Origin of the sequence: Spirillospora sp. NPDC047418 (assembly GCF_040643275.1) — a bacterium.
In the GTDB taxonomy this organism is placed as follows: Bacteria; Actinomycetota; Actinomycetes; order Streptosporangiales; family Streptosporangiaceae; genus Spirillospora.
The window spans coordinates 1-55,742 of the sequence record NZ_JBEYTW010000010.1; the positions used below are offsets into that span (position 1 = coordinate 1).

The following is a 55,742-nucleotide window of genomic DNA, read 5'->3' on the forward strand; positions in this document are numbered from 1 at the left end:
GAATCTAGTTTTTGATCTCTGGCTTGTTGTTGTCTTGGGCGTCCTCATAACAACAACACGCCGCAGGTCAACGAGAAATTTGGCGGGTTAGCGGGAGCCTACGCGGTGCCAGTCGGGGATCAGGTCCTCTACCAGCGCTTCCGTCTCGGGCTGTAGCTGGTCCTGGTACGGGTCTCTTGCCAGGCGGGAGCGCAGTTCGTCCACGACCACGCGGACCTGCTCGACGTCGCCGGTCGCGTGGGTCGCGCGGAGCAGGTCGCGCCACAGGCCCTCGTCCCCCGGCGCGAGCCGCAGCCCGGCGCGGGCCGCGCCGACCGCACCGCGCGGGTCGCCCTCCTCCAGCCGCAGCACGACGAGCCGGTGCGCGACGTCGATGACCCGCGCGGGCGTCTCGTACTCCAACTCGTGATCGGCGAGCCACGCGAACCGGCCGCGCGGCCGGTCGGCGAGCAGCGGCCCCCGGACGAGGTCCAGCGCGTACGCCATGTAGGCGGTCTCGGACGCGGGCTCGGCCGCCGACCGCCACACCAGCCAGCGGAACGTCGCGACGTCGACCCGCACCTCCGAGCCGAGCCTGATCCGGCCGCGCTCGTCGTGGTACAGGTTGGGGCGGCCGCGCGCGTCCCTGCCGAGCCAGTCCGACACGCGCGCCACGCACGCGTCGCGGACGCCCGCGCCGGCGCCGCGCGGCCAGATCGCGCCGGACAGCACCGTCGGGTGGACGCCCTCCGGGTGCGCGGCGAGGAACACCAGCAACTCGGTGCACAGTTCGCGGCGGCTCTCGTCCATCGGGCCCGGCGCGTCGACCTCGATCGGGCCGAGCAGCCGGATGTCGACCGACGTCTGCTGCGCCGCCGGCGGCTCCGCCCCGCCGGTGAGGCCGGGGAGCCGGACGGAGTCGAGCCGCCCGGCCGTGCGGAACAGCTCGAACACGGCCCGGTAGTCGTCGTCGCGGACGAGCTGCGCGTCGACGTCGAAGCCGAGGACGCCGGCCTGGAGGCGTCCGGTGGCGTCGGTGTCCCAGGTCCAGGTGGCGCCCTGCACGTCGCCGGGGACGATGTAGCCGGCGGCCATCCGGGTGCCGGTGCGGGCGAGCGCGACGAGCCGGTCGGCCTCCCGCTCGTCCGGGCGGTCCGCCATGATCAGGTAGTGCGGCATCCACGCCTCGCCGAACACGCCGCGGCAGCGTCCGGTGAGCACCGAGTCGACGCCGGACGCGGCGAGCGCCTGCCGCACCTCCTCGCTGCGCCCCTCGAGCTCCGGCAGCGCGTCCTGGAGCGTCGGGACGGACCGGACCCGGTCCGGGGCGATCTCGGCGAGGCCCTCGCCCAGTTCCGCGTCGAACCCGACGAGCGTGATCCGCATGTGGTCGGACCAGCGGTTCGTCGCCAGCTCCAGCGCGACCGCGGACAGCGCGGCCCGGCGCACGTCCTCGGGGCCGCGCAGCGCGATCAACCCGTGCGCGGCCTCCAGGTCGACGAGGATGCGGCCGTTGGCGTTCGTGCCGATCGACACGAGGCCCGGGTAGGGGGCGAGGACGTCGCCGAGGCCCGCCGCCTCCAGCATCGGCAGCGCGTCGCCGCGCAGCCGCCACACCTGGCCGTCGTCGAACGCCTGCCAGGGGGCGGGCGGGTTCCGGTCGGCGGGCGCGATCCACAGGTCGAGGCTGCCGCGCCCGAGATGCACCCCGTAGACGGTCGGGAGCGCCCGGCCGCCCGCCGCCATCGACTTCGACATGTGCCGCAGCCCGAGGTCGAGGAGCTTCGCCGCGTCGTCGTCGGCGCCGATCCGCAGCGCCCGCTCCGCCTCGGCCGCCGTCCCCTCCGGCCGGACGACCATGTGCCCGAACGCGCGGTTCCACAGCTGGGCGCGGCGGCGCCGGCCGAGCGCGACCAGCAGCCCGGTGGCGATCAGCGACGCCGCGGCGAGTCCCTGCGGCCAGCCGATGCCGAGCGACGCGCCGGTGTCGTCCTGCTGCGGGGAGCCCTTGCCCGGGACGTCCGCGCCGCCGGTTCCCGCGTGCCCGTCCATCTCGCCGGACGGGCCTTCGGCGTGCGCGGGCGGATGCGCCGGCTCGGACTGCTGCGGCGCGGGCTTCTGCGGAGCGGGCTTCTGCGGAGCGGCCTGCTCGGGCGCGTGGCTCTGCTCGGGCGCGGGGCTCGGTTCGGGGGCCTCGCTCTGTTGCGGCGGCTGGGTCTGTGCCGGTGCCCGGCTCTGTTCAGGGGCCGGGGTCTGCGGTGCCGGTGCGGCAGGCGGCGCCTCCGCGGCCGGGGGCTGCGCGGCCGGGGGCTGGGTCGCCGGGGGCTGGGCGGGCTCGGGTTCGGGTGCGGGCTTGTCAGGCTCGTCCGGGACGGCGTGCCCGTACCGGAAGTAGTCGTGCAGGTCCTTGACCGGGACGACCTTGGCGCCCTTGGCGTCCGAGGGCATCTCCAGGATCCAGCCCGGACGGATCAGGCTCGCGATCGTCAGGCGCGTCCCGTCCGGCTGGACGTGGTTCTTGTTGAGGGAGTAGATCTCCTTGTAGCGGCGGCCCTCGCCGAGGCACTTCTCGGCGATCTCCCACAGGCTCTCGTGGTGGCGCCCCTCCGGCGGCTGCACCCGGTAGATCTTCGTCGTGGCGGACTTCTCCACCGGGTTCGCGGTGAGGTCCTCGGCGATCCGGTCGGCGGCGGCCGCGTGCTCGGGGGCGTCCGGGGCCTGCTGGAACGTCGCCGCCTGCGGCTCCATCCGCAGCGGCGCCGACGCCGGCGGCCGCTGCGACAGCCCGCCGGCGGCGAACGCGGGCATGATCGTGGTGGTGGCGGTGAACAGCAGCAGCGCCGCCACGACGAGCCGGTGGACGAGCGACTGCGTCCCGCCCGCGAGCGGCACCCGCGCGGGCACGCCGACGCCGCGGATCCCGGCGTACACCTCGACGACCACGCACGCCGCGAGCTGCAGCCACGCCAGCCACACGAGCGCGACGAGGATCGCGAGCAGCGACCCCGGCCCGACCCGCTGGGTGAGGTCGGACGCGGCCGGCACGTGGTCCGGCAGCGGCGACCCGAACAGCGTCAGCAGCGCGAACGGGACGCCCGCCAGCAGCGCGGCCAGCGCGGCGACCGCGCCGATCCCGGCGAGCACGTCGCCCGCGCTGCGGCGGCCCTTCACGCGGACGGGCGTCCGCCGGCCCTGCCCCGTCACCATCGCGTCCCTGCCGTTTCCCCGGCCGTCGCGCCGGAGGTCGCACCGGAGGTCGCCCTCATCGTAGATCCGTTCTCCCGATCGATCACGGGCCTTCTCCCTCGGTGACCGGGCGGGCGGTCGCGCCGGCGGTCAGCCGGAACTCGCCGAAGCCGGGGATGATGCCGAGGAGCTGCGGTTTCACGCTGATCTGGACGGTGACCGCGACCTCCTGGCCGTTGGCGTCGCACTGGGAAGCGGTGACCTCGTCGGGGTAGGCGGCGAGCAGGTCGCACGCCGCCGCGCGGGCCCGGCCCGGGTCGAGGACGGGCTTGCCGGTCGCGCGGAGGGCATCGGTGTCGATCTGGTTCGCGCCGGCGCGCGCCGCCTGCTCGGCCATGTCGGCGGCGCGCTGCCGGGCGTGGATGGCGAGGCCGCCGTCCACCAGCAGCCCGGCCAGCAGCAGCACGACCGGCGTGAACAGCACCGTGTACATCGCGATCGTGCCCCGGTCCCCGCGCGGGATGGTCATGGTGCGGCTCCCGGGTCGTCGGCGCCGCCCGTGTCCGTGCCCCGGTTGGTGAAGGTGTCGATGGGCGCGATCGCGTGGCCCTGCAGGCGCTTGGTGCCGGGCAGTCCGATGAACGCGAGGTCGCCGAGGTCGACGTCGCAGGTGACGGTCACGCCGACCCGTCCGCCCGGCCCCCAGGCGGACACGTCGGTCTGGACGCTCGGGCCGCCCGAGCACCAGCCGGTGCCGCGCATCCCGGCGGCGGCGGTCTCGGCGGCGAGGCTCTGCGCGGATCCGGCGCTGCGCGCGATGGACGCGGCGCGGGCGGCGTCCCGCGCGGCGCCGTCCACCTGGCTCTTGGCGTCCACCATCCGGCCGGCGCCGGCGAGGAAGAGCAGGAACGCGATGAAGATGGGCGTGACGATGACCATCTCCAGCGACATGGATCCGCGGTCTCTCACGGGCCCGCCCCCCGCTGGCAGGCGGTGCCCGAGCCGACGTCGGGGCGGAAGCACTCGATCGGCCCCTGCGACCGCTGCGACACGTGGAACGTCATGAACGGGACGACCTGGACTGCCTCGCCGCTGACCTCCACCCACCGCTCGTCGTTCTCCTCCCCCGCCCGCACCTGGAGCCCGGACAGCAGGTCCGGGCCGATCTCGCGGACCGACCCGGTCGCCTTCGCGGTCGCCGCGCCCTCCCAGCCGCCGCCGACCGGCGACGTCCGCGCGACGCGCGCGCCCGCCTGCGCGGCGGCGAGCGCCACATGCCGGGCGTGGAACACCATGGCGAACTGCACCACGACCAGCATCACTAAGAGGAGGACCGGGGTGAGCAGCGCCCACTCCATCGACGACACGCCCGCGTCCGGCCGCAGCCGCGACGCGAGGCGTTGACGGGGCCGCATCGGGTCAGCCCGTGTTGATGCTGTTGGCCTTGTCCGAGATCTTCCTCTGGATCACCGCGCCGATGGTGATCGCGATCAGCGCGAGGATCGCGGTGATGATCGCCCATTCGATCGCGGACGCGCCGCGGCTGCGCTCCTCCTCCGACCGCAGCCGCGCCATCCGGACGCCGAGCACGGCGCGCCAGTACAGGACGGACGGATGGTCCAGCGGATTGAGTGGATTCATCGGAAACCTCCACGGGGTTCGGGGGCAGGCCCTGACGTCATGACGCGAGCACCCGCATCAGGGCCGGGTAGGCGAGGAAGATCAGGAATCCGGCGCACAGGAACAGCTGCGCGACGAGCATCGACTGGGAGCGCTCGCCGGCCTTGCCCTCCAGGTCCGACAGCTCGCGGCTGCGCATCGACGCGGCGCGGGCCGAGAGCGACTTGCGGATCTGCGCGCCGTCGTCGGAGACCAGCGCGAGCGCCCCGGCGAGGTCGCGCAGCTCGGCGATGTCGAGTTCCTCGCCGAGCCGGCCGAGCGACTGCCAGGGCGTCTGGCCGGTGATGCGGGCGTTGGCCAGCGCGTCCCGGATGCGGTGCATCGCCCAGCCCTCGCCGACGTTGGACGCGGTCATCAGCGCCTCGGGGACGCCGCGCCCGCCCGCCAGGTTCATCGAGACGAGGTCGAGGAACGCGCCGACGACGTGCCGGAAGTCCTGCCGGCGGGCCTGCGCCTCCTGCCGGAGCTGCATGTCGGGGAAGAAGAAGAACAGGACGGCGAACAGCACGCAGATCCACGCGGGGACGGCGACGGACGAGCCGAGCCCGAGCAGCGTGAAGTAGGCGATGATCAGCGGGATGACCAGCAGCGCGGCGGCGGGCAGCAGGAACTTGGTGGCGAGGAACGCCTCCAGCGACCGCTCGGTGATCGCGAGGTCGGCGCGGACCGAGCGGAGCCGCCAGCCGCGCGACTCGCAGAACCGGGCCAGCTCCCGGCCGATCCGGGCGCGCATCCCGCCGACCCGCTCCAGCGTCGGGGACATCCGGCCGAGCTGCTGCTCCTCCAGGTCGCGGCGGCGCGCGGCGTCGAGCGCGGCCATCCGCGCGGCGAGGCCGGGACGGGCCGGGAACAGCGCCCGGACGAGCACGTACACGCCGAGGCCGACGACGGCGCCCGCGATCATCGCGGCGTTCACGGCGCGCCACCCCCGCCCGCGTCCAGGGTGGGCCGGCCGCGCGGCGGTGGCTCCTCGGCGCCCCGGCTCAGCCCGGCGGAGTTCTGCCCGCCCCGGTTCTGCCAGCCCGCGACCGTGCTCGGCACCTCGCCGGGCACGCCCGGTTCGGCCGTCGCGCGCGGTTCGCTGAGGAACCGGCTCGGCAGCTCGTACCGGGACAGCCGCCGCAGCCACAGGAACGCCGCCCCGTACAGGGCGACGACGATGCACAGGACGAGCTGCCCGAGGAAGTCGTCGTACGGCTCGACGTAGGAGTGGTTGAACACGGCGAGGGCGAGGGCCGTCCCGACGGAGACGGCGACGACGATGCGGACGCTGCGCCGGGTCGCGCGCCGGTCGGCCTCGACGCGCCGCCGCATGTCCAGTTCGGCGCGGGCGGACGTGGCGAGCGCGCTCAGCATGTCGCGCAGGCCGGGGCCGCGCAGCTTGGCGTTCAGGATCAGCGCGGCGACCACCAGGTCGGCGGACGGGTCGTCGATGTCGTCGGCGAACCGGCGCAGCGCCTCCGGCATCGGGACGCGGGTGTGCAGCCGGTCGACGAGGTTGCGCAGCGGCTGCTGCAGGGCGGGCGCGGCGGCGCGCTGCGAGGCGGGGATGGCCTGCTCCAGGCCGACGGCGCCGGCGATCGTGTCGCGGAGCGACTCCGTCCAGCCGGCGAGGCCCTCCAGCCGCGCCATGCCGCGGCGCTCCTCGGCGGCGCCGCCCGCGAGCCCGTCCCAGGCGAGGACGAGCACGCCGGTGCCGACGGCCGCGATCGGCCAGCGCGTCAGGATCAGGACGAGGAAGCCGACGATGACGGCGAGCGCCGTGCGGGTGGTGAGGGTGCGGACCAGGTCCTCGCGGCTGCGTCCGCGGGCGGGCCTCGTGCGGGCGGGCAGCCCGCGCAGCGCGACGACCAGCAGCAGGAGACCGCCGCCGGCCAGGGCGCCCGCGACGACGGCGAGGAGCACGTCCGGCGCGTACATCACCCACCACCCCCGCTCATCGGGCACCCGCTCACCAGGCGCCCGTTCACCGTGCCCCCGCTCACCAGGTACCTCCGGCCGACGGGTCGTAGCCGTACTCGGCCAGCTCGGCGATGCACGAGATCGGCGCGGACGGGACGGCGGCCCCGCCTGCGCCGAGCGCGAACACCTCCGACGACAGGACCCGCCCGTCCACGCCGGTGACCTCCCGGACGCTGGACACGTACCGGCGCAGCCGCCCCCCGGACGCGTACTCGTTGTGCTTCTCGATGAACACGACGAAGTCGATCGCGCCCGCGATCAGCATGTGGGTCGCCTCGACCGGCAGCCGCTCCTCCGCCTGGATCGCGTACGTCGCGACGCGGTTGAACACCTCCACCGACGAGTTCGCGTGGATCGTCGACAGCGACCCGTCGTTGCCCTGCGTCATCGCGTTCAGCATCGTGACGATCTCGTCGCCGAGGACCTCGCCGACGATCACCCGGGACGGGTTCATCCGCAGCGACCGGCGGACCAGTTCCGCCATCGAGATCGCGCCCTGCCCCTCGGAGTTCGGCAGCCGCTGCTCGAACGCGACGCAGTTCGGATGCAGTTCGGGGAAGGCGTCCAGGCCGAGTTCCATGGCGCGCTCGACGGTGATGAGCCGCTCGCCCGGCGGGATCTCGTTGGCGACCGCGCGCAGCAGCGTCGTCTTCCCGGCGTTCGTCGCGCCCGCGATCATGATGTTCTTGCGGGCGAGGACGGCGGCGCGGAAGAACTGCCCGATCTCCTGGCTGAACGTCCCGTTGCCGACCAGGTCGGCGAGGAACACCTTGCCGAGCCGGGCGCGCCGGATCGACAGCGCCGGGCGGACGGTCACGTCCATCACGGCCGAGAGCCGCGAGCCGTCCGGGAGGCGCAGGTCGAGCTGCGGGTTCGCGGTGTCGAACGGCCGCGACGACAGCCCGCTGTAGGCGGCGAGTATCTGGATCAGCTCGACCAGTTCCTCGTCGCTCTCGGCGACCGGCTCGGCCATCACCTCGCGCCCGTCGGCGTAGCCGATGAACACCCGGTCGCAGCCGTTGATGTCGATGTTCTCGATCTCGGGGTCTTCGAGCAGCGGCTGGAGCCGGCCGACGCCGAACAGCGCGGCGTGCACCCCGGCGGCGAGCGCCTCCTCCTCCTCGGCGTTCGGCGGGCGGCGCCCGGAGGTGATCTCGCCGCGCGCGAACTCCTCCAGCACCTGGCCGATGAGCGCGCGGGCGAACTGCCGCTCGTCCTCCCCGGACATCGACGGCAGCCCGTTCGCGGCGTCCAGCCGGCGCTGCTGCGCCAGCCGGTCGCCGACCTCCTGGCGGAGGCGCTTGACGAGCCCGTGGTCCATCTAGCGCCTCCCCTCCTGCGGAACGCCGGCCGGCACCTGCGGCGGCGCCTCCCCGGCGGGCGCGGCGGCGGGCACGGCGGCGGCCGGCGGGGCGAGCCGGCCGACCAGGTCGGCGGCGACCTCGCGCGCCGAGCGGATGAGCAGCGACCGGTCCAGCCGGCCGCCCCACTGCCCGGACAGCAGGTCGGCGCCCTTCGGGTCGAGCGCCAGGCCGCCGAGGACGGTCACGCCGGGCGGCGGCGGGCCCTGCGCCGGACCGGGCGCCGGGTCGGGCGCCTGGCCGCGGCCGCGCGCTCCCGCGATGATCCGGTCGACCTCGGCGACCGAGCCGCGGAAGTCGCGCGGGTCGGCGAGCACCAGCACCCCGATCGGCGGGCCGCCGCGCAGCTCCTCGGTCAGCGCCCCGACGCGCTCGCGCAGGTGGGCGACCTGTTCGAGGGTCGCGCGGGTGAGCAGGACGACCATGTCGGCCTCCCGCAGCAGCTCGGTCAGCGGCATGCCGGCGCCGAGCCGCCCGCAGTCGGCGATCACGTCCACCGGGGCGAGGCCGGCGAACGCGCGGCCGAGCGGCCCCCACAGCCACGTCATCGCCTGCGCCTGCTCGGCGTTGGTGAGCCCGACGAGCACGTCCAGGCCGCCGACGAGCCGCTGGCAGTGCTCGGCGATCTGGTCGGGACGCAGGCCGCGGCGGGCCGTCGCGGCGAGGCTGAGCAGCCCGCGGGACGGGTTCAGCATGCCGCCGTCCCCGTCGCCGTCGCCGTTCTGCGGGGCGGAGGGCAGCCGGTAGACGAGGTCGCCGCCCGCCTGGTCGCACTCCGCGACCAGCACGGGACGCGGCCACACGGCGCCGAGCGCGACCGCCGCGGTCGTGACGCCCGGCGCCCCCTTGTCGGCCGCGAGCGCGATGAGGGCCACCGTCAGTTACCGCCCGTGCCTGGACTCTGCGGGCCGCCCTGGTTCGGGGTGCCGCCCTGGTTCTGCGTACCGCCGCTCTGGGTCGGCGCGCCGCCCTGGTTGGGGACGGGCTCGACGCCGCCGGGCTGCTGCTTGTTCTGCTTCTGCTGCCTGTCCTGCTTGGCGGGCGGCGCGGCGACCTTCGTCCCGTCCGGGATCAGCGCGAGCGCGACCGCCCCCGCGGACGCCGCCTGCGCCACCTGCGCCGCGTCCGCCGGCAGGACCGCGACGTCCACGCTGGTCTGGTCGGAGCGCAGCCGGGTCGGGCCGGTGTCGCCGCCGCCGCCGATCCCGACGACGACGGCGTCCTGGGAGAGGACGGTCCCGGCGCGCGGGCCGCCGTTCTGCCCGTTGCCGACGGCGTAGAGGATCACGTGCTTGCCCTGCACGAGGTCACCGGTCGGGGTCTGGCCGGGCTTGAGCGCGAGCCCGACGACGACGCGCCCGTTCTCGGGGGCGTCCGACCTGCTGATCATGCCGTTGGTCAGCAGCGCGCCCGGCACCAGCCGGACGGCCGCGACGCGCCCGGTCACCTTGGCCCGCTCCGACCAGGCGAGGAACTGGATGCCGGTGTCGCCGATCTGCACCTCCTGGAGGGCGCTCGCCGGGATCTGCTGCCCGGCCGCGACCGGCTGCGCGACGCGGATCGCCGACACCCGCTCGCCGCTCGCCATGACCAGGTAGGCGCTGGCGAGGGCGCCGCCGAGGATCAGCAGCACCGCGAGGGCCGCGAGCGCGGGCTTGCGCTCGCGCGGGGAACTCGGGAGCCGCTGCCCCCCGGAGGTGCCGAGCCCCGACCGGCCGAGCCCCGCCGTCCCACCGGACGAGCCCGCCGCGCCACCACCGGAGATGGTCGACTGGTTGGACTTCATCGCGCTGCCCACGCGCTCCTTCCCGCCCTCTCGCGGACCCCGTCCCGGGACGTCCGCGCACACCGAGCGATCCATGCTTGCGGGGGCGGCAAGGTCCCGTCAATGGATTCGGTGATGTGAAGCGGTTCCGTATCCGGGCGCACCGCGATGACCTGGGAAATCAGTGGCCACATGACTACTTACCACCAGTCACATGCGTCACTGACCACATGCTGGACACCCCGCGGCGGCCCGGCGAGACGCGCGCGGGAGCCGCGGGAGGCCCGGTGGCGTCAGGGTTCCAGGCCGACGAGGCGTCCGAGCAGGGTCATCGTGTGGTCGAAGTAGGCGGCCCGCTCCTCGATCACGTTGTTGAATTGCCCGAACAATTCGAAGCTGACGGTTCCGTACAAACCGGCCCATGCGGTGAACGCCCGGGTGATCACGTCGCCGGGCAGGTCCATGGACAGCGCGGTGCGCGCGCGTGCCATGTCCCCGGCGAGCGAGGGCGGCGCGGGCGGGCACGGTCCCGCGGGGTCGAGCGCGCCGGCAGCGTGGGCCTCGGTGATGATGCGGGTGAGGACGACCGTGTCGCGCACGGCGGCCGAGACAGTGTCCTCGGGCGCCTTGTAACCGGGGACGGGCGACCCGTACAGCAGGGCGTACTCGTGCGGATGCGTCAGCGCCCACTCCCGGACGGCCCTGCACACGGCGAGCCAGCGTCCGCCGAAGTCGCCGGCCGCGGCCTGCGCGTCGGCCCGCTCGACGGCCTCCCCGACGGCGTTGTACCCGTCGATGATCAGTGCGGTCAGCAGGTCGTCGCGGCTCGGGAAGTACCGGTAGATCGCCGACGAGACCATGCCCATCTCGCGGGCGACCGCGCGCAGCGACAGCCCCGTCGCGCCCGCGGTGGCCAGCTGCCGTCTCGCGATCTCGGTGATCTCCCGGATCAGCTCCGCCCGAACCCGTTCCCGTGCCGTTCCTCCTGCGCTCATGGCGCCAGGCTAGCAGAGCGTTGCACTGAATCGAGAGCACCGCTCTTGACATCACCGCTCTGGAGAGAGAGCATTGCTCTCAGAACGGAGCACTGAACCGAAGGAGACGGTCATGCCGAACCTGGCGACCCTGCACGACGAGTACGCGCTGCGCGGCCGGATCGACGCGGCCGCGCCCGTCACGAACTCGTCCAGCGTCCTGATCGACGCCGCACCCGGCCGGGTCTGGGAGGTCCTCGCCGACCTGCGCGGCTGGGAGGCGTGGGCGCCCGGCTTCAAGCTGCGGGCCCTGGACACCGTCGGAGTGGGCCGCACGTTCCGCTGGAGCCAGAACGGCACGCCGCTCCACTCCCGGTTCGCCGTGGTCGAACCCGGCCGCGAGCTGAGCTGGACGGGCAGCCTCCTGGGGCTCTACCGGGCCGTCGACCGCATGGTCCTGGCGCCGGAGAACGGCGGCACCCGGGTGACGCTCCAGGAGTCCCTGGACGGCCCGCTCGTCGGCCTCGTCTACCCGTCGCGCAAGCTGCGCGCCGGCCACGAGACCCGCCTGGCCGCCCTGAAGAGCCACATCGAAGCCCGCGCCTGACAGCCCGCAACCACCCCAGAGCAAGAAACACCGAGAAGGAGACAGGCCATGGGAAAGCACGTGATCGTCGGCGCCGGGCAGGTCGGGGCGCATCTGGCCGAGCGGCTCGTCCGGATGGGGCACGACGTCGTCGTCGTGACGCGGTCCGGGTCGGGACCCGAGGGGGTCGAGCGGATCGCCGCCGACGTCGCCGACCGGGCCCGGCTGTCCGAGATCGCCAAGGGCGCCGACACGCTCTACAACTGCGTGAACCCGCAGTACCACCGGTGGGTGCAGGACTGGCCGCCGATGGCGGCGTCCTTCCTCGCGACCGCCGAGGCCACCGGCGCGACGCTGGTGACGCTCAGCAGCCTGTACGGGTACGGGCCGGTCGACGGGCCGATGACCGAGGACCTGCCGCTCGCCGCCACCGGCACCAAGTCGCGGGTGCGGGCCGGGATGTGGCGGGACGCCATCGCCGCGCACGAGGCGGGACGCATCCGGACGACCGAACTGCGCGCGTCCGACTACTACGGGCCGGGCAGCACCGACCAGGCGTACATCGGCGAGGCGCGGTTCGTGAAGCCGCTGCTCGCGGGCAAGCGGGTGCTGTACTTCAGCGACCCGTCCATCCCGCACGCCTGGACGTACCTGCCGGACGTCGCCGAGGCCCTCGCGATCGCCGGGACGGACGAGCGGTCGCTCGGCCGGCCGTGGCACGTCCCGACGGGCCCGGCTGTGTCGACGCTGGACGTCGCCGAGCGGCTGTGCGCGATCGCCGGCGCGCCGAAGCCGCGGGTCACCGAGGCGCCGCGCGCCATGTTCAACGCGCTCGGGCTCTTCTCTCCGATGATGAAAGAACTGCGGGAGACCCGCTACCAGTTCGACCGGCCGTACATTCTGGACTCTTCCGCGTTCCAGTCGACGTTCGGGATGGCTCCGACGCCGCTGGACGACGCCCTCGAAACGATCGTCGCCGCCTACCGGAAAACCGAGGGGAGCGGTAATTAAGCTGAACGATATTTCCGGAGACGTCGGAGGCTCGGATGCGGATCTCGTTCACGGCGCTGACCGGCGGCGGACCTCGCGATGTCGTGATAAATGTCGATTCTGAGGTCACCGTTGCCGGGGTCGCCCAATCGCTCGCCGCCACGCTGGACGGATCCGCGCCGGCCCCGGCCCCGGCACCCCGGTTCTCCAAGGCCGCGCTCCTCGCCAAGGACGGGCGCGGCCCGGGCGGCCTCAGCGGGGACGGGCACGGCGGGGGCGGGCCCCGCAAGGCCCTCTGGATGGACGGCCGGATGCTCGACCCGCAGGCCCTCGCCGTCAAGGAGCTGCGGGACGGCGCCGTCGTCGCCGTCGAGCAGCGCACCGCCGCCGCGACCGTGCTCGCCGAGCCGACCGGCCTCGTCGAGGTGCGGGTCGTCGGCGGGCCGGCCGCCGGGTCCGTGCACCGGCTCGGGCTCGGCACCAGCACGATCGGGTCCGGCCTGGACGTGGACGTGGTGCTCGACGACCCGTCCGTCCCGGCCCGGTCGCTGCGGCTCACGGTCGGGCGCGAGACCGTCGAGGTCGAGGCGTCCGCGATGACGATGCAGGGCACCACCCGGCTCGACGGGACCCCGCTCGGCGCGAAGACGGTCTGGCCGGTGGGCGGCATGCTCTCGGTGGGCGGCAGCGTGCTGGCGCTCGCGCCGAGCGCCGCGCCCGACACCCATCTGGAGCCGCTGCCGGAGGGCGGCCTGGCGTTCAACCGGCCGCCCCGGCTGCGTCCGGCGCACCGGGCGCGGACGCTGGAGGTCCCGAAGCGCCCGGAGCGGAACCCGCGCGAGCGGCTCCGGCTCTTCGGCGCGCTGCTGTTCTCGGCGTTCGGGCTGGTCATGGCGTTCGCGCTCGGCCAGTGGTGGTGGGCGCTGTTCGCGCTGGCCTGGCCGGTGATGACGCTCGGCGAATGGGTCGGCGACCGGCTGCACGGCCGCAAGTCGTACAAGAAGGCGCTGAAGGAGTACCACCGCAAGTCGGGCGAGTTCGACGGCGAGATGGAGCGGCTGCGGCGGGCGGACGAGGCCGAGCGGCGCGCCCTGCACCCCGACCCCGCCGAGGTGCTGCTCACCGCGACCGGGCCCCGGCGGCGCCTGTGGGAGCGGCGCCGCGACGACGCCGACGTCCTGCACCTGCGGGTCGGCCTCGCCGACCTGCCGGCGCGCATCGAGCTGACCGGCGAGCCGGGCGAGGCGGGGGTGCCGGCCGCCCGGCAGGTCCCGGTGACGCTGCCCCTCGCCGAGCTGGGCGTCATCGGGCTGACCGGGCCGCGGCACGCGTCCCGCGGGCTGGCGCGGTGGCTGGTCGCGGAGGCCGCCGTCCTGCACAGCCCCCGGGACCTCGCGATCGTCGTCCTGTCCGCCGACCAGCGCGCCGGCGCCGAGTGGAACTGGGTGCGCTGGCTCCCGCACTGCGCGCCGCGCGACGGCGAGGACTGCGTCGCCCTCGTCGGGACCGACCCGGAGTCGGCCGCGCACCGCGTCACCGAACTCGCGATCCGGGTGACGGAGCGGCGGCGTGCCGCGCAGTCGGAATCGTCGCTGTTCGGGCAGGAAAAGGCGTCTTCCGTCCCGTACAACATCCTGATCGTGCTGGACGGCGCGCGCGCGTTGCGCCGCATACCCGGCATGCCGATGCTCCTGTCGCGAGGCGCCGAGTACGGCATCTACGCCATCTGCGTGGACGACGAAGAACGCCTTCTCCCGGAGGAATGCCAGGCCGTCGCCGCATGGGAGCCGCAGTGGCCTTCGCTGATCCAGCTCCAGGGGCAGGGCCTCGAAGTCGTCGGTCCCGTGGTCGCCGACCAGGTCGCACCGGTCTGGGCCGACCGGGTGGCGCGCGCGCTGGCCCCCGTCCGGGACGTGTCCCGTGAGGACGCCGAAGACTCGATTCCGTCCGATGTGCGGCTGCTGGACGTCCTCGACATGCCCGAGCCCACCGCCGACCACATCCTCCAGTCGTGGAACCGGACGGGCGGGCGCACCACCCGCGTCCCCATCGGGCTCGGGTCGGGGCAGCCCTACGAGATCGACCTCCGCGCCGACGGGCCGCACGGCCTCATCGCGGGGACCACCGGCGCCGGCAAGTCGGAGCTGCTGCAGACGCTCATCGCGTCCCTCGCCGTGGCCAACCGCCCGGACGAGATGACGTTCGTCCTCATCGACTACAAGGGCGGCGCCGCGTTCAAGGACTGCGGGCGCCTCCCGCACACCGTCGGCATGGTCACCGACCTGGACGGCCACGCCACCGAGCGCGCCCTCGAATCCCTCGCCGCCGAACTCCGCCGCCGCGAGGAGATCCTGCTCGGCGCGGGCGCCAAGGACATCGACGACTACAACGACCTGCGGCCCGCCGACCCGGGGCTGCCGACGATGCCGCGGCTCGTCCTCGTCATCGACGAGTTCGCCGCCATGGTCACCGAACTGCCCGACTTCGTCACCGGCCTCGTCGACATCGGGCGGCGCGGCCGGTCCCTCGGCGTGCACCTGATCCTCGCCACGCAGCGTCCCGCCGGGGTCGTCACCGCCGACATCCGCGCCAACACCAACCTGCGCATCGCGCTGCGCGTCACCGACCCGGACGAGTCCACCGACGTCCTCGACGCTCCGGACGCCGCGCAGATCTCCAAGTCCACCCCCGGCCGGTGCTACGTCCGCTCGGGCGTGTCGGCACCGCAGCCCGTGCAGTCCGCGCGGATCGGGGGCCGCCGCCCCGGCACCCGCGCGGCCGCCGCGGGACCGACCGTCCTGCCGCTCCCGTGGCAGGGCCTCGGCCACCCGCTGCCCTCCCCACGGGAGGCCGCCGAGGACACGACGCTCGCCACCGACCTGGGCGTCCTCGTCCAGGCGGTCGACGAGGCCGCCCGCCGCGCCGGCATCGCCCGCCAGCCGTCGCCCTGGCTGAACCCGCTGCCCGAGCAGATCAAACTGACGACCCGCACCGCCGCCGGCGGCTCCGTCGTGGACGTCCCGCCGATCCGGTTCGGGGTCACCGACCTGCCCGCCGTCCAGTCCCGCGAGGAGCTGGTCCTCGACCTGACCTCCGGCGGCCACCTCTACATCGCGGGCTCCGCCCAGTCGGGTCGCTCGACCGCGCTGCGCACCATCGCGGGCTCGCTGGCCTCCGCCTGCTCCCCCTACGACGCGCACCTGTACGCGATCGACTGCGGCGCCAACGCGCTGCTGCCGCTCATCTCGCTGCCGCACTGCGGCGCCGTCGTCACCCGCGACCAGCTCGACCGCTGCGAACGGCTGCTCACCGCGCTGACCGCCGAGGTCGCCCGCCGCCAGCAGCTCCTCGCCGAGGCCGGTTTCGCGTCCCTCGCCGAGCAGCGCGCCGCCGTCGCCGCCACCGACCGCCTCCCCTGGATGGTGCTCCTCCTCGACCGCTGGGAGGGCTTCCTCGGCGCGTTCGAGCACTACGACTACGGCCGCCTCGTCGACCAGGCCATCCGCCTCCTGCGGGAGGGCGCCGCCGTCGGCCTCCGCGCCGTCTTCACCGGCGACCGCTCCGGCCTCGGCGGCCAGATCTCCACCGTCTTCGACCGCCGCCTCCTGCTGCGCATGGCCGACCCGAACGACTACGGCTACGGCGGCCTCCAGGACAAGCAGGTCCCCGCCGCCATGCCGCCCGGCCGCGCCCTGGAGCCGGCGGCCCCCGGAGCGCCCCCGCGCGAATCCCAGATCGGCCTGCTGGGGGACGACCCCTCGGGCACGTCGCAGGTGGCCGTCCTCCAGGAGCTGGCCCGCACCTGCGTCTCCCGCTACGGCCGCCTGCCCCGCCGCCAGCGGCCACTCCACGTGGACGAACTCCCCGTCCGCGTCACCTACCGCGAGGCGATGTCCCTCGACCCCGAGTTCACGGCCCCCTCGCCCCTCTGGGCCCTGGTCGGCGTGGGCGGCGACACCCTCGCCCCCGTCGGCATCGACCTCCTCAACGAAGGCCCCGGCTTCGCCGTGGCCGGCCCGCCCCGCTCGGGACGCTCCACCACCCTGCGCACGATGGTCCACTCGCTCCTGGACCCGTCCGTGGGCGGCGGCCTCGTCCCGGTGGTCCTGGTCACGCCCCGCCGCTCGCCGCTGCGCCTCCTGGCCAGCCGCCCCGGCGTCCTGGGCCTCCTCACCTCCGACGCCGAGCCCGACGACCTGGAGAACGCGATCGGCGACGAGCACCGCTACGTCGTCGTCGTGGACGACGCCGAACTGCTCGACGAGACCGACCTGGACGACGCCCTCCGCGGCGTCCTGCGCACCGCCCGCGACGGCGAGCACGCCGTCGTCATCGGCGGCACCACCGCCGACCTGGGCCGCGGCTACCGCGGCTTCCTGTCCGACACCCGCCGCTCCCGCTCCGGCGTCCTGCTGTCCATCGAATCCCCCGACGACGGCGACATGTTCGGCCTGCGCCTCCCCCGCAACGCCCCCCTGGGCGGCCCCACCGGCCGCGGCCTCTTCACCGCCACCGGCGCCACGACCCAAATCCAGGTAGCCCTACCCCCACCCACCACCACCGACTGACCACCCACCGCACCCATCAGGGCCGGTCGAGCGCACCCGCCTTGATACGACGAAGCAGACGCCCGAACTGGTCACCGGTAACACTCAGCCGCCCACCCTCAGGATCCCTGGAATCCCGAACGGCAACACCCCCGCCCACCCCGACCACCTCAACGCAAGCCTCATCGTTGATCGCCCCGCTGTACGAGCTCTTACGCCAACCTGCCATCACAAGCCCTCCGAACTCACCGACACAGACCCAAGACGCGTCCTCCGCCAGGGTTCACCGGCTACGTTGACCTGCGGCGTGTTGTTGTTATGAGCGCGCCGGAAGCAACAACACGCCGCAGATCAACAACGTGGCGACCCGGCCGACGTCCGCGGAGGCCGCACTAGGGACGGTCAAGGGCGCCCCGTTTGATCCGTCCCATCAACGCCGTGAACTCCACGCCGCTCAGTTCGAGCCGCACGCCGTCCGGGTCCTTGGAGTCCCTGATCCCGATGCCGCTGGCAAGCTCACCGACCTCGACGCACATCTCGTCGTTCGAGCTGCCGCTGTACGAACTCTTGCGCCAGTTGACCACCATCAGAAACCCTCCATGAGCTGCTTGATCAGGGCACGGGATTCGCCTTCGGATGAGGCTTTCGCCCCGATCAACTCGAAATCTACGGCCATCTCCCGCACCTCGGAAGCATCCTGGGCCAACCTGCCTCCACGGAACGCACCGATGTACGCAACGTCCTTGCGTTCCAGGCTCATGATCTGGAACGGGCCGTTCAATCCGAAGTGCCATCCTGCCGAGCGGGCGATGACTCGGATACTCACGCTCGGACGCTCCCCCAACTCCAGCAACCGCTGAAGTTGGGCCTTCATCACCTGAGCGCCTCCAGTCGGGCGGTCCAGGGCGTCCTGATCGAGGAGGACCATCACCAGTGGATGGTCTTCCCTGCCAATGATCAACTCCTGCCGCGCCATGCGCTCCATCAGCGCCTTATCAAGGTCCGCAACACGAGCCATCGACAAGACCGCGCGAGGTAGTCCTCGCTTTGCAGGGGGACGGGAATCGCCTGCCCCTGGTAAATCCGCAGAATCCTGGCCTTCACCTCGTACCCGACACTCTGACGGAACCAGTCCGGGTTGTGGAGCGCCCGCGCGAAGAACAGGAGTCGCTCGAAGTGGCCGCCCGTGTCCCACGCCGCGTCGAGAGCCTTCGCCTGCTTCATGTCGATGCAGGCACGCCCCGCCTCCAGGTTCGCAACATGCGAGCGGACGGTGAGGACGGCGTCGGGTGCTCGAACGGTGCGGATCGTGCACAGTGATCGTCGATGAACCTTGTGGTGACTTGCTCCGTCGTATACCCAAACGGCGACAAGGGACGGTGATGGACCGTGACACGCGGGCAGCGGCTGTCGGTAGGGGCAACGTCGAAGAGCTGGACCATCCTCTTGGTTCTGCTGACACTCTTCGTTCTTGCGCCGCTGATCATCTTCGTCGTCCTGGTGCTGCTCGTTCCGGCCGGCTCCGTATTCCTAGTGCTGATACTCCCCGTCACCATGGGTCCGGTCGTGCTGTATCGGGGCCTACAGGATTACCGAAAGGCGTTCTGGCTGGACGGGCCCAAGCTCATCCAGCGACGAGTACGCGGATACACGGAGCACGATCTGCGCACCGCCCGATTCGGGTTGTACAGGTCGGCACTGACCAAGGGTCACGGTCGGCCGGAGCCCCGCTTGCTGGTCGTCCACCCTCCCGGCCGGGCTGCGATCCGCGTGCCGCTCGGAACCGTGGACGATCCCCTTCGTCCTCCTCCCACGCACGAGCTCGAAGCGCTGATCCGCGCCATCGCCGCAAATCACACCGACCCCAACGCCCCGGGAATCGCCCACCAGCTGGGCCAGTTGTCCGGATCCTGGTAACACCACCGCCGCCTGGTCACCTGCGATGCCGCCGCCGCTCGTCCACGGTCCCGAACGACGGGTCCGTCCACTCCGCGACCTTCTCCGGCGCCGGACGCCCCTTCGCCGACCGCCACATGCAGAAGAACACCACCACGAACGCCAGGGAGAGGTAGAACGCATAGGCGGTGCCGTACGTGACTTCGTACTTCCTTTCACCCGGCTCGAAAGAGAAGGCGAACGTCGAGACAACGCTGATACAGCCGACCAACCATGCCGCACACGAGAGCACCCGCGTCGCCGCCGCACTCGCCGCCACCCCCAGCAGAAGCGTGGTCATCATCAGCAGGGGGAGCAAGCGGCTGGGTCGGCTCACGACGTCCAGGGCGCCGAACTCCCAGAGCACATGAGGTGTGCCGCTCACCTCGATCCACGGCGCCATCGTCCATCCCGTCAGCGCCATGGTGACGGCCATCCCCCACACCGCGCACCGGATCCGCCGCTCGAACTCGGCGGCCCCCAGGGCGGGCCCCCGGCTCATGACGGCCTCGGCGTGCACTTGTGGATCTCCCCGAACCGCTTCTCCGCGATCCGCATGAAGTCGAACATGTCCCGCACCGCATCCCGCCCCCGCACCACCGGCGCAAAATCAATACTGATCCACGGCTTCTTCTTCCCACACCTGAACAACGCGATCACATAGTTCGGCCTGGGATTCCCGCCGGACGTGGGGCGTACCACCCCAAGCCCATCCCCCAGTTCACGCGGGAGCTGATGCGGCGAGTTGTCCTTCCAAGCCCCCTGCTGACGTCGCACGACCTCACCGCCGTCATTGTACGACCAATCAATTCCAAGCAACGCCTCTTGGCCGGCAACGCGAGCGAGACAGAGGCCATTATCCGTCTGCGGGCCGGCCCATCTGTCATCGATCGGCGCTTTGATCCCTGTCACGAGGCGCAGCGCCGTCTCCGGAACGAAGTCACAGAGATAGGGATTGGCATCCGCCACGGGAGGCAACTTCGCCGGTACATCCGATCGAGGATCCGAGTGCCTTCCCTCGCATCCACAGGCGACACCCGCGACCAGCAGGGCCCCGGCCATCAGCGTCACCCACCTGAAGTCACCGAGAAATACTCGTCCCAACATTATTTCCGTCTTTATCGACGTAATGCCCGGAGGTCTTCTCCGCGCCGTCATGGATGCCCCCCATCACCTGGCCATTGATCTCACTCAAATGGACTTTATCATCGGCCCAGCGCAGGAACTCTTCCAACTCGACGGGAGAAAGCTCATCAAGGGGGCGCACTTTCGGATGCGGCCCCTGGGTGGCGAAGGGCTTCCCGGACAGATCTTCGTTCTTGAAGGCGCCATGGGCCACGAGCGATGACGCGACCATCTGATTGAAGAGACGTTCAATGCCCTCGGTATCGGTCGTCGGGGCGTAGATCGCCGGGTCGGGCTCGTCGGCGAGTTTCTTGGCGAGCACGTCGGTCAGCTTGCCGGAGAGTTTGCCCACGGCCGCGGTGTAGAGGTCACCCACGACGGGCGTTTCGGTAATGGGGGCGTATTCGATGGGGACGAGGCCGACGCCGTAATTGACGTACTTGCGCATCCGGTCGAGATCATCGGCAAGGCGGAGGTTCTCCGCGCCGAGGGACTGGTGACGCGCTTCCACCAGGTGGCCGAACATGTGGCCTTCACCGGCGATGGTGTTCTCGAGGTCACCGTGCTGGGCGACCGTGCGATCGATCGCGAGTTTCGCGTGGGCGATCTGGCCCATGAGGAGGGTCTGGTAAGCGCTGGCGCTCCGGGTGACGTCCAAGAGCAGGTAGTCGAGGTCTTCGCCGGTCATACCGGTAGCACCGGGCTTGTCGGTCTGAGCGGAGAGTCGGACGATGTCGTGCAGTTTCTCCATGTGCGCCACCAGGACGGCCGCCATCGCGGGACGCAGGCCCGACAACTCGTCGTAGTGCTTGGGGCGGGCGATGGCGTCGGCGGGTTCGTTGGACTTGAGCGCGTCGAGCGGGGCCTTGTCGCCGACCTTCAGTTGGCCCTTGTCCACCACGAAGTTCGCGCGGGCGTCGGCGGTGAGGATCTTGGCGGCGTCCAGGGCCAGGCGGGTGGACTTCGCGTCCTGGCCGGTGGCGGCTGCCTGGATGGTCTTGCCCAAGGCGGTGCCGTGGTCGGTCAGGCCCCACGTTGGACGGCGGTCGTGAAGAAGGTAGTGGAGGGTCGTGCCCTTGAAGTTGGGTTCGGTGCCTTCCTGGAACGGGCCCATGTAGACGTGGGTCAGGAGGGCCTGGGACGCCTCCTTGCCGGAGAGGGCGGCGGCGGTGAGGAGGGGTGCCAGGAAGTCCGTCTTGCGGTCGCCGGGGACGACCTTGGTCGTGGTCGGGTCCAGGGCGTTGCCCAGGCCGGCCTTGCCGGTGAGGGTGAGGAGCGGCTCCTGGCCGAAGGTCTTCCGGAGGCGGCTGTCGTAGGCGATCATGTCGCTGCCCACGACCTCGATGAAGTGGGTGGAGAAGCGGGTATCGCCGGCGGCTGTCAGGAGGGTGCCCAGGGACTGGTAGCCCGATGTGCCGTTCGGGGGTGCGCTGAGGGGCGGGAAGTTCTTGCGGCCGGCCGCCGCGAGTTGGCGCAGGTAGTCGTCGCCCAAATAGGCCCGGGTGCCGGGACGGGTCGCCAGGGCCAGGCTGCGGCCCAGCAGGGCCAGGGTCGCGCGGGTTTCGGCGGCTTGGGCGTCCACGCCTTCGCGGTGCTGGCGGACGTCGGCGGCCAGCGGGAGGGTCAGGTCCATCGGGAGCTTGAGGAGGGCCTCCGGGCCCAGGGCTTCCAGGAGGCCCTTCGCGAACATCGGGGTGATGTCCTGCGGGCGGAGGCGCCGTAAGGCGGCCTTGGCCTCGGGATCGCCGGACGCGGCGCGGCGGAACAGGTCGGCGCTGCGGCGGCCGGCGGCGTAGGCGACCTGGTCGGTGTAGCGGTCGGGGAGCTTGAGGTAGTCGCCGTCCTGCCGGCAGATGGTGAAGGCGAGCTTCTGCCGGTCGAGGTCGTGCGCGAGCTGGTTGCGGCGGCGCAGGTCGGACGCGGCCCGGTCGGCCCAGGCGGCGATGCGTTTGATCTCCATCGCGGGGGCCGTGCTGACCTGGGCGGCGTGCAGGGCCTGCCACAACTCGTCGGCGAGTTCGGCGAGCTTCGGGGCGGCCTGCGTCATCCGCTGGGTCATGTGCTCGAACTCGGCGAGCTTCACGCCGCAGGTGTTCGGGTCGAGCCAGGTGTCGCCCATGCCTGCCTCAGCCCGCGAACGGGTTGCGGTTCAGCTCGTCCCGCAGGAGTTGCAGGGCCTTGCGCAGTTCGGCGTGCAGGGCGGCGTCGTTCTGGTCGAGCTTGCCCGCGAAGGTGCGGGAGGCGCCGCCGCCGACCCAGGCGTGGTCGTCCATGGCCTGGCGGGAGGCGGTGAACAGGTGCCAGTGCTCGTCCGACAGCACCTGGATGCGGCCGAGCAGGAATTGCAGTTGCAGCGGTGACGGCTTGCTCACGTGGGTCCCTCTGGCGTGGACCCGGCCGCGGGGACGCCGGGTGGAGGCTTGATGCGGGTCCCGGCCTCGGGGGGATGGGCCGGGACCCGCGGCTCAAGGGGAGGTCAGCGGGTCGCGGCCTCGATGTTCTGCTGGGACTTGCGGATGTCCTGGCTGCCCTGCTCCAGGGCGAGGGCCATCTTGTCGAAGGCGGTCTTGGCCTCGGCCCAGGCGGAGCGGAAGCGGTCGGCGCCGGGGCCCCACCAGGCGGCGCTGCTGCTCACGGTGCGGCCGTTGAGGTCCTTGATGAGGGCGTCCAGGTTGCGGGAGTGCTTGCTGAAGATGCGGGACAGTTCCTCGAGCTCGCCGAGGTTGGCTCCGCGCTTGTCGCCCATCGCTCCGGCCCTTTCGTCGCTGATCGCCGAACGTTTTGCCGTGGTGCGGGGAAAGAATGGCGTCAGCTTACGCCCCATCTCTCACATCAATCCAGGTATGCACCGCACGTCCTGCATCAAAACGGCCATAATCTCGCCATCTCGGGATGTCCGGATGTGGCCACCGCAGGGCTTGTGACGAGCTTACTTACTGTTCGTCAAGGGCATTTCAGAGTGTTTTGCGAGGTGAGCGCGATCAGCGGTCGGTGCTGACCGGGTCGTTGACCGGGTGGGCGTCGGGGTCGAGGACGCGCTCGGCCACCAGGGTGATCTGCTCGCCGCGCGTCCGGAACACGAACCGGCGCCCGACCGACTGGACGACCTTGCCGCCGCCGTACCGGACCTCGGTGTGCTCGACGGCCTCCAGCGTGATGCGGTTCCCGGACCGGACGGCGCGCGACGGGTCGAGGCGTGTGCGGGCGCGGGTGTAGGCGGGGCCGCCGGCGACGGGCGCGCGGTTGCGGGTCTCCAGTTCGCGGACGGCCCGCTCCTGCGAGCGCGCCAGCTTCGGGGAGATCCGCACGCCGAGGACCTCGGTCGGCATCGCGTCCCGGTCGTGCTTGGGCACGAGGGCCTCGGAGCGGCGCTGCAGGAAGGCGCTGGCGACGACGGTGAGCTGCTCGGTGAGGTAGTCCTCGACGGCGGGGGCGTCCGGCCGGACGGAGGACGAGGGCGCGACGAGGCAGACCGCCAGGACCAGCGCAAGTCCGGCACGGCGCCACGGGCGCACCATCGGCGTCTCCAGCTGATCATGTGCGGGCAGATCCGAGCCGAGGGTACACCGGCCGGCCCGGTGCGCAGGGCGCGCTTTCGCGCGAAGGCCCGCGCCCCCCGCGGAAGGGGCGCGGGCCTTTCCGGGAAATGGCTGGTCAGTTCGCTTCGCTGTCCAGCGCGGCGACGCGGGAACGGGCGGCCGCCATCGCCTCGTGATAGCGCTCCTCCCATTCCGGGTCGCCGTCCGGGATGGTCGTGACCGTCTGCCGGCCGAGTTCGGCGAGCACGTCCCCGGCGTCGCCGCGCGCGACCTGCCGGACGACGACCGTGGTCACGCCGCCGGACGCCTCGGTGTGCGCCTCCCAGCGGGCGCCGCGCTCCAGCGCGGCCCTGCCCGCGGCGGAACGGTCGGCGAACGCGTACATGAGCAGGACGACCACCACCGCGGCCACCGCCAGCGCCACCAGAACGATCAGGAACCGCACGATCGGCCTCCCGTCACTTGTCCCGCAGGAGCGAGCCGTTCGGGTTGCCGGGCGCGTAGACGGTGATGCCCTGCGGGAGCGCCTTCAGTTCCTCGATCCTCGCGCAGGTCGGGCACTTGTTGTAGCCGTCCTGCCGGGCCTTGTTCGCCTGGGCCTCGGCCCGCGCCGTGGCGACCTTCGCCTGCGCCTCGCTGACCTGCGCGAACGCGGCCTGGGCGCGGTCCACGGCGTCCTGCACCTTGGACGGCAGGGTGATCCGGACGAGGTTGAAGTGGATGTTGGTGACGAACTTGCCGCCGAGGGTCTGCTCCAGGTCGGTCGCGAGGCTCGTGTTGATCGCGTTCTGCACCTTGGCGATGTTGGCGTTGTTGCTCTGCGCCTTCTGCCCGACGGCCTGGGCGGCCTTCGGCGCGGAGGAGTTCTGGACGAGGGCGCAGGAGGAGACCAACTCGGCGCAGCGGAAGCTGTTGATCTGGCTGCGCAGGTCGTTGTCGATCACCGGCCGGACGATCTGGTCGAGGAACGCCGACCAGCCCCTGTCGCCGTCGTAGACGTTGTACATCTCGCCGCCCGCGCTGCGGAACTTGCGGGTGCCGTACTTGTCGTCGAAGTCCTTGAGGGTCTTGTGGTCCTGGTTGAGGGTGAAGTACAGGGTCCCCTCGATGCCCATGTTGACGCCGTCCGCGCTGGGCACGGTGACGACGTCGACGCCGGTCTCGTCGCCCTTCCGCGAGTCCGAGGTGATCGTGTAGAAGCGCTGCTGGGCCGGGTACTTGTGGACCTGCGAGTAGAGCCCGATCCAGACCCGTCCGGACCCGGGGTCGATGACCTGGCGGATCTTGTTGTTGTCGAAGAACCCGCCGTTGCGGACGACGGCGATCTCGCCGCCGCTGGTCCGCTCGAACCCGCCGAACAGGGCGCTGAGCACCGGCCAGCCGACGACGACCAGCACGACGGCGGCGACGATGGCGGTCCGCCGGCGCGGCTTGCTCAGCCCCGAGACCCGGTTCTTCCCCGCGGACCGGATCCTGTCGGCGGACGACTCCTTGTTGGCCACGACCACTCCTCTCACGCCCGCACCACTCGGCTGGCGGGCCGGAGATGGGACGGCGGCGGGCCCGGCGCGGCTCCCCCGGTCACCAGACCGTTATCGTGCGGAAGCTCCCGCTATCTGGGACCTGGACCCCAATAAGGAGGGGCTTACGAAAACCTGAATCGGACGTTATCTAGACTGCCTGCGAGGTTGAAGGAGGAGACCCACGTGCGCAAGGTCCTGATCGCCAACCGCGGTGAGATCGCGGTCCGTATAGCCCGTGCCTGCCGCGACGCCGGTCTGGCCAGTGTGGCTGTCTACGCCGAGCCCGATCTGGAGGCGCTGCACGTTCGGGTCGCCGACGAGGCGTTCGCCCTGGGCGGGCAGACGGCCGCCGAGAGCTATCTGAACATCGAGAAGCTGCTGAGGATCGCCCGGGAGGCCGGCGCGGACGCCGTCCACCCCGGCTACGGGTTCCTGGCCGAGAACGCCGACTTCGCGGCCGCCGTGGAGGACGCCGGGCTGACCTGGATCGGCCCGCCGCCCGCCGCGATCACGGCGCTGGGCGACAAGGTCCAGGCCCGGCACATCGCGCAGAAGGTCGGCGCGCCGCTGGTCGCCGGCACCGCGGACCCGGTGTCGGGCGCGGACGAGGTCGTCGCGTTCGCCGAGGAGCACGGGCTGCCCATCGCGATCAAGGCCGCGTTCGGCGGCGGCGGGCGCGGGCTGAAGGTCGCCCGGAAGCTGGACGAGGTCGCCGAGCTGTACGAGTCCGCCGTCCGCGAGGCGGTGGGCGCGTTCGGGCGCGGCGAGTGCTTCGTCGAGCAGTACCTGGACAAGCCGCGGCACGTCGAGACCCAGTGCCTGGCCGACAAGCACGGCAACGTGGTCGTCGTCTCCACCCGCGACTGCTCGCTGCAGCGCCGGCACCAGAAGCTCGTCGAGGAGGCCCCGGCGCCGTACCTGTCGGAGGCGCAGCTCGAACTGCTGTACAGCTCGTCCAAGGCCATCCTGAAGGAGGCCGGGTACGTCGGCGCGGGGACGTGCGAGTTCCTCGTCGGCCAGGACGGCACGATCTCCTTCCTCGAGGTCAACACCCGCCTCCAGGTCGAGCACCCGGTCACCGAGGAGGTCGCCGGCGTCGACCTCGTCCGGGAGATGTTCCGCGTCGCCGACGGCGAGGAGCTCGGTTACGGCGACCCGGAGCTGCGCGGCCACTCGATCGAGTTCCGGCTGAACGCCGAGGACGCGGGCCGCGGGTTCCTGCCGGCGGTCGGGACGCTGACCGCGTGGCAGCCGCCGACCGGGCCCGGCGTCCGGCTGGACTCGGGCTACGAGGCCGGGCAGACCGTCCCGCAGGCGTTCGACTCGCTGATCGCCAAACTGATCGTGACGGGCGCGACGCGGCGGCAGGCCGTCGAGCGGTCCCGCCGCGCGCTGGCCGAGTTCGTCATCGACGGCATGCCGACGGTGCTGCCCTTCCACCGGGCGGTGCTGGACGACCCCGCGTTCGTCCCGGCCGACGACGAGACCCCCTTCTCCATCCACACCCGGTGGATCGAGACCGAGTTCGACAACCAGATCCCGCCGTTCGAGCACGTTCCGGCCGACGAGGCGGAGGACGGCGAGCGCGAGCGCGTCACCGTCGAGGTCGGCGGCAAGCGCATCGAGGTCGTCCTGCCCGCCGGGTTCGGCGCGTCCGCGGCCCCGGCGGCCGGGAAGGCGCAGCCCGCCAAGCGGCGCGGCGGCAAGAAGGGCGGCGGCGCGCAGGCGTCCGGCGACTCCCTGGTCAGCCCGATGCAGGGCACCATCGTCAAGATCGTCGCCGAGGACGGCGCCGCGGTGGCGGCGGGCGACACGATCGTGGTCCTGGAGGCCATGAAGATGGAGCAGCCGCTCACCGCGCACAAGGCCGGGACGATCACCGGCCTGGCCGCCGAGGTCGGGCAGACCGTCTCCGCCGGCGCCGCGATCTGCGAGATCAAGGACAGCTGACCGCGAGACCGCCCCGCCCGGCCCTCCCGGGCGGGGCGGCCCCCGGTATGGGTGCCGCCCGGTGTGGGTGCCGCCCCCCATTGAGGACGACCGTAAATCCGTCTCGCGAACGAGGCATCAGGCCGTCCACATGGGCAGATAGTAGATATGAGCACCGAGAAGCGGGCCAACCGGGCGGCACGCCGGGGCGCCGCCTCGGCGATCATCGCCGCCGTCGCCGTACCGGCGTTCGCCCTGGCCGCCCCCGCGCACGCCACGGCCCCACCCACCGCGCACGCCACTGTGCACGCCACCGCGGCGCAGCCCGCCCCATCCCAGACCGCAGCCCGTACGGCCACCCCCCAAGCCGCCGCACTCCAGACCACCGCGCTCCAGCGCGCCCCATCCCAGAGTGCCCTCCGCACGGCGGCCACCCCGTCCACCGCGCTCCAAGCCGCCGCACCCCGCGCGGCGGCGGATACCGTCGGGCAGATCGCGAACGGTCTCGTCGACTCGCGGCTCTACGTGACCAGCGAGGCCGGGAACGTCCTGTCGGCCGCCCAGCAGAACCACGTCAAGCAGGCGCTCGCCGGGGACGGCGACGCCGACATCCGCGCGATGGTGATCAGCAACAGCGCCACGGCGAGCCAGGTCAGGCAGCTGCTCCCGGCCGTCGCCGAGCGGGTCGGCACGGGCGAGACGTTCGTCGCCGTCACCGCCGACGGCAGCCGCATGGCGGCGATCTCCAAGGCCCTCGACCGCGGCGAGATCAACCAGATCATCACCCGCACCAACGGGCAGCCGCTGGAGCAGCGGCTGGTCGACTTCGGGAGCCGCGCCGAGAAGAAGGTCGACGACAACACCGCGTCCGGCGCCGTCGTCGGGTACGTCGTCCTCGGCGTGTTCGTAGTGCTGGGCGCGCTGGTCATGAGCGCGTTCCTCACCGCGCGCAAGCGGCGCCAGGCCCGCGAGGCCAAGGAGATGGACGACCTCAAGGAGGGCGTGGAGGAGGACGTGACGCGCCTCGGCGAGGACATCGCCCGCCTCGACCTCGACGTCATGGACAAGGGCCTCGACCCCGCGACCCGCGCCGACTACGAGCACGCGCTCAACTCCTACGACCAGGCCAAGGGGGCGACGGAGCGCGCCGCCAGGCCGCAGGACATGCAGCAGGTGACGACCGCGCTGGAGGACGGCCGCTACTACATGACCGCGACCCGCGCCCGGCTCGCCGGCGACCCCGTGCCCGAGCGCCGCGCGCCGTGCTTCTTCAACCCGCAGCACGGGCCGTCCGTCCAGGACGTCGTGTGGGCGCCGCCCGGCGGCAGCGCCCGGTCGGTCCCGGCGTGCGCGGCCGACGCGGAGGCCGTGATGCGCGGGACGGACCCGGACATCCGGATGGTCCCGTACCGGGGCGCGCGGCAGCCGTACTGGAACGCGGGCCCGGCCTACGCGCCCTACGCGGGCGGCTACTACTACGGCTACGGCGGGTTCGACCTGCTCGGCGGCCTGCTGATCGGCACCGCGCTCGGCTCGATGATGGGTCCCGGCCTCGGCTGGGGCGGCATGGGCGGCATGGACGGGTTCGGCGACGGCGGCGGCGGCGACATGGGCGGCGGCTGGGACTTCGGCGGCGGAGACTGGGGCGGGGGCGGCGACTTCGGCGGCTTCTGACCGTCCCGGTCAGCCCGGACGGGACCCGCAGGCGCAGTCCGCGGCAGCGGCCGAGGCAGGCGCGGCGGGCGCGGCGGCCGAGGCGGAGCGGACCGGGACCGTCGCGTCCGTGATGGACACGAGGCTCGCGGCCACTCCCCATGGCCGCACCGCCTCGTTGACGCGCCGGACCAACTCCGGATCGTCCCCGTCCGCCAGCAGGGACGGAAGGTCCGCCAAGTCCCGGTCCGCTATGACGCCGCGCAGGACGAACTCGGTGCCCTCCTGTGCGGCGGAGGACGGCGCGTCGGCGGCCTCGGCATACCTGACGGGGTCGTCGGCTCCCATCAGGGCGTGCGCCTTGACCTGCACGGGCACGCCGTCCCTGGTCATCGCCCGGAACCAGAGGTCGTGCGGCCGCGCGCCCATGGGGACGCGCACGCCGGTGTCGGCGAGCGGCAGCAGGAACCGCAGTCCGGGCCCGCGGACCCCGCGCGTCCGGCCGAAGCGCCGGACGACGAGCCGCTCGGACGCACCGACGCGGCGCAGTCCCGAGACCGCGACCACGGCGACTACCAGTCCGAGGACGATCAGGAACGCGATGGACGCGGGCAGCGGACTGCCGTCTCGTGCGGCGAGGACAACCATCGGCCCACCTCCACCTGTTCTCACCCTCCACCGTCGGCGATGGGGCGAGGGGGCACTATCGGGTCTGATGCCCATCCTGGAGGGGGCGCATCATGCAGGCCGGACGCATCACGCGGGCCGGCCGCGCGGCACCCGCATGGACAAGGGGTGCCCTCATGCGATGACCTGGACCCCATGAGCAGGTCACCCGCCTCGGCACTGTACTGGCGCATCCTCGGCATCAACGGGGTGATCTTCGCGGTCGGCACCGTCCTGCTGGCCGTGGCGCCGGTCACCATATCCTCGCCGATCCTGCTGCGCGAGCTGCTCGTGCTGGTGATCGGGCTGGTGGTGATGATGGCGGCGAACGCGCTGCTGCTGCGCGCCAGCCTGTCGCCGCTGGCGCGGCTCACCGCGCTGATGGCGCGGCTGGACTCGCTGCGCTCCGGCGACCGGCTGTCGACGTCCGGCAACGGCGACCTGTTCCATCTCGTCGACCAGTTCAACGCGATGCTGGACCGGCTGGAGGCCGACCGCAGCATCAGCACCGCCGTGGTGCTGGAGGCGCAGGAGGCCGAGCGACGCCGCATCGCGCAGGAGCTGCACGACGAGATCGGGCAGTCCCTCACCGTGGTGCTGCTGGAGCTGAAGTCGGTGGTGAACCGGGCGCCGGCGGAGGTCGCGGAGGAGCTGCGGGGCGTCCAGGAGCTCGTCCGGTCCAGCCTGGACGAGGTGGGCCACGTCGCCCGGCGGCTGCGTCCCGGTGTCCTGGACGACCTGGGCCTGACCAGCGCGCTCACCGAACTCGCCGGGGACTTCTCCGGGACGGGCGGCGGCCCGCGCGTGACCCGCCGCGTCCAGACGGGGCTGGCGGGCCTCGGCCCGGACGCCGAACTCGTCATCTACCGGATCGCGCAGGAGGGCCTCACCAACGTGTGGCGGCACGCGGGCGCCCGCAACGCGGAACTGTCGCTCACGCAGGACGAGGAGGGGCGCGTCGTCCTGCGGGTCGTGGACGACGGCTCCGGCCCGCCCACCAAGGTCGGCTCCGGCATCCACGGCATGCGGGAACGGGCGATGCTCATCGGCGCGCAGCTGACGATCGGCCCGGCGAACGGCGGCGGCACCGAGGTGCGGCTGGAGGTCCCGCCGGCGGGCTCGCGCCCGGCCGGCAACCAGGGCCAGCAACCGGGCTAGGGCTCGACGAGGCCGATCCTGATCGCGTACTTGGTCAGCTCCAGCCGGTCCCGCATGCCGAGCTTGCCGAGGATGTTGGCGCGGTGCCGGTCGACGGTCTTCACGCTGATCGTGAGGGTCTCGGCGATCTGCTTGGAGGAGTACCCCTCCGCGATCAGCTTGATGACCTCCTCCTCGCGCGGGGTGAGGATGCCGCCCTGGCCGTCGCCGTCCCGGTCCCGGCCGAGGTACTCGCGGATCAGCGCGGTCACGGCGCCCGGGTACAGGAACGGCTCGCCGCGCATCGCGGCGCGGACGGCGTGCAGCAGGTCGCGGTCGGCGACGGACTTCAGCACGTACCCGGACGCGCCCGCCTTCAGCGCCTCGAACAGGTACTGCTCGTTGTCGTACATCGACAGGATCAGCATCCGGACGGTGGGGAAGCGCCGGGAGATCTCCCGCGCCGCCTGCAGCCCGGTCATCCGGGGCATGGCGATGTCGAGGATCGCCAGGTCGACGCCGCCTGCGCCGAGCGCGTCGATCGCCTCCGCCCCGTCGGACGTCTCCGCGACCACGGTCATGTCGGGCTCGGCGTCCAGGATCAGCCGCAGCCCGCGGCGCACCAGCGCATGATCGTCGGCCAGCAGTATCCGGGTGGCGGACTCGCGCGTGTGCACCCGATCACCTCCGGTCTCCCGCCCATCGTAGGCGCGGGCGCCGGAAACCGGCCGCGCACCGGCCGGGATACATGATCCATACCGCCGATATGGGGGTCTCTACCACTATAGGCACGGCCCGTCACCGCAAAGACTGGACAGTGTACGCAGAAAGAGTCGCGTACGCGGAAAGGGGCGGACGCATGGCACAGCGAACGAGCGGCGGGCATCGCCTCCCGCCCAAAGCGCCGCGGAGGCCGTCCTGCGACGGGATCGCCCCCGGCGTGAGGAGGAGGAATCTATCAACTCGAAGAGTCAGGCTTTCCGGAAGCCGAAAGGACAGCATGCAAGCGCGGGACATCGCCATAAAGGTGCCGACCGTGACCCGGCACGACTCGATCGCGCACGCGATCCAGGTCATGGCCCTCGGCCGGCTGCCGGGACTGATCGTCGTGGACGAGGAGCAGCGCCCCCGGCTCGTCCTGCCGGGCACGCAGGTGCTGCGGCTGGCGGTGCCCGTCGCCTACCAGGAGGACGCTGCGCTGACCCGGGCCGTGGACGAGGCCCATGCGGACGTCTTCTGGCACGAGATCCGCGACATGAAAGTGGGCGACTGCCTCGGCACGCACACTCCCCGCCCGGTCATCGTGAAATCGTCCGCGAACCTGCTGGAACTCGCCACCCTCATGGCCCGCCAGCGCAGCCCCCTGGTCGCCGTGGTGGACGACGCCGGACTCCTCACCGGCGCGGTCATCCTCGATCGGCTGCTGTCGGCCCTGGCGCTGACCAGGCCCGACGACTGACCCTCCCGCCCCCCGGTTCGCGGGGGGCCGCGCGATGACGGCGTGGGCGGCACTCGCGATCTTCGTCGTCGCGTTCTTCTTCATCGCCACGGAGAAGGTCGACAAGGTCAAGGTCGTGCTCATCGCGGCCGGGGCCATGACGGTGCTGGGGCTCACTCCCGGCGCCGGCGTCTTCTTCTCCGAGCACGACGGGATCGACTGGAACGTCATCTTCCTGCTGCTCGGCATGATGATCATCGTCGGGGTCATCAAGGGCACCGGACTGTTCGACTACCTGGCGATCTGGGCGGCCAAACGCTCCAAAGGCAGGCCGTACCGGCTGCTGGTGATGCTCATGGCCATCACCGCGGTCGCCTCCCCCTTCCTGGACAACGTCACCACGATCATGCTGGTGGCGCCGGTGACGGTGGTGGTCTGCAACCGGCTGCGGATCCCGGCGCACCCGTACCTCATCGCCGAGGTGCTGGCGTCCAACATCGGCGGCGCCTCGACCCTCATCGGGGATCCGCCGAACATCATCATCGCCAGCCGGGCGGGGCTGACGTTCAACGACTTCCTCGTCCACATGGCGCCGATCGTGGTGGTCGTCTTCATCGCGTTCGTGCTGCTGGCGCGGGTGATGTTCCGCAAGTCGTTCAAGTACGACGAGCGGTACGTCGCCGAGGTGATGTCGCTGGACGAGCGCAAAGCGATCACGGACCCGAAGCTGCTCGTCCGGTGCCTGATCGTGCTGGGCCTCGTCATCGTCGGGTTCATGCTGCACTCGGTGCTGCACGCGGAGCCGTCGATCGTGGCCCTGATCGGCGCGGGCGTCATGCTGCTGGTGTCGCGGGTGGAGGTCTCGGAGGTCCTCGAAGAGGTCGAGTGGTCCGTGCTGGTGTTCTTCGTCGGCCTGTTCGTCATGGTCGCCGGCCTCGGGCACACCGGCGTCATCGAGACGATCGGGACGTGGGCGGCGGACGCCGTCGGCGACAACTACTTCGTCGCCGCGACCAGTCTGCTGTTCGGGTCGGCGGTGCTCGGCGCGTTCTTCGACAACATCCCCTACGCGGCGACGATGGCGCCGATCGTGGAGGGGATGGCCGCGGGCGCGCCCGACCCGACGACCGCGGAGGCGCTCTGGTGGTCCTTCGCGCTCGGCGCCGACTTTGGCGGCAACGGCACGGCCGTGGCGGCCAGCGCCAACGTCGTCGCGATCGGCATCGCCGCCAGGACCGGAAACCCGATCAGTTTCTGGCAGTTCACCCGCTACGGCATCGTCGTCACCGTGCTGAGCACACTGATGGCGTGGGTGTACGTGGCATTGCGCTACTTCTAGCGCGGTCGTCCCATGGCCGGGCGCGCCTCTAGTAGGCGTGCTCGGCCATCAGCCGCCGGGACGCCTCGGTGATGCTGCCCGACAGCGACGGGTACACCGCGAACGTCTGCGCCACCTGGTCGACGGTCAGGTGCTGCTGGACGGCGATCGACACACCGAGGATCAACTCGCTCGCCCGCGGCGCGACGATGACGCCGCCGAGCACGATCCCCGTGGACGGACGGCAGAACAGCTTCACGAAACCGTCCTCGAAGCCCTGCATCTTGGCGCGCGCGTTGGTGAACAGCGGCAGCATGACCGTCCGGGCGTTGACGTCCCCGGAGTCGACCATCTGCTGCGTCACGCCCACCGACGAGACCTCGGGGTCGGTGAAGATGTTGGACGACACCCAGCCGAGCTTGAGCGGCTGCACCGCCTCACCCAGCGCGTGCCACATCGCGATGCGCCCCTGCATGCCCGCGACCGACGCGAGCATGAGCACGCCCGTGCAGTCGCCGGACGCGTAGATGTGCGGGACGGACGTCCGCGACACCTTGTCGACCTCGACGAACCCGCGCGCGTCGCACCGGACGCCGATCTCCTCCAGGCCGATGCCCGTGGTGTTCGGCACCATCCCGACCGTCATCAGGCAGTGCGAGCCCTCGATCTTCGTGCCGTCCGTCAGCGTGACGATCACGCCGTCCCCGGACCGCTCCACGCCCGCGGCCCGCGACCGCGACATGACGTTCATCCCGCGCCGCAGGAACACCTCCTGCAGGACGGCGGCGGCGTCGGCGTCCTCCGTGGGGAGTATCCGGTCGCGCGAGGACACCAGCGTGACGTTGGACCCGAGCGACAGGTACGCCCCGGCCAGCTCCGCGCCCGTCACACCGGACCCGACGACGATCAGGTCCTCGGGCAGCTCCGGCAGGTCGTACAGCTGGCGCCAGTTCAGGATGCGCTCGCCGTCCGGCTCCGCGCCCGGCAGCACGCGCGGCGTCGCGCCCGTCGCGATGAGCACGATGTCGGCCCGGATGTGCCGGTCGCCGACCGCGACGACATGCGGCTCCACCAGCCGCGCCTCACCACGGACGATCTTGACCTCTTCGTAGGCGAGCCGCTCGGCGACGTCGAACGACTGGGCGCGGGCGAGGTCCTTCACGCGCTTGTTGACCTCGGCCATGTCGGCCTCCAGCGCGCCGACGATGCCGTCGGGGCCGCCGTTGAAGCGCAGGCCGAGGCCCGTCGACTCCGACATGACCGACATCCGGGTCGAGGTGGCGATGAGCGTCTTGGAGGGCACGCAGTCGGTGAGCACGCACGCGCCGCCGGGACCGTCCCGTTCGATGACGGTCACGTCCGCGCCGAGCTGGGCCGCGACGAGCGCGGCCTCGTAACCGCCCGGTCCTCCTCCGATGATCACGATGCGGGTCACATCTTCCATCCTTCCCTATGCCAGGCAGTGAAAAGTCCCGTTCCGTACCCCCACGACACGTGCGGGGGACAACCCCCACACCCCCGCTTCAAATGTGGCGCATTGCTTGTGGGGGACAACCCCCACACCCCCGCTTCAAACGTGGCGCGTTGCTTGTGGGGGACAACCCCCACACCCCCGCTTCAAACGTGGCGTAGCCTTGGCCAACGTGGCACTGTACGCGGCGTACGCCTCCAACATGGATCCCGAGCAGATGGCGAGCCGGGCTCCGCACTCACCGATGCGCGGCACCGGCTGGCTGGCCGGCTGGCGGCTGACCTTCGGCGGGCAGGACAAGAGCTGGGACGGTGCCCTCGCGACCGTCGCCGAGGACCGCTCCGAGCAGGTCTTCGTCGTCATGTACGACGTGCCCGCCTGGGACGAGAAGGAACTCGACGCCTGGGAGGGCGCCGCGCTCGACGTCTACCGCAAGATCCGGGTCCGGGTGGAGACGCTCGACGGCGACGCCCTGTGCTGGATGTACGTGCTGGACGACTACGAGGGCGGGCTGCCGTCCGCGCGCTACCTCGGGATCCTCGCGGACGCGGCGGAGAAGGCCGGCGCCCCCGACGACTACGTCAAGGACCTGCGGACACGTCCGTGCAAGTCGCTGGGCGACTGATCGAGATACGACGGGCCCGGCGGTAGTGTCGGGCTTGTGAGCAACGACGCTTTTGCACTGGCGCGGGCGGCCGCGGACGCGCTGCGCGACCGCACGTCCATCGACTCCTTCGACGTCGCCCTCGTGATGGGCTCCGGCTGGGTGCCGGCGGCCGACAGGCTGGGCGAGCCCGTCACCGAGCTGACGGTGACCGAACTGCCCGGCTTCGCGCCGCCGGCCGTGGAGGGGCACGCCGGGACGGTCCGGGTCGTCGAGATCGGCGGGCGGCACGCGCTGGTGTTCCTCGGCCGGACGCACCTGTACGAGGGGCACGGCGTCGATGCCGTGGTGCATCCCGTCCGGACGGCGCTGGCCGCCGGGGTGACGACGGCGGTGCTGACGAACGCGGCGGGCGGGCTGCGGCCCGAGCACCAGAGCGTCGGCGACCCGGTGCTGATCGCCGACCACCTGAACCTGTCGGGCGCGAACCCGCTCACCGGCCCGACGTTCCTGGACCTGACCGAGGCGTACTCGGGACGGCTGCGCACCCTCGCCAAGGAGGTCGACCCGACCCTGCGGGAGGGCGTCTACGCGGCGTTCCGCGGGCCGACCTACGAGACGCCCGCCGAGATCCGGATGCTGCGCACGCTGGGCGCCGACATGATCGGCATGTCGACCGTCCTGGAGACGATCGAGGCGCGGCGCGGCGGCGCCGACGTCCTCGGGATCTCCCTGGTCACCAATATCGCGGCCGGGCTGTCGGACGAGCCCCTGGACCACGAGGAGGTCCTCGCCGCGGGCCGCGCCTCCGCCGGCCGCATGGGCACCCTGCTCGCCACCGTCCTGGCGAAGCTGTGAGCGACCTCCGCGCCCGCGCCGGGGAATGGCTGGCGCAGGACCCGGACGCCGGCACCCGCGCCGAGCTCCGCGCGATCCTGGACGCCGGCGACGACGAGGCCCTGGCCTCCCGGTTCGGCTCCCGCCTGGAGTTCGGGACGGCCGGCCTGCGCGGCGAACTCGGCGCCGGTCCGAACCGCATGAACCGGGTGACGGTCATGCGCGCCGCCGCCGGCCTGGCCGCCTGCCTGCCCCCCGGCGGCCGCGTGATCATCGGTTTCGACGCCCGGCACGGCTCCCGGCGGTTCGCCGATGACACCGCGGCCGTGCTGAGCGGGGCGGGCCTGCGTCCCGAGGTGTTCGCCGACCCCGTTCCGACGCCCGTCCTGGCCCATTTCACCCGGGCGTTCGGCGACATCGTCGCCGGCGTCATGGTGACGGCCAGCCACAACCCGCCGCGCGACAACGGCTACAAGGTGTACTGGTCGGACGGCGCCCAGATCGTCCCGCCGCAGGACAGCGAGATCTCCGCCGCGATCGACGCCGTCGGCCGCGTGGACGAGCTGCCCCTCGGTTCCGGCTGGCCGGTCCACGACGACACCGACCTCTACCTGGACGCGGTGTCGTCGCTGCGCCTCGGCGGTGACCGCGACATCTCGATCGTCTACACGCCGATGCACGGCGTCGGCCGCGACGTCCTGCTGGCGGCGTTCGACCGGGCCGGTTTCCCGGCGCCGGTCGTCGTCCCCGAGCAGGCCGACCCGGACCCCGATTTCCCGACCGTCGCCTTCCCGAACCCGGAGGAACCGGGCGCGCTGGACCTGGCGCTCGCCCTGGCCGAGGCCCGCGGCGCCGACCTGGTGATCGCCAACGACCCGGACGCGGACCGCTGCGCCGTCGCCGTCCCGTCCCCGTCCGGCTGGCGGACGCTGACCGGGGACGAGGTCGGCGGGCTGCTCGCCGAGCACGTCCTGCGGCACACCGCCGGCGACGACCGCCTCGCCGTCACCACGATCGTGTCGTCGTCGCTGCTCCGCGCGATCGCCGCCGCGCACCGCGTCCGGTTCGCCGAGTCGCTCACCGGCTTCAAGTGGATCATGAAGGCCGGGGGGCCGTCCCCCGGCCGAGCGCCGGACCGGCTGGTCTTCGGCTACGAGGAGGCGCTCGGCTACAGCGTCGGCGACGACCGCGGCGTCCTCGTCAACGACAAGGACGGCATCGGCGCCGCCCTGGCCGTCGCCGCGCTCGCCGCCGACGCCAAGCGCGACGGCCGCACCCTCCTCGACCTGCTGGACGCCCAGGCCCGCGAGTACGGCCTGCACGCCACGTCCCAGCTCTCGATCCGGGTGGACGACCTGTCCCTGATCACCGCCGCCATGGCCCGCCTGCGCGCCGCTCCCCCGCAGGACCTGGCCGGCCGCGCCGTCGAGTCGTCCGACGACCTGTCCCGGCCGTCCGGCGGCCTGCCGCCCACCGACGGCCTCCGCTTCCGCCTGGCCGGCGGCTCCCGCGTGGTGATCCGCCCATCGGGCACGGAACCGAAGCTCAAGTGCTACCTGGAGGTAGTCCTCCCCGTCGAGGACGACGACGTCACCGACGTCCGCACCCGAGCCGCCGCCGAACTAACCGCCCTACGCCAAGCCCTCTCCACCGCCCTCGCCTAAACCGCCCACCGACCCCGTTGATCTGCGGCGTGTTGTTGTTATGAGCACGGCGGTGTCAAGTGGTTGTTGCAACGAGGTACTGGTTGAGTGTTTGGGCTGGGGTTTTCCAGTTCAGGGTCTGGCGGGGTCGTCCGTTGAGCTGGCGGGCGATCTGGTCGAGGTCGTGCTGGGTGTAGGTGCGGAAGTCGGTGGAGGAGCGGGGGAAGTACTGGCGCAGCAGCCCGTTGGTGTTCTCGTTGGAGCCGCGCTGCCAGGGTGAGTGCGGGTCGCAGAAGTAGACGCGGCAGCCGGTGGCCAGGGTGAAGGTGGCGTGCTCGGCCATCTCGGCGCCCTGGTCCCAGGTCAAGGTCGCGGCCAGCTCGGCCGGCAACCTGCGCATCAGAGTGGTCAGCACGCCGGTGACCTGCTCCGACACCCGTGAGTGCGGCAACGCGCCCAGCATCACGAACCGGGTGGTGCGCTCGACCAGGGTGATGATCGCACTGGACCCGCGGGCCCCGATCACCAGGTCCCCCTCCCAGTGCCCCGGCACCGCCCGATCGGCGGCCTCGGCCGGCCGGGTCGAGATGTGCAGCCCCTCGACCCAGGGCCTACGGGACCGCGCCGCGCCCTCGGCCCGCGCCGCCCGCGACTGCGGACGGCGGGCGGCACGGCCGCTGCGCAGCACCGACCCCTCACCGGCCCGCAGGTCCAGCTGCCGGGCCAGCTCGGCCCGCATCCGGCCCCGGGCCTGGTAGTAGATCGCCTGATAGATCGTCTCGTGCGACACGCGCATCTCCGGCTGGTCGGGGTGGGCGGCGCGCAGGTGCGCCGCGATCTGCTGCGGCGACCACCGCTGCACCAGCAGATCACGCACCACCGGCCACAACCGGCCCGCCCGCCAGGCCCGGCCCTTGTTCCCGCTGTTGCCGATCAGCTTGCCCGGCCGGTGCCGCCGCGCCCGAACGTCCGCCTTGCGCTGCGCCGCCACATACGAATACGTCCACCGGTACAGCCCACCCAGCCCGCCCGGCCGAGCCGTGGTCGCCCGGCCCGGATGCCGCGCCCCACCACCGGCATCCGAGCACCGGTAGGAGTGGTTGCGCTTCACCTCCCGCCACACCGTCGACCGGTCCCGACCGATCACCTCCGCGATCTGCGGAAACGACCGGCCCACACCGAACAACACCTCAATCTGCGCACGCTCGGCACTCGTCAAACGCTTTCCTGGCACAACAAGATCCTTCCAGGGACCTCGTTGCAACAGACACTAGAGACCGCCCACGTCGAAAACAACAACACGCCGCAGATCAACAACGGGGCGGGCCGGGTGGCGGGTGGTGGCTTGGTCGGCGGTCAGTTGAGGACGGCGTAGATCAGGGCGGCGAGTACGGCGGCCAAGGGGACGGCCAGGGACGTTACCGCCGGGACCGACCAGCCGACCGTGCCTTCGGCGGCGGTCTCGGTCTTCGCCGCGGCGGCCTTGTCGGGGGCCCCCGACTTCGCCTTCGGCCGGTGGCGGTCGCGCATCTCGTTGAGCTGCTGGGCGGCGAAGCCCGTGTGCGTCCGCCCGCGCAGGTCGACGGCCGGGCCCTGGTTCTTGCGCGCCTGCTTCTGCGCCCGCGCCTCCGCCTTGGCCTGCGCCCGGGGCGACGTCTGGTGCACCCAGGCGCGGGTCTCCAGGTCCGTCCCGCCCGGACCGGCGTAGCGGACGATCACCGCGTTCCTGCCCTCGATGCTCCGGATCGCCGCCCACGGTGCCCGGACGTCCCGGAGCGGGTTGCGGACGGTCAGCGCCTCCTCGTCCGCGACGATCGCGGGACGCAGCCCGACCGTGTAGGCGACCCCGCAGCCGAGCAGCAGCAGGAACGCGATGGTGAACGTCGTCAGCGAGTAGTCGGGGTCACCGGTGACGCCGACGAACAGGTCCACGAAATTGAGCAGGGCGAACACGAGCCACGCGTAAGCGGCGACCTGCCCGCCGGTGGAGCGAATGGTCATGGCTCGATCATGCCAGCGGCCTGGCACCGCTCCATTTGAGTTGCGCGAACCCCGGCTTGATCACCCCGTTGATCAGTTCGAGCCGCTCGTTGAACGGCACGAACGCCGACTTCATCGCGTTCACCGTGAACCACTGCAGATCGTCCCACCCGTAGCCGAACGCCTCGACGAGCTTCGCGAACTCCTGCGACAGCGTCGTGCCGCTCATCAGCCGGTTGTCGGTGTTGACGGTGACGCGGAAGCTGAGGCGGCGCAGCAGCCCGATCGGGTGCTCGGCGATCGACTTCGCCGCGCCCGTCTGGATGTTGGACGTCGGGCACATCTCCAGCGGGATCCGCTTGTCCCGGACGTAACCGGCGAGCCGGCCGAGGCGCGCGTCGTCGCCGTCCGCCTCGATGTCGTCGATGATCCGGACACCGTGCCCGAGCCGGTCCGCGCCGCACCACTGGATCGCCTGCCAGATCGACGGCAGCCCGAACCCCTCCCCGGCGTGGATGGTGAAGTGGGCGTTCTCCCGCTGCAGGTACTCGAACGCGTCCAGGTGCCGGGTCGGCGGATACCCGGCCTCGGCGCCCGCGATGTCGAACCCGACGACGCCGAGGTCCCGGTACCGGACGGCCAGCTCCGCGATCTCCATGCTGCGCGCGGCGTGCCGCATCGCCGTGACCAGCGTCCCGACCCGGATGCCGAAGTCCCTGCGGGCGCGCGCGAACCCGTCCAGGACGGCCTCGACGACCTGCTCCAGTGTGAGCCCCATGTTGAGGTGCTGCTCCGGCGCGTACCGGACCTCCGCGTAGACGACCCCGTCGTTCGCGAGGTCCTCCGCGCACTCGTAGGCGACGCGGGTGAGCGCCTCGACGGTCTGCATCACGCCGACCGTGTGCGAGAACGTCTCCAGGTACCGCTCCAGGGACCCCGAGTTGGACGCCTCCTCGAACCACGTCCGGAGGTTGTCGGCGTCGGTGGTCGGCAGGTCCCCGTACCCGCTCTCCTGCGCCAGCTCCACGATGGTCGCGGGACGCACCCCGCCGTCCAGGTGGTCGTGCAGCAGCACCTTCGGCGCCCGGCGAATGTCCTCAAGAGTCGGCCGCTCGTTCATCTTTCGAACCTACCCGTCCCCGCCGCCTCCCACGTCGTCAACTTCCGCCAATCGCGGTGGACGGTCAGGCGAGCGCCAGGAACTCCCGCGTGGTCGCGACGGCGGCCGTGATCGCGCCGGCGAGGACGGCGGCGGAGTCGATGATCCCGGCTTCGGCCATCTCGACGGGCCGCCCCGTCGGGACGTCCAGCCCGTTCGCGGGGGATGCCGCGGCGACCAGGTCGTGCGCATCCTGGGGGGTGAGACCGCAGTCGGCCGCGAACCGGATGAACGGCTCCGACAGCCCCGCGACGAGCACGGCCGTCGCCCCGGCCATCGGCAGGGCCGGCACTCTTCTGAAGAGGCCGGTCGCCACGTCACGGAGGGCGACTCCCCCACCGGCCACGAACCCCTGGTCGATGAGGGCGGGCATCGCGTCCCGGGCGCGGGCGAGGACCTCCAGGCGCGGGAGGAAGACGTCCTCCGGCTCGCCGGGCGTGCGGCCCATCCGGATGGTGGCTACTCCCCCGGCGATCTGGGCCATGCGCAGCTTGATGCCCGCACGCTGGGCGGCGGTGGGCGCGGCGGCCGCCGCGGCGCGCAATTCGTTGACCCGCCGCTGAATCCTGTCACTGTCACCGCGGTACCCGTGGTCGATGCGCACCCCGGACGCGTCGATCTCGATCTTCGGGACGACCACGGGGTTTCCCTGCTGCAGGTTCGCGCCGATCAGCAGGGCGAGGTCGTCGAGGGTGCCGAACGGATGGGCGCTCGGCAGACGCCGCTCCCAGCGGTGCTCGCCGAAGGACCGCATGAGGACCGCGCCGTCGTCGGCGGGACCGAGCACGACCGCGGGCCGGTCCTGCCGGTCGAGAAACTGCCGGAGGCCGGCGGACGGCGGCTCGGTCAACACCAGGAGATACGGCTCGGCGAGCGTGAAGGCCGGCGGAGGATCGTGATCGCCGGGGTCGGCGGGGGAGCCGGCGGCGGGGGAGCCGGCGGCGGGGGAGCCGGCGGCGGGAAGGAACATCCCTTCGTGAAGCTCCAGGTCCAGTCCCGGTCGCCGGCGCTCCTCCAGGAAGATCACGCCCTCCTTGCCGATCTTGTCCGCCGCCTCCGTGAGGGCCCCGGCGCCGTCCGGATCGCCGGTCGCGGCGGTCAGGACCTGCCGGAGCTGCCCCCTCCACGCGATCTCGACGGCCCGGCCGCGCAGCAGCCGGACGGCCCGCTCGCCGGACTCGGCCAGCTCCGTGCGGAGCCGGGCCGGGGGCATGGCGTCCTTGCGCACGATGTCGAGCGCGGTGGTGATCATCGCCTGGGCCATCACGGCGGCGGTGGCGGCGCCGTCCGAGGATTCGGCACGCATCCGGCGCACCAGCCGGCGGATGAGGTCGGCGCCCAGTTCGGCGTCCGTGCGGGGCTCGGCGGTGGCCTGGCAGAGAACGGCCGGGTCCGCGGTGGTGCGGCGGGTGCCGTCCGGCGCCGTGTATCGGACCAGGCCGCCGGCGGGGCCGAGGGTGCGGGCGATCTGTGACGCGAGTTGCGCGGCGCCCTCGTGCACGTCCTCCAGCGGATGCCGGGACGGGCGCACCACGGGAGGCGGGGACGGTTCGGGCTCAGCGGGACCTGCCGCGTTGCGGACGAGGGCGATGGCGCCGCCCGCGTTGCGGTTGCGCTGCTGGGGTACCGGCCGTGACCGGGCGGTCAGCCGGACGTGGAGGCGCCGGTACACGGTCTCCATGTCCAGCAGGGCGGGGCCGCCGGGGACGCCTTCGGCGAGCGTGTGGATCAGCTCGCCGGTGAACGCCGTGTACGGCTCGCCGGGCGGGGCCAGCGCCTTGCGGGTCTCGGCGGACGCGGTCAGCAGGTACGTGCCGTCCACCACCGCCTGGTCGGCGACCTGCTCGGTCGCGCTCATGCCGCCGACAAGGGCCCGGCCGCTGTAGCAGCAGTCCAGGACGACCACCTTGCGTCGGGCGCCGCCGCCCGCGTGCATCACCACGCGACGCACGTCCTCGTACCGGAGGGCGGTGTAGGAGTGCTCGGGGTCGGTGTCGGGCAGTGCCAGGCACAGTTCGTCGGTGTAGGGATCGGTCAGGCCATGCCCGGCGAAGTAGACAACCAGGGCGTCGGTGGCTTCGGCGGCGGCCTTCCGCAGGGTGTCGAGGATCGTCCGGGCCGAGGGCGGCTGACCGACGAGCAGGCAGTTCCGTTCGGCCAGTCCCCACAGTGCGGGGTCGGTGAACACGTCGCGGAGGCCGGTGAGGTTCTGCTCCACCGCGGGCAGGTCGTCCAGCGTGTCGTAGCGGTGGACGCCGATCAGGACGGCGCGGGATCCCTCCGCGTCCGGCAGTCCGGTCACTCCGTCCCGCCCGGCTCGCCCTCCAGCGCCCGGAGGACGTCCCGGACCGCCTCCGGCGAGTCGGCACTGATCGTGACCGACACGCCGTCGCGCTCGATCCGCACGGCGGGACCAGAAGACGATCTCCGCGACCCGATCCAGGCGGCCACCGCGACGACCAGGCCGCTGAACGCGATGGCATTGCTCAGGACGACGTTCACGACCTCCAGCGCACCGCTCATGTCGCCGGGCCGCGCCGGCCCCGGGACGATCGTCACCTTCGCGTCCCGGCGGACGTCCGGGTCCTGCGCCAGCCACCGGTACAGGGACGTGATCTCCGTCCCGTCGGACGAGTCCGCCACGCTGAGTAGAGCCTCCACGCCCGCCCCTTTCGCCGTCTCCACTACATCACCGACGGGCACGGCACGCCGCAGGTTCACAGCAGGCGGCCGACGCCGCCGACCGTCGTCCACGGCAGTCCGGGGAGCTCGCCCACATGGTCGCCCGCCTGGTCGCCCGCCTGGCCGCCGGACCGCCAGGCGCGGACGTCGGCCAGCCCCGGTTCGACCAGCTCGAAGCCGTCGAAGAACCGCTCGATCTCCGCCCGCGTCCCCGGCGTGAGCGCTGCGCGCCGCCGAACGCGGCGTCCGGCAGTTCGAGGAACTGGACGGCGCAGCCGAGGAAGTTCACTTGACCTGTCCGCACAGTCTGCGGCCGGGGGGCGTTCCTGCGCGCCCCCCGGCCGCAATCGGTCACCGGATGTCCCGGTCAGCCGGCCTTGGCGTAGTCGCCGATGCCGCCGGCGAAGTCGAACATGACGCAGGGTTCGTCGCCGACGACCCAGGCGTCGTGGCCCGGCTCCTGGACGAACACGTCCCCAGGGCCGACCTCGCCTTCGGAGCCGTCCTTGGTCTGGATGCGCATGCGCCCCGCGACGACGTAGCCGTTGTGGTGGACTTCGCACAGGTCGGTGCCCGCGATGTCCTTGACGGACTCCGTCCAGCGCCAGCCGGGCTCGAACGTCGCCTTCCCGAAGACGAGTCCGGTGAGGTTGACGACCTCCAGGTGTCCCCGGGGGAAGTCGCGCCGGTCATCCGGCTTCTCAATGCTCTTGATCTCGGTCATGATGGGTCCCCCTTTTCCACCATCACCTTCCACGCTTGCACTGCCTCTGACCTGCGTCAAGACGGGAAGCGAAGTCAATCCCGGCGGGCGAGGGCGGCGTAGTAGTACGCCTCGTGCGGGTCGGCCGGGGGCGTGTCCGGACGCCATGCCGCGATCGGCACCACGCCGGGGTCGAGGAGGGTCGCGGTGCCGAACAGCGCGGCGAACTCGTCGCGGGTGCGGGAGACCAGCGGGATCCCGGCCGCGTTCGCCGCGGCGTTGGCGGCGGCGACGGCCTCGGGGTCGAAGTCGGCGGTCGGGTGCGAGATCGCCAGCGTGCTGCCGGACGGGAGCGCGCCGAGCAGCGTCGCGACCCACCGCTCCGGGCGGCGCTCGGCGGGGAAGTACATCAGGAGCGCGACGACCATCAGCGCGACCGGGCGGGTGAGGTCGAGCGTCCCGGCGAGGAGCGGGTCGGCGCTGATCGACTCCGGGTCGGTGAGGTCGCCGTGCAGGTAGGCGACGCCCGAGACGTCCGCGATCATCTCCCGCGCCTGCCCGGTGACCAGCGGGTCGTTGTCGACGTACACCACGCGGGCGGACGGGTCGATGCCCTGCGCTATCTCGTGCAGGTTCGGGGACGTCGGGATGCCGCTGCCGATGTCGAGGAACTGCGTGACGCCCGACTCCACCAGGTGCCGTGTCACCCGCTCCATGAACGACCGGTTGGCCCGCGCCATGGCGGGGAGCGTCGGGATCGCCTGGATCATCGCGTCCCCGAGTTCCCGGTCGGCGGCGAAGTTGTCGTTGCCGCCGAGCCAGTAGTCGTAGACCCGGGCGGGGTGCGCGACGGAGGTGTCGAGTTCCGGGACGGGCGGCAGCGGCGAGCCGATGCGCAGGAGGTTGCCGCTGCGGTCGACGAGGGCGAACTCGCGCATCCCGTACTCGCGGTCGTCGGGCGGCTGGAGGCGGCTGCCCGTGGCCGGGTCGGACGGCACGCCGGCGTCCGCCCATTCCCGGTGGAGGGCGTCCGCGTCCGGGACGCGCACGTAGCAGCCGGCCGCGGTGGTCAGCGGGTCCACCTCGGGGTCGTGGAAGAACTGCAGTTCCACGCCGCCGCGTCCGATGATGAGGTAGTCGTACCGGTCCGGTGGGTCACCCCGCAGCTCGAAGCCCAGCCGGACGTAGAAGTCGAGGGTCTCGTTGAGGTCGCGGCTCGGCAGGATGGGCACCGCATACTCGTCCATCCGGCAACGGTAGATCGCGACGCGTGCCAAGTGCGGCCCCCAGCCGAGCCGGCCGGGTGGTAGCTGCCCACGCGGGCGGCTGCGGCGGGCCTCCCGGACCGCGCAGCCCGAGCCCCGCGAAGGTCGGGCCGGCCGCCATCAGGACGACCGCCGGCGTCCACGGACCGGCCGGTGTGATAGCGCTCCTTCAGCGGCTCAGGCCGTGGTAGCGGCGGACGGCGAGGGGCAGGAAGACCGCCGTGATCGCGACCGGCCAGACGACCGCCATCAGCAGCGCGTGCTGCTCGACCCAGGTGCCGCCGACCGCGGCCGGGTTGCCGAACAGCTCCCGGGAAGCCGTCACCGTCGACGACACCGGGTTCCACCGCGCGACCGCGCCGAGCCAGTCCGGCATCAGCGACGGCGCCACGAACGCGCTGGAGATCATCGCGAACGGGAACGCCACCGCGAACAGGCTGCCCGCCGCCTCCTCGTTCGGGACGAGCAGGCCGAGCAGCACGCCGATCCAGATCAGCGCGAAGCGCAGCAGCAGGAACAGCCCGAACGCGGCGAGCGTGCCGAGCACGCCCCCGTCCGAGCGCCACCCGATCGCCAGCGCCGTCAGCGCCAGGACGAGGAGGTCGAGGGTCGCGGCCATCAGGTCGCCGACGCCGCGTCCCGTGACGACGGCCGACGACGCCATCGGCATCGACCGGAACCGGTCGGTGACGCCGCGCCCGCTGTCGTACACGACGGCGTACGCGGTGTTCATGAAGCCCATCGCCATGGTCATGCCGAACATTCCGGGCATCAGGAACTCGCGGTAGTCGCCGCCGCCCGGCACCGACATCGCGCTGCCGAACACGTACCCGAACAGCAGCACCATGACGATGGGGGACCCGAGCTGCCAGGCGATGTTGCCCGGCTGCCGGACGTAGTGGGTCAGGCCGCGCAGGACGATGGTCCAGGAGTCCGCGACCGCCCAGTAGAGCCGCGCGCTCACACCTCCACCCCTTCCTTCTCCGCGTTCTGCACTCCGTCCTTCTCGCCGTCCTTCTCGCCGTCCTTCTCCTCGGGCTCCGCGGCGCTGTGCCCGGTGAGGCGCAGGAAGACCTCGTCCAGCGTGGGGCGGCGCAGTCCGATGTCCTCCACGGCGATGCCGTCGTCCTGGAGGGTGCGGGCGACCTCGGTCAGCGCGGCCACCCGGTCGGCGACCGGTGCGTGCACCCGCGCCGCGCCCGCGTCGACCCGCGGCTCGGCGGACGCGACCCGGCCGACCACCGCCGCCGCCGCGGACAGGTCGGCGGGATCGCGCACCACCACCTCGACCCGGTCCGCGCCGATCAGCCGCTTCAGCGACCGCGGGGTCCCGTCGGCGATGACGCGGCCCTGGTCCAGGACGGCGATGCGCCCGGCGAGCTGGTCGGCCTCGTCGAGGTACTGCGTCGTCAGCAGCACGGTCGTGCCCCGCGCGACCAGCGACCGGACGGCGCGCCACACCTCGTTCCGGCCGCGCGGATCGAGCCCGGTGGTCGGCTCGTCCAGGAACAGCACGTCCGGGGCGAGGATCATGGCGGCCGCGAGGTCGAGCCGGCGGCGCATCCCGCCGCTGTACTCCTTGACGCCCTTGCCGGCCGCCTCCACCAGGCCGAACTGCTCCAGCAGCTCCTCGGCGCGGGCCGCCGCACCGCGCCGGCCGAGGTGGAACAGGCGGCCGAACATGCGCAGGTTCTGCCGTCCGGTCAGCACCTCGTCGAGCGCGGCGTGCTGCCCCGCCAGGCCGATCCGGCGGCGCACCTGCCGGGGCCGCGCGGCGACGTCCAGCCCGGCGACCTCGGCCCGGCCGCCGTCCAGCCGGACGAGCGTGGCCAGGATGCGCACGGCGGTCGTCTTCCCCGCGCCGTTGGGGCCGAGCAGGCCGTAGACCATGCCCGGCGGCGCCGCGAGGTCGAAGCCGTCCAGCGCCCGTTTCGTCCCGTAGTCCTTGCGGATCCCCGCGGCGAGGATCGCGTGCTCGGGCATGCCGCCTCCTTATTCGCGTATGACATACGCGAATTAGCGTACAGCATACTCGAAGTGCCCGCCGAGCCACCGCGGCGCGGCGCGGTAGCGTCATGTCCCGTACACAGGCGGGCACCGATGACCAGGACGGACGATGACGACGGAGCACGGCGGCCGCGACCTCGGGCGGAGCCTGAAGCTGCTGTGGGGAGACACGGCCCGGCCCCCGCGCGGGCGCCCGCCCGCGCTCACCCTCGACCGGATCGTCGCCGCCGCCGTCGAGGTCGCCGACGAGCTCGCCCGGACGGAGGGCCTCGAAGCGCTGTCGATGCGCTCGATCGCGACCCGCCTCGGCGTCGGGACCATGTCGCTCTACCGCTACGTCCCCGGCAAGAGCGAGCTGCTGGACCTCATGCTCGACCACGTCATCGACGTCCCCGGCGAGGACGCGGAGGGCGGCTGGCGCGAGGTCCTCGCGGCCGACGCCCGGCACCACTGGCGGCTGTGCCTCGACCACCCCTGGTACGCGTTCGTCGACCAGAGCCGCCCGCTCCTCGGCCCCAACGCCATGCGCGGCCTCGACCGCCTCGTCGCCAGGCTGCGCCCCGCCGGCGTGGACGACCGGACCCTGCTCATGATGATCAGCGCCCAGAACGACTACGTGGAGGGCGTCGCACGCCGCTACGTCAACGAACGCCGCGCCGAGGCCCGCACGGGCGTCAGCAACGAGGAGTTCTGGGCCGTCCAGGAACCGACCATCGTCAAAGCCATGAGCAGCGGCGACTACCCCACGATGGCGGGCATGGCCGACAACACCTTCGACTTCTCCTACGAGCAGCTCTTCGAGTTCGGCCTGACCCGCCTCCACGACGGCTACGCCGCCTTCATCACCACCCCTGACCCCCACCAGACCGGATAAGGACTCGCCGCCGCGCCGGGCGGCTTCGTACCGTCGGTACCGTCGTCCGCATGAGGCTGCTCTCGGTCAATGTCGGACGCCCGCGCACCAATCCATGGAAGAAGACGAGGCTGACCGGGATCGACAAGCGTCCGCTCGACGGCCCGGTGGCGGTCACCGCTCCGGCTTCCGAGGGGACGGGCGAGGTCGGCCTGGCAGGCGACCGCGCCTACGACGTCCGCGGCCACGGCGGGCCGGACCAGGCCGTCTACGCCTACGCGCGCGAGGACCTCGACCGGTGGCAGGACGAACTGGACAGGCCGCTGCCCGACGGCGTCTTCGGTGAGAACCTCACCACCGCCGGAATCGACGTCAACGGCGCGCTGATCGGCGACCGGTGGCGTGTCGGGCGGGGCGTTCTGCTGGAGGTGAGCTGCCCGCGGATCCCCTGCGGCACCTTCCAGGGCTGGCTGGACGAGGCCGGATGGATCAAGCGGTTCTCGCGGGCGGCGCGGCCAGGCGGTTACCTGCGCGTCATCGAGGCCGGTGAGATCCGCGCGGGCGACCCGGTCGAACTCGTCCAGCGGCCCGACCACGACGTGACGGTGGCCGTCGCTTTTCGGGCGCTTACCGGTGAGCCCGAGTTGCTGCCGCCGCTGATCTCTGTCGAGGCCCTTCCGTACTACGTCCGCGACGTGGCGCGTAAGCGCTGCGGCGGCCGGAGAAGTGACGCGGGACGTCCCTAGTGGCTGCGTACATATAGGCAATTTCGGGCGAATTGGGCACGGCGGGACGGGACTGCTGAAAGTGGTCCGATATCTCTGGAATCTCAGCGATCTGCGCTTGCCCCAACGTACGTTGTGTCAGCCTAGATACGGAGTGTGCCCGTAAGAGCACGCCTTACTCAGTCATGTGACTCCTGCTGAGCCCTCGATCGCACTGAGGACGCCGATGCCTGTTTTCTCCGAACCTGCTGCCGACGCTGAGCGCCAGGATTCCCGGCGACACGGCAGGGCCCCGGCCCGCGGCATGCGCCGCCACAGCAACGTACGGTCCTTCCACCTGTGCGTTACCGTCCTGCCCGCGGCCGTCGTGGGGGCCCTCGGCGCCGGCGCCGTGGCGATGCTCTACAGCGGCGGCGCCGACACCGGCAGGACGCGGCTGGTGCTGGCCGCGGTCGCCGTGGGCGTCGTGCTCACGCTGGGCGCGGCCGTCCTCGGGGCGGACGCGGCGACCCGGCGGGTGGACCGGCTGCAGGCCCGGCCGCCGGTGCGCGGGCACGAGGACGTCCAGCGGCGGCTCGGCGAGCTGTGGTTCTCGATCGCGCGCGGCCGGCAGGGCCTGCGGGAGCTGGTCGAGCGGGTCCATGCCGGGGAGACCGCGCCGCGCAGCGAGGACATCCCGGCCACCGACTCCAGCGACCCGTTCGTCCGGCTCGCCTACGAGCTGCGGCAGGCGCAGGGCGAGGCGTGGAACGCCGTGCTCGACACCGCGGCCCGCGAGACCGGCGGCACCGACCAGCGGGTGGACGTCTTCGTCAACCTCGCCCGGCGGATGCAGTCGCTCGCCCACCGGGCCATCCGCGGCCTGGACGAGCTGGAGAACCAGGTCGAGGACCCCGACCTCCTCAAGGGCCTGTTCAAGGTCGACCACCTCAGCACCCGCATGCGCCGCCAGGCCGAGAGCCTCGCGGTGATCGGCGGCGCCGCGTCCCGCCGCCAGTGGAGCCGGCCGGTGACGGTGTACGAGGTGCTGCGCTCGGCCATCGCGGAGGTGGAGCACTACAACCGGGTCAAGGTGGTGCCGCCCGTCGAGGGCGACCTGCACGGCGGCGCGGTCGCGGACGTCGTCCACCTGCTCGCCGAGCTGATCGAGAACGCCACCCGGTTCGCGCCTCCGCACACGCAGGTGCTGATCCGGGTGGACACGGTCAGCGCGGGCCTCGCCATCGAGGTCGAGGACCGCGGCCTCGGGATCCCGCGCGAGACGCAGCGGCGGCTGAACGACCTGCTCGCCGACCCCGACCGGACCGGTGCCGGCGACCTGCTGCAGGAGGGACGCATCGGGCTCCTGGTCGTGTCCGCCCTCGCCCGCCGGCACGGCGTCCGCGTCCAGCTCCAGGACAACCTGTACGGCGGCACCCAGGCCGTCGTCATCGTGCCCAAGGAGATGGTCGGGCAGCAAGCGCTGGAGGCCCAGACCCAGGCTCAAGCCCAGGCGCAGGCCCAGGTGCCGGCGCAGGCGCAGGCCCCGGAGCCGCCGGACGAACCCGAGCGGGTTCCGGTGCCCGCCGCCGCCGGTGCGCACGCGGCGGCGCATCAGCGGCCCGCCGCCCCACAGCCCACGGCCGCGCCACAGCCCACGGCCGTCCAGCAGCCGACGACCGTCCAGGCGGCCGCCGCGCGGCCCGCCGCCCCGGCGTCCCCGCCGCCGCCCGCCACGTCGGGCGAGTATCCGGCGGCGCCCGCGCTGTCGGCCGAGTGGGGCCCCGGCCCCGGCGCCGGCGCCGTGGCCAGCCCGGCGGAGGGCGGTGAGCGGCCCTCGCTGCCGCGCCGCCGCGTCCAGGCGAACATGGTGCCGGAACTGCTCAACGCCCCCACTCCGCCGCAGCAGGACGACGACGAGATCGAGCACAACCCCGGCCTCATGGCGGCATTCCAGCGGGGTGTGCGCGGCGCCGAGGAGGACGGCGGAAATGCGGACGGCGGCTTTACCGATGACGCGGGCAGCGCGGGCTGACGAAACTTTACGACCTATAAGGAGCGTCCATTGAGTGCTGTCTCCCCGAACCAGGCTCAAGATCTTGCTTGGCTGCTGCGGGGGCTGGGCGAGGAGGTTCCCGTCATCCGCGGCAGCGTGCTGCTGTCCTCGGACGGCATGCTGAAGGCCGCCGACGGCTTCGACCGCGCCAGCGCGGAGCAGCTCGCCGCGCTCGCCTCCGGCCTCTTCTCCATCGCGCGCAGCGCCGGCACGAAATTCGACGGCAGCAACGAGGTCCGGCAGGTGGTGGCGGAGCTCAAGTCCAGCCAGCTGTTCATCGCGTGGGCCGGTTTCAACTCCGTCCTCGCGGTGCTGGCCGGGGCGGACGCCGATCCGGCCGTCGTCGGGTTCGAGATGGCCCGGCTGATCAAGTCCGTCCGGCCGTTCCTCGGCACCGCGGCGCGGTCGGCCCCCGGCACGAGCGATCCGCGCCCCTCGCTATGACGGCCGGCGAGAACGAGGTCTGGCTCGACGACGCCGCCGGGCCGCTGGTGCGCCCGTACACCGTGACCGCCGGCCGCACCCGCCCGGCCGTCCACCTGGACATGCTGTCCCTGGTGGTGGCGACCGGCCAGGTCCCCGCGAACCTCGACCCCGAGCACGGCAAGGCGCTCGAACTGTGCCGCGCGCCGACCTCCGTCGCCGAGGTCGCGGCGCATCTGCGGCTGCCCGTGGCGGTCACCAAAGTCCTGCTCGCCGACCTCGTGCACTGGCGCGCCATGACCACGCGGGCACCGCGTCCCGCGGCAGAACTCACCGACCGAGACCTTTTGGAGAAGCTACTCGATGGCCTACAACGAGCCTGATGAGGTGTTCCCCACTCAGGTCAAGATCCTGATCGCGGGCGGGTTCGGCGTGGGGAAGACGACCTTCGTCGGCGCGGCGAGCGAGATCGAACCGCTCAGCACCGAGGAGCTCATCACGACGGCCAGCGTCGGCATCGACAGCCTCGGCGGGGTCGAGGAGAAGACCACGACCACCGTGGCGCTCGACTTCGGCCGGATCACGATCGACCAGCACAACATCGTCCTGTACCTGTTCGGCACCCCCGGGCAGCAGCGGTTCTGGTTCATGTGGGACGAGCTGTGCGCGGGCGCGCTCGGCGCCGTCGTGCTCGCCGACACCCGCCGCCTCGACGCCTGCTTCGAGGCGGTCGACTTCTTCGAGAACCGCGGGACCCGGTTCCTCATCGCGGTGAACGAGTTCGACGGCGCCTTCCGCTACGACCCCGACGAGGTGCGGTCCGCCCTCGAACTCGACCCGCGCGTGCCGATCGTGCTGTGCGACGCGCGGGACGGCCGCTCCACCACGTCGGTGCTGCGCGCCCTCATCCGGCATCTGATCGCCACCGTTCCCGCACCGTCCGCATGACCCGAACCCGCCGCAGATGGAGTTTCCCGTGAATCACGAGCCCCTGTACGAGCCCGCCGGCCACCTGCTGACCCCCGTCGACGCCGACGTCCCGCAGCGTGTCGCGCGCCTGCGCGAACTCGGCCTCGGCCAGGCACCCGACCCCGAGTTCGACGCGTTCGCCCGGGACCTCGCCGAGACCGCCCGGCGGCTCGTCGGCACCGGCCTCCCGCCGTTCGCGATGGTCAACTTCGTCACCGACCACCAGTTCCTCGCCGGCCTGTACGCCCCGGAGGACCCCGGGAGCGGTCCGGGCGGCGCCGTCGAGCTGGGCCGGGAGGTGCCGCTCGACCACGGCTACTGCCCGCACGTCGTCGTCCGGCGCAAGGCGCTCGTCCTGGACGACGTGTGCGACTACCCGCGGTTCGCCGGCAACCCGGTCGTCGACAAGCTCGGCATCCGGACCTATGTCGGGGCGCCGCTCATCGACCGGACCGGCACGGCCCTCGGCACGATCTGCATCATCGACCGCGAGCCGCGCCCGTGGGGCCATCCGGGGCTGCACCTCATCAAGGAGCGGGCCGCGGAACTGGTCCAGCTGATCCGGCGGCGCGAGGAGAGGCTCGGCTGACGGCCGGACCGGCCGCTCGACCGGCCGCTCGACCGGCCGCTCTCCCGGCCGCTTCGCCCGGCCGTTTCGCCGGCGCCCCTCACGCCTCGGCGGGGACGGGCACCGACCGCGAGAACCGCACGCCCGCCGGGGGCGGGACGGCGCCGTCCTCGATGCCGAGCACCCCGGACGACAGCAGGCCGAACTCCGTGGCGACCCCGGCGATGTCGGCCTTGAGGAACTCGATCGCCGCCCGCGCGCGGCGGCCGGCGTCCGGGCCGGCCTTGGCGGCGCACCGCATGACCTGGCCGATCGCGAACGCGTAGGCGATGGCGCGGCCGGCGAGCACCAGGTGCTCCTGCCGGAGGTCCCGGTCGAGGAAGCCCAGGTCGATGCCCTGCGCGGTGATCGCCGCCGCCGTGAGCGGCCATTCGGCGAGGAACTTGCTGAGCGGCAGCCCGTCCGTCCGGGCCAGGCAGTACTCGGTGAGCTGCTGGCTGAGCAGGTCGTTGGTGCCGTCGAAGATCGTGTAGACGCGGGCGTCCAGGAACGCCTGGCCGGAGATGTTGGTCGGGGATCCGGAGCGGTACCCCTCGCCGCCGGCGAGCTGCTGGTAGTGGTGCGCCGCGCTGAGCATCCGCTCGGTCGCGACCGTCTTGATCGCCTGGACGGCGGGGAACGCGCCGAGCATGTCGGACTTCATGTCCAGCGAGGTCTGCAGGTAGTCGTTGAGCGCCGCGCAGATGGTGAAGGACGTGTCGATCGCCGCGAGCCGGTAGCGGACGAACCGGATCGCCGACTGCGGCCCCGGGCCGATCCTGCGGTGGTCGGCGTAGGCGTGCGCCTCGCGGCTCAGCCGGCGCAGGAACCCGCAGCCCATCGCCGCCATCATCGCCCGCGACGCCATGAGCATCTCGACCATGGGCTTCAGGTTGCGTCCGTCCGCGTGGATCCGGCGGTGCGGCGGGACGACCGCGTCGATCTCGTTGAGCCCGTAGTCGATCACCTTCAGGCCGAGCGGCTCGTAGGGCTGCAGGGTGCGGAAGCCCTCGCTGCGCTTGACGATGAAGTAGCCGTACTCGCGGCCGCCGTCGTCGTTCTTGGCGCTGACCAGCCACCAGTGCGCGCTGGAGCTGAACGCCTGCCAGTGCTTGCGGCCGCGGATCCGGTAGCCGTCCTCGACCTCGTCGAACGTGGTGGTCATGGCGGACATCGCCGAGCCGCAGCCGGGCTCGGTCGAGGCGAACCCGGCGACCATCGGGTCGCCGCCGGCGTACTGCGGCAGCACCTCCCGCTTGGCCTCCTCGCTCGCCCACAGCGCGATGGGCCGCAGCGCGACGCCCGTGATGACGGTGACGTACATGCCGAGCGGCAGGTTCCACTCGGAGATGGCCTCCACGACCCGGCACATCTCGACGTGGCTGTCGCGCCCGCCGTACTCCCTCGGCAGCGTCGGCAGCAGCACACCGGCCCGGGTCAGCAGCGTCCAGTCGTCCGCCGGGAGGTTCTGCTGCGGGTAGTGCGCGGTGTCGAAGCGGGGGGCGACGGCCTCGATACCGGCGATGAAGTCGTCGGTCGGCAGGGCCGGCAGGGCCGTTGGGGCCGGTGGGGCAGGTAGGGCATTCGTCATGGTGTCCGCTCTCACGGGTCGGCATGTCGGTGCTGGGGGAAGTCGTGAATTCCGCTGATCAGAAAACACACACCTGCCCGATCGGCCGTCGAGCCGACCGCGCGGACCTCCTCGCCAATCGTTCGTGTGAAACTCTCACGCCATACTGGAACGAACGATCACCGGACGCAAGGCGACCCTGCCTGACCGTAATCAGCCATCCGCGGGTCGAACCTGTAAGCTGTGTTCCCGCTGTGTCCCCGGTCGCACGGTGATCAGCATGGGATTGCCGAGTTCAATGCGCCGCCGGCTGCCGATGTGACAAGAGGGGCAATATCCCGCACCGTCGCGGACGACCTGCCCCGCCCGGGGGGCCGCGCCCGGTCAGGCGGGCGGACGGGGGCCGCAGGCTAGTCCGCTTCGCGAAGAATGTGCAGCTCGAAGCCGGTGTGTCCGATGGCGGGCGGGCCGCCGCCGACGCTCGGTGACGAGATGTTGACAGACGCGTTACGGCCCGCGCAAAGGCTGCGGTCGAAGTTCTCGATCACGAATGGATCGATCTCCGGTGGCACTCGCGATCGAGCCGCATCCACACCTCGCTCGTCCGATACAAATCCCTAGCGCGAGCGTTAATGCGGACATCATCCCGACTTTGATGCTCGCATAGTAATGGTTTTCGGTGGTCCGGTAATGAGAGCGGTCAACTATCTGGCCGACGACGACCGGCGGCCGATTCCGGCCGCGTCAACGGCAAGAATGGACGATAACCAAGAAAAAATCGCCACCGCCAGTGCAATCGGCGGCTTCTGCAATGTGCCGGTGCCGTTTGCATGGCGGCCCGCGACGGATTCCGCGCGCCCCCGGCCGACGGGTTACGACGTCTGCGGGTTGGTGTAGACACGACGCGGTGCGATGA

Annotated in this window: 58 protein-coding genes (1 of these 58 running past the window's edge); 19 read left to right on the top strand and 39 right to left on the bottom strand. The window is 72.1% G+C overall.

Features of this window, described 5'->3' with window-relative positions; genetic code table 11:
* Positions 1-87 precede the first annotated feature (87 nt).
* The 11 genes from ABZ806_RS08395 to ABZ806_RS08445 form a co-directional block, all read right to left on the bottom strand.
* Positions 88-3,183: a BTAD domain-containing putative transcriptional regulator gene (locus ABZ806_RS08395; RefSeq protein WP_500216191.1), complete on the bottom strand. Its 3,096-nt coding sequence runs from the start codon at positions 3,181-3,183 to the stop codon at positions 88-90.
* Positions 3,184-3,268: 85 nt separating this feature from the next.
* Entirely contained in the window at positions 3,269-3,694 is a 426-nt protein-coding gene (locus tag ABZ806_RS08400) for a pilus assembly protein TadG-related protein (protein ID WP_500216192.1), read from the bottom strand.
* Positions 3,691-4,134: a TadE family protein gene (locus ABZ806_RS08405; protein WP_500216193.1), complete on the bottom strand. Its 444-nt coding sequence runs from the start codon at positions 4,132-4,134 to the stop codon at positions 3,691-3,693. The genes ABZ806_RS08400 and ABZ806_RS08405 overlap by 4 nt, the downstream gene beginning before the upstream one ends.
* The gene (locus ABZ806_RS08410; protein ID WP_500216195.1) at positions 4,131-4,580 is read right to left on the bottom strand and encodes a TadE/TadG family type IV pilus assembly protein; all 450 of its coding nucleotides are present in this window, start codon (positions 4,578-4,580) and stop codon (positions 4,131-4,133) included. Before ABZ806_RS08410 ends, ABZ806_RS08405 begins: the two co-directional genes overlap by 4 nt.
* Positions 4,581-4,584: 4 nt before the next feature.
* Entirely contained in the window at positions 4,585-4,806 is a 222-nt protein-coding gene (locus tag ABZ806_RS08415) for a Flp family type IVb pilin (RefSeq protein WP_500216196.1), read from the bottom strand.
* 37 nt (positions 4,807-4,843) lie between these two features.
* Positions 4,844-5,761: a type II secretion system F family protein gene (locus ABZ806_RS08420; protein WP_500216198.1), complete on the bottom strand. Its 918-nt coding sequence runs from the start codon at positions 5,759-5,761 to the stop codon at positions 4,844-4,846.
* Positions 5,758-6,792, bottom strand: a complete 1,035-nt coding sequence (locus tag ABZ806_RS08425; RefSeq protein WP_500216199.1) for a type II secretion system F family protein — start codon at positions 6,790-6,792, stop codon at positions 5,758-5,760. Before ABZ806_RS08425 ends, ABZ806_RS08420 begins: the two co-directional genes overlap by 4 nt.
* A 34-nt stretch (positions 6,793-6,826) precedes the next feature.
* Entirely contained in the window at positions 6,827-8,128 is a 1,302-nt protein-coding gene (locus tag ABZ806_RS08430) for a TadA family conjugal transfer-associated ATPase (RefSeq protein ID WP_500216200.1), read from the bottom strand.
* Positions 8,129-9,043 (bottom strand): hypothetical protein, encoded by a 915-nt coding sequence (locus ABZ806_RS08435; RefSeq protein WP_500216201.1) that lies wholly within the window; start codon positions 9,041-9,043, stop codon positions 8,129-8,131.
* A gap of 2 nt (positions 9,044-9,045) precedes the next feature.
* Entirely contained in the window at positions 9,046-9,966 is a 921-nt protein-coding gene (locus ABZ806_RS08440; protein WP_500216202.1) for a CpaB family protein, read from the bottom strand.
* Positions 9,967-10,226: 260 nt separating this feature from the next.
* The gene (locus ABZ806_RS08445) at positions 10,227-10,928 is read right to left on the bottom strand and encodes a TetR/AcrR family transcriptional regulator (RefSeq protein WP_500216203.1); all 702 of its coding nucleotides are present in this window, start codon (positions 10,926-10,928) and stop codon (positions 10,227-10,229) included.
* A 112-nt stretch (positions 10,929-11,040) separates the two neighbouring features.
* On the opposite strand from ABZ806_RS08445, the gene ABZ806_RS08450 reads away from it, so the two are divergent.
* From ABZ806_RS08450 to ABZ806_RS08460, 3 genes are read left to right on the top strand one after another with little or no spacing between them, the layout of a single operon-like run.
* Positions 11,041-11,514 carry an SRPBCC family protein gene (locus ABZ806_RS08450; protein ID WP_500216204.1) on the top strand — a complete coding sequence of 158 codons (474 nt, stop codon included), beginning with the start codon at positions 11,041-11,043 and terminating at the stop codon, positions 11,512-11,514.
* A 48-nt stretch (positions 11,515-11,562) separates the two neighbouring features.
* Complete coding sequence (locus tag ABZ806_RS08455; RefSeq protein WP_500216205.1) at positions 11,563-12,504, top strand: NAD-dependent epimerase/dehydratase family protein; 942 nt, start codon at positions 11,563-11,565, stop codon at positions 12,502-12,504.
* 35 nt (positions 12,505-12,539) lie between these two features.
* Positions 12,540-17,051: a type VII secretion EssC family protein gene (locus tag ABZ806_RS08460; RefSeq protein ID WP_500216206.1), complete on the top strand. Its 4,512-nt coding sequence runs from the start codon at positions 12,540-12,542 to the stop codon at positions 17,049-17,051.
* 16 nt (positions 17,052-17,067) lie between these two features.
* Here ABZ806_RS08460 and ABZ806_RS08465 read toward each other — a convergent pair whose 3' ends face one another.
* The 4 genes from ABZ806_RS08465 to ABZ806_RS08480 all read right to left on the bottom strand — a co-directional run bounded on the left by ABZ806_RS08465 (position 17,068) and on the right by ABZ806_RS08480 (position 18,254).
* Positions 17,068-17,259, bottom strand: coding sequence for a DUF397 domain-containing protein (locus ABZ806_RS08465; RefSeq protein WP_500216208.1), 192 nt, complete (start codon positions 17,257-17,259; stop codon positions 17,068-17,070).
* Positions 17,260-17,422: 163 nt separating this feature from the next.
* Positions 17,423-17,617, bottom strand: coding sequence for a DUF397 domain-containing protein (locus ABZ806_RS08470; RefSeq protein WP_500216209.1), 195 nt, complete (start codon positions 17,615-17,617; stop codon positions 17,423-17,425).
* Entirely contained in the window at positions 17,617-18,015 is a 399-nt protein-coding gene (locus ABZ806_RS08475; RefSeq protein ID WP_500216210.1) for a DUF5753 domain-containing protein, read from the bottom strand. The genes ABZ806_RS08470 and ABZ806_RS08475 overlap by 1 nt, the downstream gene beginning before the upstream one ends.
* Positions 18,015-18,254: a hypothetical protein gene (locus tag ABZ806_RS08480; RefSeq protein ID WP_500216211.1), complete on the bottom strand. Its 240-nt coding sequence runs from the start codon at positions 18,252-18,254 to the stop codon at positions 18,015-18,017. The genes ABZ806_RS08475 and ABZ806_RS08480 overlap by 1 nt, the downstream gene beginning before the upstream one ends.
* A 165-nt stretch (positions 18,255-18,419) precedes the next feature.
* On the opposite strand from ABZ806_RS08480, the gene ABZ806_RS08485 reads away from it, so the two are divergent.
* Positions 18,420-18,947: a hypothetical protein gene (locus tag ABZ806_RS08485; protein WP_500216213.1), complete on the top strand. Its 528-nt coding sequence runs from the start codon at positions 18,420-18,422 to the stop codon at positions 18,945-18,947.
* A 16-nt stretch (positions 18,948-18,963) separates the two neighbouring features.
* Here ABZ806_RS08485 and ABZ806_RS08490 read toward each other — a convergent pair whose 3' ends face one another.
* The 8 genes from ABZ806_RS08490 to ABZ806_RS08525 form a co-directional block, all read right to left on the bottom strand.
* A complete protein-coding gene (locus tag ABZ806_RS08490) occupies positions 18,964-19,485 on the bottom strand; it encodes a hypothetical protein (RefSeq protein WP_500216214.1) in 522 nt (173 codons plus the stop codon).
* The gene (locus tag ABZ806_RS08495; protein WP_500216215.1) at positions 19,464-19,934 is read right to left on the bottom strand and encodes a hypothetical protein; all 471 of its coding nucleotides are present in this window, start codon (positions 19,932-19,934) and stop codon (positions 19,464-19,466) included. The genes ABZ806_RS08490 and ABZ806_RS08495 overlap by 22 nt, the downstream gene beginning before the upstream one ends.
* 112 nt (positions 19,935-20,046) lie before the next feature.
* Positions 20,047-22,173 (bottom strand): hypothetical protein, encoded by a 2,127-nt coding sequence (locus ABZ806_RS08500; RefSeq protein ID WP_500216216.1) that lies wholly within the window; start codon positions 22,171-22,173, stop codon positions 20,047-20,049.
* A gap of 43 nt (positions 22,174-22,216) precedes the next feature.
* Positions 22,217-22,462, bottom strand: a complete 246-nt coding sequence (locus ABZ806_RS08505) for a hypothetical protein (protein WP_500216219.1) — start codon at positions 22,460-22,462, stop codon at positions 22,217-22,219.
* A gap of 104 nt (positions 22,463-22,566) precedes the next feature.
* The gene (locus ABZ806_RS08510) at positions 22,567-22,836 is read right to left on the bottom strand and encodes a WXG100 family type VII secretion target (protein ID WP_067629811.1); all 270 of its coding nucleotides are present in this window, start codon (positions 22,834-22,836) and stop codon (positions 22,567-22,569) included.
* A gap of 235 nt (positions 22,837-23,071) precedes the next feature.
* Positions 23,072-23,608: a hypothetical protein gene (locus ABZ806_RS08515; protein WP_500216220.1), complete on the bottom strand. Its 537-nt coding sequence runs from the start codon at positions 23,606-23,608 to the stop codon at positions 23,072-23,074.
* 136 nt (positions 23,609-23,744) lie between these two features.
* Entirely contained in the window at positions 23,745-24,074 is a 330-nt protein-coding gene (locus ABZ806_RS08520) for a hypothetical protein (protein ID WP_500216222.1), read from the bottom strand.
* Between the two features lie 13 nt (positions 24,075-24,087).
* The gene (locus ABZ806_RS08525; RefSeq protein WP_500216224.1) at positions 24,088-25,131 is read right to left on the bottom strand and encodes an SPFH domain-containing protein; all 1,044 of its coding nucleotides are present in this window, start codon (positions 25,129-25,131) and stop codon (positions 24,088-24,090) included.
* Between the two features lie 204 nt (positions 25,132-25,335).
* Between ABZ806_RS08525 and ABZ806_RS08530 the strand changes: the two genes are divergently transcribed.
* Together ABZ806_RS08530 and ABZ806_RS08535 are read left to right on the top strand one after the other, a co-directional pair.
* A complete protein-coding gene (locus ABZ806_RS08530; RefSeq protein WP_500216225.1) occupies positions 25,336-27,102 on the top strand; it encodes an acetyl/propionyl/methylcrotonyl-CoA carboxylase subunit alpha in 1,767 nt (588 codons plus the stop codon).
* Between the two features lie 147 nt (positions 27,103-27,249).
* Entirely contained in the window at positions 27,250-28,755 is a 1,506-nt protein-coding gene (locus ABZ806_RS08535; RefSeq protein WP_500216226.1) for a hypothetical protein, read from the top strand.
* A 9-nt stretch (positions 28,756-28,764) separates the two neighbouring features.
* On the opposite strand, the gene ABZ806_RS08540 is transcribed toward ABZ806_RS08535, so the two are convergent.
* Entirely contained in the window at positions 28,765-29,382 is a 618-nt protein-coding gene (locus ABZ806_RS08540; RefSeq protein WP_500216227.1) for an SPFH domain-containing protein, read from the bottom strand.
* Positions 29,383-29,556: 174 nt separating this feature from the next.
* Between ABZ806_RS08540 and ABZ806_RS08545 the strand changes: the two genes are divergently transcribed.
* Positions 29,557-30,558, top strand: coding sequence for a HAMP domain-containing sensor histidine kinase (locus ABZ806_RS08545; RefSeq protein WP_500216228.1), 1,002 nt, complete (start codon positions 29,557-29,559; stop codon positions 30,556-30,558).
* Here the strand turns inward: ABZ806_RS08545 and ABZ806_RS08550 are convergent.
* Positions 30,555-31,214, bottom strand: coding sequence for a response regulator (locus ABZ806_RS08550; protein WP_500216229.1), 660 nt, complete (start codon positions 31,212-31,214; stop codon positions 30,555-30,557). The genes ABZ806_RS08545 and ABZ806_RS08550 overlap by 4 nt on opposite strands.
* A gap of 323 nt (positions 31,215-31,537) precedes the next feature.
* Between ABZ806_RS08550 and ABZ806_RS08555 the strand changes: the two genes are divergently transcribed.
* Together ABZ806_RS08555 and ABZ806_RS08560 are read left to right on the top strand one after the other, a co-directional pair.
* Positions 31,538-31,996 carry a CBS domain-containing protein gene (locus tag ABZ806_RS08555; RefSeq protein ID WP_500216230.1) on the top strand — a complete coding sequence of 153 codons (459 nt, stop codon included), beginning with the start codon at positions 31,538-31,540 and terminating at the stop codon, positions 31,994-31,996.
* A 34-nt stretch (positions 31,997-32,030) separates the two neighbouring features.
* Complete coding sequence (locus ABZ806_RS08560) at positions 32,031-33,314, top strand: ArsB/NhaD family transporter (protein WP_500216231.1); 1,284 nt, start codon at positions 32,031-32,033, stop codon at positions 33,312-33,314.
* A 28-nt stretch (positions 33,315-33,342) separates the two neighbouring features.
* Here the strand turns inward: ABZ806_RS08560 and ABZ806_RS08565 are convergent, their stop codons facing one another.
* Positions 33,343-34,728, bottom strand: coding sequence for an NAD(P)H-quinone dehydrogenase (locus tag ABZ806_RS08565; RefSeq protein WP_500216232.1), 1,386 nt, complete (start codon positions 34,726-34,728; stop codon positions 33,343-33,345).
* A gap of 208 nt (positions 34,729-34,936) precedes the next feature.
* Between ABZ806_RS08565 and ABZ806_RS08570 the strand changes: the two genes are divergently transcribed.
* Genes ABZ806_RS08570 through ABZ806_RS08580 form a run of 3 tightly spaced genes read left to right on the top strand, consistent with a single transcriptional unit; the run spans position 34,937 to position 37,869 of the window.
* Positions 34,937-35,389: a gamma-glutamylcyclotransferase family protein gene (locus tag ABZ806_RS08570; protein ID WP_500216233.1), complete on the top strand. Its 453-nt coding sequence runs from the start codon at positions 34,937-34,939 to the stop codon at positions 35,387-35,389.
* 36 nt (positions 35,390-35,425) lie between these two features.
* Positions 35,426-36,226, top strand: a complete 801-nt coding sequence (locus ABZ806_RS08575) for a purine-nucleoside phosphorylase (RefSeq protein WP_500216234.1) — start codon at positions 35,426-35,428, stop codon at positions 36,224-36,226.
* Positions 36,223-37,869 (top strand): phospho-sugar mutase, encoded by a 1,647-nt coding sequence (locus tag ABZ806_RS08580; RefSeq protein WP_500216235.1) that lies wholly within the window; start codon positions 36,223-36,225, stop codon positions 37,867-37,869. The genes ABZ806_RS08575 and ABZ806_RS08580 overlap by 4 nt, the downstream gene beginning before the upstream one ends.
* A 55-nt stretch (positions 37,870-37,924) precedes the next feature.
* On the opposite strand, the gene ABZ806_RS08585 is transcribed toward ABZ806_RS08580, so the two are convergent.
* The 10 genes from ABZ806_RS08585 to ABZ806_RS08630 all read right to left on the bottom strand — a co-directional run bounded on the left by ABZ806_RS08585 (position 37,925) and on the right by ABZ806_RS08630 (position 47,620).
* Complete coding sequence (locus tag ABZ806_RS08585) at positions 37,925-39,082, bottom strand: IS30 family transposase (RefSeq protein WP_500216236.1); 1,158 nt, start codon at positions 39,080-39,082, stop codon at positions 37,925-37,927.
* 122 nt (positions 39,083-39,204) lie between these two features.
* Positions 39,205-39,849, bottom strand: coding sequence for a PH domain-containing protein (locus ABZ806_RS08590; RefSeq protein ID WP_500216237.1), 645 nt, complete (start codon positions 39,847-39,849; stop codon positions 39,205-39,207).
* Positions 39,850-39,856: 7 nt separating this feature from the next.
* Positions 39,857-40,948, bottom strand: a complete 1,092-nt coding sequence (locus ABZ806_RS08595; protein WP_500216238.1) for an adenosine deaminase — start codon at positions 40,946-40,948, stop codon at positions 39,857-39,859.
* A gap of 64 nt (positions 40,949-41,012) precedes the next feature.
* On the bottom strand, positions 41,013-43,289 hold the full coding sequence (locus ABZ806_RS08600) for a caspase, EACC1-associated type (RefSeq protein WP_500216239.1): 2,277 nt from the start codon (positions 43,287-43,289) through the stop codon (positions 41,013-41,015).
* On the bottom strand, positions 43,286-43,648 hold the full coding sequence (locus ABZ806_RS08605; protein WP_500216240.1) for an effector-associated constant component EACC1: 363 nt from the start codon (positions 43,646-43,648) through the stop codon (positions 43,286-43,288). The genes ABZ806_RS08600 and ABZ806_RS08605 overlap by 4 nt, the downstream gene beginning before the upstream one ends.
* A gap of 56 nt (positions 43,649-43,704) precedes the next feature.
* On the bottom strand, positions 43,705-44,016 hold the full coding sequence (locus ABZ806_RS08610; protein WP_500216241.1) for an SAM-dependent methyltransferase: 312 nt from the start codon (positions 44,014-44,016) through the stop codon (positions 43,705-43,707).
* Between the two features lie 20 nt (positions 44,017-44,036).
* On the bottom strand, positions 44,037-44,393 hold the full coding sequence (locus ABZ806_RS08615; protein WP_500216242.1) for a cupin domain-containing protein: 357 nt from the start codon (positions 44,391-44,393) through the stop codon (positions 44,037-44,039).
* Positions 44,394-44,467: 74 nt separating this feature from the next.
* Complete coding sequence (locus tag ABZ806_RS08620) at positions 44,468-45,619, bottom strand: SAM-dependent methyltransferase (RefSeq protein WP_500216243.1); 1,152 nt, start codon at positions 45,617-45,619, stop codon at positions 44,468-44,470.
* A 187-nt stretch (positions 45,620-45,806) separates the two neighbouring features.
* On the bottom strand, positions 45,807-46,601 hold the full coding sequence (locus ABZ806_RS08625) for an ABC transporter permease (RefSeq protein WP_500216244.1): 795 nt from the start codon (positions 46,599-46,601) through the stop codon (positions 45,807-45,809).
* On the bottom strand, positions 46,598-47,620 hold the full coding sequence (locus ABZ806_RS08630; RefSeq protein WP_500216245.1) for an ATP-binding cassette domain-containing protein: 1,023 nt from the start codon (positions 47,618-47,620) through the stop codon (positions 46,598-46,600). The genes ABZ806_RS08625 and ABZ806_RS08630 overlap by 4 nt, the downstream gene beginning before the upstream one ends.
* 133 nt (positions 47,621-47,753) lie before the next feature.
* On the opposite strand from ABZ806_RS08630, the gene ABZ806_RS08635 reads away from it, so the two are divergent.
* From ABZ806_RS08635 to ABZ806_RS08665, 7 genes are all read left to right on the top strand, one after another.
* Entirely contained in the window at positions 47,754-48,518 is a 765-nt protein-coding gene (locus ABZ806_RS08635) for a TetR/AcrR family transcriptional regulator (RefSeq protein WP_500216246.1), read from the top strand.
* A 50-nt stretch (positions 48,519-48,568) separates the two neighbouring features.
* Positions 48,569-49,243, top strand: a complete 675-nt coding sequence (locus ABZ806_RS08640) for an MOSC domain-containing protein (RefSeq protein WP_500216247.1) — start codon at positions 48,569-48,571, stop codon at positions 49,241-49,243.
* A 283-nt stretch (positions 49,244-49,526) separates the two neighbouring features.
* The gene (locus ABZ806_RS08645; protein ID WP_500216248.1) at positions 49,527-51,236 is read left to right on the top strand and encodes a sensor histidine kinase; all 1,710 of its coding nucleotides are present in this window, start codon (positions 49,527-49,529) and stop codon (positions 51,234-51,236) included.
* A 30-nt stretch (positions 51,237-51,266) separates the two neighbouring features.
* Positions 51,267-51,701, top strand: coding sequence for a roadblock/LC7 domain-containing protein (locus ABZ806_RS08650; protein ID WP_500216249.1), 435 nt, complete (start codon positions 51,267-51,269; stop codon positions 51,699-51,701).
* Positions 51,698-52,063 carry a DUF742 domain-containing protein gene (locus ABZ806_RS08655; RefSeq protein WP_500216250.1) on the top strand — a complete coding sequence of 122 codons (366 nt, stop codon included), beginning with the start codon at positions 51,698-51,700 and terminating at the stop codon, positions 52,061-52,063. The genes ABZ806_RS08650 and ABZ806_RS08655 overlap by 4 nt, the downstream gene beginning before the upstream one ends.
* Positions 52,044-52,628 (top strand): GTP-binding protein, encoded by a 585-nt coding sequence (locus ABZ806_RS08660; RefSeq protein WP_500216251.1) that lies wholly within the window; start codon positions 52,044-52,046, stop codon positions 52,626-52,628. The genes ABZ806_RS08655 and ABZ806_RS08660 overlap by 20 nt, the downstream gene beginning before the upstream one ends.
* Before the next feature lie 28 nt (positions 52,629-52,656).
* On the top strand, positions 52,657-53,238 hold the full coding sequence (locus ABZ806_RS08665; protein WP_500216252.1) for a GAF domain-containing protein: 582 nt from the start codon (positions 52,657-52,659) through the stop codon (positions 53,236-53,238).
* A gap of 79 nt (positions 53,239-53,317) precedes the next feature.
* Here ABZ806_RS08665 and ABZ806_RS08670 read toward each other — a convergent pair whose 3' ends face one another.
* From ABZ806_RS08670 to ABZ806_RS08680, 3 genes are all read right to left on the bottom strand, one after another.
* Positions 53,318-54,847, bottom strand: coding sequence for an acyl-CoA dehydrogenase family protein (locus ABZ806_RS08670; RefSeq protein WP_500216253.1), 1,530 nt, complete (start codon positions 54,845-54,847; stop codon positions 53,318-53,320).
* 389 nt (positions 54,848-55,236) lie between these two features.
* On the bottom strand, positions 55,237-55,374 hold the full coding sequence (locus ABZ806_RS08675; RefSeq protein ID WP_500216254.1) for a hypothetical protein: 138 nt from the start codon (positions 55,372-55,374) through the stop codon (positions 55,237-55,239).
* Between the two features lie 324 nt (positions 55,375-55,698).
* Positions 55,699-55,742, bottom strand: partial view of a TIGR03618 family F420-dependent PPOX class oxidoreductase gene (locus tag ABZ806_RS08680; RefSeq protein WP_500216255.1) — the end only. Its footprint extends 412 nt past the window's final position; only the last 44 of its 456 coding nucleotides appear in the window; the start codon falls outside the window, past its right edge; the stop codon is at positions 55,699-55,701.

Excerpts from the sequence above, each read along its gene's own strand:
- ABZ806_RS08475 (WP_500216210.1), bottom strand. The coding sequence starts at position 18,015 with ATGGAGCGCATGGCGCGGCAGGAGTTGATCATTGGCAGGGAAGACCAT.
- ABZ806_RS08670 (WP_500216253.1), bottom strand. The coding sequence starts at position 54,847 with ATGACGAATGCCCTACCTGCCCCACCGGCCCCAACGGCCCTGCCGGCC.
- ABZ806_RS08655 (WP_500216250.1), top strand. The coding sequence starts at position 51,698 with ATGACGGCCGGCGAGAACGAGGTCTGGCTCGACGACGCCGCCGGGCCG.
- ABZ806_RS08455 (WP_500216205.1), top strand. The coding sequence starts at position 11,563 with ATGGGAAAGCACGTGATCGTCGGCGCCGGGCAGGTCGGGGCGCATCTG.
- ABZ806_RS08620 (WP_500216243.1), bottom strand. The coding sequence starts at position 45,619 with ATGGACGAGTATGCGGTGCCCATCCTGCCGAGCCGCGACCTCAACGAG.
- ABZ806_RS08555 (WP_500216230.1), top strand. The coding sequence starts at position 31,538 with ATGCAAGCGCGGGACATCGCCATAAAGGTGCCGACCGTGACCCGGCAC.
- ABZ806_RS08415 (WP_500216196.1), bottom strand. The coding sequence starts at position 4,806 with ATGAATCCACTCAATCCGCTGGACCATCCGTCCGTCCTGTACTGGCGC.
- ABZ806_RS08515 (WP_500216220.1), bottom strand. The coding sequence starts at position 23,608 with ATGGTGCGCCCGTGGCGCCGTGCCGGACTTGCGCTGGTCCTGGCGGTC.
- ABZ806_RS08410 (WP_500216195.1), bottom strand. The coding sequence starts at position 4,580 with ATGCGGCCCCGTCAACGCCTCGCGTCGCGGCTGCGGCCGGACGCGGGC.
- ABZ806_RS08540 (WP_500216227.1), bottom strand. The coding sequence starts at position 29,382 with ATGGTTGTCCTCGCCGCACGAGACGGCAGTCCGCTGCCCGCGTCCATC.
- ABZ806_RS08560 (WP_500216231.1), top strand. The coding sequence starts at position 32,031 with ATGACGGCGTGGGCGGCACTCGCGATCTTCGTCGTCGCGTTCTTCTTC.
- ABZ806_RS08510 (WP_067629811.1), bottom strand. The coding sequence starts at position 22,836 with ATGGGCGACAAGCGCGGAGCCAACCTCGGCGAGCTCGAGGAACTGTCC.
- ABZ806_RS08470 (WP_500216209.1), bottom strand. The coding sequence starts at position 17,617 with ATGGTGGTCAACTGGCGCAAGAGTTCGTACAGCGGCAGCTCGAACGAC.
- ABZ806_RS08445 (WP_500216203.1), bottom strand. The coding sequence starts at position 10,928 with ATGAGCGCAGGAGGAACGGCACGGGAACGGGTTCGGGCGGAGCTGATC.
- ABZ806_RS08640 (WP_500216247.1), top strand. The coding sequence starts at position 48,569 with ATGAGGCTGCTCTCGGTCAATGTCGGACGCCCGCGCACCAATCCATGG.
- ABZ806_RS08660 (WP_500216251.1), top strand. The coding sequence starts at position 52,044 with ATGGCCTACAACGAGCCTGATGAGGTGTTCCCCACTCAGGTCAAGATC.
- ABZ806_RS08635 (WP_500216246.1), top strand. The coding sequence starts at position 47,754 with ATGACGACGGAGCACGGCGGCCGCGACCTCGGGCGGAGCCTGAAGCTG.
- ABZ806_RS08450 (WP_500216204.1), top strand. The coding sequence starts at position 11,041 with ATGCCGAACCTGGCGACCCTGCACGACGAGTACGCGCTGCGCGGCCGG.
- ABZ806_RS08535 (WP_500216226.1), top strand. The coding sequence starts at position 27,250 with ATGAGCACCGAGAAGCGGGCCAACCGGGCGGCACGCCGGGGCGCCGCC.
- ABZ806_RS08595 (WP_500216238.1), bottom strand. The coding sequence starts at position 40,948 with ATGAACGAGCGGCCGACTCTTGAGGACATTCGCCGGGCGCCGAAGGTG.
- ABZ806_RS08400 (WP_500216192.1), bottom strand. The coding sequence starts at position 3,694 with ATGACCATCCCGCGCGGGGACCGGGGCACGATCGCGATGTACACGGTG.
- ABZ806_RS08615 (WP_500216242.1), bottom strand. The coding sequence starts at position 44,393 with ATGACCGAGATCAAGAGCATTGAGAAGCCGGATGACCGGCGCGACTTC.
- ABZ806_RS08465 (WP_500216208.1), bottom strand. The coding sequence starts at position 17,259 with ATGGCAGGTTGGCGTAAGAGCTCGTACAGCGGGGCGATCAACGATGAG.
- ABZ806_RS08630 (WP_500216245.1), bottom strand. The coding sequence starts at position 47,620 with ATGCCCGAGCACGCGATCCTCGCCGCGGGGATCCGCAAGGACTACGGG.
- ABZ806_RS08590 (WP_500216237.1), bottom strand. The coding sequence starts at position 39,849 with ATGACCATTCGCTCCACCGGCGGGCAGGTCGCCGCTTACGCGTGGCTC.
- ABZ806_RS08460 (WP_500216206.1), top strand. The coding sequence starts at position 12,540 with ATGCGGATCTCGTTCACGGCGCTGACCGGCGGCGGACCTCGCGATGTC.
- ABZ806_RS08430 (WP_500216200.1), bottom strand. The coding sequence starts at position 8,128 with ATGGACCACGGGCTCGTCAAGCGCCTCCGCCAGGAGGTCGGCGACCGG.
- ABZ806_RS08645 (WP_500216248.1), top strand. The coding sequence starts at position 49,527 with ATGCGCCGCCACAGCAACGTACGGTCCTTCCACCTGTGCGTTACCGTC.
- ABZ806_RS08480 (WP_500216211.1), bottom strand. The coding sequence starts at position 18,254 with ATGAAGCAGGCGAAGGCTCTCGACGCGGCGTGGGACACGGGCGGCCAC.
- ABZ806_RS08545 (WP_500216228.1), top strand. The coding sequence starts at position 29,557 with ATGAGCAGGTCACCCGCCTCGGCACTGTACTGGCGCATCCTCGGCATC.